Consider the following 55,916-nt stretch of genomic DNA (forward strand, 5'->3'; position numbering starts at 1 on the left):
CCGCATGATTGCCGGGGTAAAAGGGTTGGGGTTCGGATATCGGTGGCCAAGCCGGGAGATATGGCCGCTAGCGCGATGATTGTCGGTTGTGCGGGTGGCGAGCTGGGGTGAATGGATCCGTGGGATCATTGGGTGCGTGCAGACCGCGGTGTTCTTCCACGCCCATCCCGACGACGAGGCGCTGCTGACGGCCGGGACGATGGCGATGCTGGCCGCCGAGGGGCACCGGGTGGTGCTGGTGGTGGCGACGGCGGGCGAGCGCGGCCTGGCCGAGCTGCCGCACGGCGACGAGCTCGGCGCGGCCCGGATGAACGAGCTGTACGCGTCGGCCGCGCGCCTCGGCTGCGCCCGGGTGGTCAAGCTCGGCTACGCCGACAGCGGCCTGGGCGACGACGGCGGCCTGGCCGAGGACCGGCCGGACAACGCCTTCATCGACGCCGACCTGGAGGAGGCCGCCCAGCGGCTGGCCGCGCTCCTCAAGGAGGAGACCGCCGAACTCCTCACCATCTACGACCCGGCCGGCGGGTACGGTCACCCCGACCACGTCATGGTCCACCGGGTCGGCGCCAGGGCCGCCGAGATCGCCGGGACGCCGATCGTGCTGGAGGCCACGGTCAACCGAGACCCCCTGCTCAAGGGCATCCGGCTGGCCGCCCGCCTCTACCCGCAGCTGGACGTGCGGGCCTTCGAGAGCGCCTACTCCGCGGGGGCCGACATCACCCACCGCATCAACGTGCGCAGGCACGCCAAGGCCAAGCGGGCCGCCATGGCCGCCCACGCCACCCAGGCCACCGGCGGCGACGGGGACCGTACGCTGGGGGCGATGCTGAGAATCCCCGCCCCGATCTTCCGCTACGTTTTCGGCACGGAATGGTACGTGCGCCGCGGTCTCCCGCCGGGGACGAGGCTGAGGCATCCGTTCGACCAGCCGAGCTGAGGGGGAACGTGAACAAGTGGCTGCGGGTGGCCCTGTCGGCCGCCTCGCTCGGCCTGGCCGTGACCCTGATCGTGTTCCTGCCGGACATCGTCGGCGGGCTGACCGGCAAGCACGTCTCCTGGACCGAGATCGGCGCGCTGTTCGGGCGGCTCGACTGGGGCACGGTGGCCCTGATGGCGGCCGTCTGGCTGGCCAGCCTGATCGCCTACAGCCACGTGCTGACCAGCTCCCTGCCCGGGCTCACCCACGCCCAGGGCCTGACCCTGAACGCGGCCGGCAGCGCGGTCAGCAACCTGCTGCCGTTCGGCGGCGCGGCCGGGGTGGCGCTCACCTTCGCGATGACCAAGGGCTGGGGGTTCCCGGTCCGCTCGGTGGTGGTGCTGACGCTGGTGAGCGGGATCTGGAACACGCTGTTCCGGTTCATCCTGCCCGCGGTCGGCATCCTCGCCCTGCTCGCCTCGGGGCAGCCGATGAGCCCCGCCGTGGCCAGGGCGGGCTGGGTCGGCGGCGTCTCCATCCTGGTGCTGGTCACGATCGTCGCCGCCGCGCTCTACTGGGACCGGGCGGCGGCCCTGCTCGGCCGTGCCCTGGACACGCTGATCAGGCTGCTCCCGCACCGCCTCCGCCCGGCCGAGCACGCCGCCTCCGAGGCGCTCAACCGGCTCAGGGCCGACACCGCCGGGGTCGTGCGCACCCGGTGGCCGGGGCTCTCGGCCGGCATGGTGCTGTTCCTCGGCTTCCAGTGGCTGATCATGGTGCTCTGCCTCCAGGCCACCGGCGCCTACCCCGGGCTGGCGCAGTCGATCGCGGTGTTCGCGCTCAGCCGGGTGCTGACCACCGCGCTGATCACGCCGTCCGGGGCCGGGATCATGGAGGGCGGGGTGGCCGCGCTGCTGATCGCGCTGGGTCAGCCGGCGGACGGCGCCACGGCCGCGGCGCTGCTGTTCGGGTTCTGGACGTACACGATCGAGATCCCGTGGGGCGGTCTGGCGCTGGGCGGCTGGGCCATACTCCGTAAGCGGGGAGACGGAAGGCCGGCGGAGGCGGCGACCGCGCCCCAACATCGTGATCTTGCGGGACAATGACGATCACTGTTTCCATAGTGAGGATGTCGGCCATGTCTAGAACCTTGTGCACAGTTTGGCGGCGCGCATAGCGTGGCGGCTGACATGAGCAAGGTGGTCTTCCGGGTCCTGGGACCGGTCGAGGCGTACGACGCCGACAACGAGAGCGAGACCGAACTCGACCTCGGCGGCCTGCGGCAGCGGGCCGTACTGGCGCGGCTTCTGGTCGCCCGCGGGCAGGTCGTGCCGGTGGACACGCTGATCTTCGACCTGTGGGCCGACGACGCCGCCAAGGGCGCGCAGTCCGGTCTGCAGGTGTATATCTCGCGGCTGCGCCGGGTGCTGGAGCCCAACCGGCCGCGCGGCGGCCCCAACCGGCTGCTGGTCACCGTCGCGTCCGGGTACGCGCTGCGGGCCGCCCCCGAGCAGGTGGACGCGCTCCGCTTCGAGGCGACCGTACGGGCGGCCGGGGAACGGCTGGACGACAACCCGCAGACGGCCAGGGCGCGGCTGGAGTCGGCGCTGGGGCTGTGGCAGGGCACGCCGTACTCCGACTTCGCCGACCAGTCGTGGGCCGAGGCCGAGGTGACCCGCCTCAACGAGCTGCGCCTGGTGGCCAGGGAGCGGCACGCGGACGCCGGCCTGCGCCTCGGGCTGCACGCCGAGACCGTGCCCGACCTGGAGGCGCTCACCACCGAGAACCCGCTCCGCGAGGAGGGCTGGCGGCTGCTCGCCCTCGGCCTGTACCGGTGCGGGCGGCAGGGCGACGCGCTGGCCGCGCTGCGCAAGGCGCGCAACATCCTCGCCGACGAGCTGGGCATCGACCCGGGCCCTGCGCTGCGCAAGATGGAGTCCGACATCCTGGCCCAGGACAGCGGCCTGGAGCTGACCGCCGCGCCGCGCCGCCCGGAGAGCACGGCCACCTGGCCGCCCCGGCCGGTCGAGGCGGGCGCGGTGCCGCCGCTGGAGCCCGAGCCGTTCGTCGGCAGGGACGCCGAGCTCACCACGCTGTCGGCCGCCGCGCCCCGGGCCAAGTCGGGCCGGCTCACCATCGCCGTCATCGGCGGCGACGCCGGCGCGGGCAAGTCCACGCTGCTGCGGCAGCTCACCGGGCAGCTGGAGAGCCAGGGCTGGATCCCGGCCGGCGGCGCCTGCCCGGACAGCCCGGCCACCCCGCCCGGCTGGGCCTGGGTGGAGGTGCTGCGCACGCTGATCGCCCGCCGCGGCGCCGGCGAGTACGGCGCGCTGCTGGCCCCCCTGCTGGACGACCACGCCCCCGCCACCGGCGACGACGAGACCTCCGGCGGGTTCCGGCTGCACCGCGCGGTCGGCGGCTTCCTGTCCGGCGTGGCCCGCGAGGCCCCCCTGCTGATCACCCTGGAAGACCTGCACTGGGCCGACGACCAGACGCTGGCCCTGCTGCGCGCGCTGCCCAGCCTGCTGGCCGCCAGCCGGGTGCTGCTGGTGGTGACCTGCCGGGACAACGAGCTGAACGACCCGCAGCAGGACGTGCTGGCCGCGCTGGCCAGGCTCGGCCCGGTCCGGGTGGAGCTGGGCGGCCTCTCCCCCGAGGACACGGCCGCGCTGGTGCGCGCCACCTGCGTGCGGGACGTGGACGACGAGGCGGTCGCGGCCATCGTGGAGCGGACCGGCGGCAACCCGTTCTTCGTGATCGAGACCGCCCGGCTGCTGGAGGCCGAGCAGGACATCTCCGAGGTGCCGTCCGGGGTCCGCGACGTGCTGCGGCGGCGGATCGGCCGACTGCCGGAGAAGGCCCAGCAGATCCTGCTCCAGGCGGCCGTCATCGGCCGCGACGTGGACGTGGACGTGCTGGTGGACATCTCCGGCGATGAGGAGCTGGTGGTGGACGCGGTCGAGGCCGCGCTGCTGGCCGGCCTGATCACCGAGCCTGGCCCTGGGCGGCTCAGGTTCGACCACGGCCTGGTCCGCGACACGCTCTACTCGGACGCCTCCCGCCTGCGCCGCTCCCGGCTGCACGCCGCCGTGGCCTCGGTGATCGAGAAGCGCAACCCCGGCGACGTGGCCGCCCTCGCCCACCACTACGACCTGGCCGGCACGGCCGAGACCGCCGGCAAGGCCGTGCGGTACGCGGGACTGGCCGCCGAGCAGGCCGAGCGCAGGTTCGCGCACCGGGAGGCGGCCTCCCAGTGGGAGCGCTCGATCGCGGCTTTCGACCGGGCCGGCGGCAGCCAGGGCAAGGACCGGCTGGAGCTACAGCTGCGGATGATCCGGGCGCTGGCGCTCTGCGGCGACATGGCCGCCGCCCGCGCGCACCGGCGGGACGCCATGGACGTGGCGCTGCCGCTGGGCGACCTGGAGCTGACGGCCCGGGTGGCCGCCGCGCTCGCGGTGCCGCACAAGGGCATCGCCCGCGACTTCACCAGGACCGCCTGGGAGATCGTGGACGTCACCGAGAAGGCGCTGCTGGAGCTCCCGGCCGGTGAGCAGTCGCTGCGGGCCAGCCTGCTGGCCACGCTCGCGCTGGAGCTGGAGGGCTCGGCCACGCCCCGGGGCGAGCAGGCCTCGCTGGAGGCCGAGGAACTGGCCAGGGCGAGCGGCGATCCCGGGCTGCTGGCGATGGCGCTGAGCGGGCGGCTGCGGCAGTCGTACACGATGGCGCAGGTCGACGAGCGCGAGGACATCGGCAGGGAGCTGCTGCGGGTCGGCGCGGAGTCCGGGCAGATCGCGGTGCAGACGCTGGCCCATCTGGTGCTGCTGGAGTGCGCGGCGGCCCGGGGCGACTTCGCCGAGGCGGACCGGCAGCTGGCCAGGGCCGAACGGCTGGGCCAGCAGTACGACCTGTCCGCGCCCGCCGCCGTCGGGGCCTGGTACGCGGGCCAGCGCCTCATGATCTCCGGGGACTACCCGGGCGCCGAGCGCGCCTACCGCAACGCGGCGCGGCTGACCGCGCGGGCCGGGATGCTGGAAGGCCGCCAGGATCTGCCGCTGATCGCCACCTTCTGCCTGCACCTGGTGCAGGGGCAGGCCGCCGACATGGTGGACGCGCTGCAGGAGGCCCACCAGCGGGGCGCCAAGTGGACGCTCGACGCGTACGCGGTGACGCTGGCCTCGGCCGGGCATCTGCGGGACGCGCAGGCGATCGCGGCCACCCGGGAGCCGGTCCGGGGCGACTTCCTGTACGAGCTGGCCATGACCTGGCGGGCGCTGGCCGGGCTGCTGCTGGACGACGTGGACCGGATGCGGGAGGCGTACACGGCGTTGCAGCCGTTCAACGACCGGATCGCGGGCGCGGGCACCGGCGTGGTGGCGCTCTGGCCGGTGGCCAAGACGCTGGGCGACCTGGCCGGGAAGCTGGGCCTGCCGGAGGCCACCGAGCACTACCGGAAGGCGCTGGCGGTGGCGCAGCGGGTGGGCGTGACCCGATGGGTGGACGACGCGGAACGGGCGCTCAGCACCTGAATCCCCGGTCGCAGGCGGTGTAGGCGGGGACCGGGTCCGCGGAGAGCGTGATCGTGTGGACCGGTCCGGCGGGCGCGACGTGGGCGGTCCCGCCGCCCACGTACGCGCCGATCGCCGCGAGCGTGGCGCAGAGCAGTCTCACGGCCGTGCCGGTGCCCCCGGCCAGGACCGGCACGATCGCGCCACCTGATCTCATGGTCTTCCCTCCGGCTACGCTCACACTTAGATGTACGCGCGGATGGTTGATCGGAGCTTGCCGCACGCTTGCAGTTGCGCAACGGCCAGGCATTAGGTAAGGCTGTCCTTAGATAGATAGGCATTGACGCGTTCCCGGGGAGGTCGCACCTTGGAGTCCCTCTTCGAGATCGTGGACAGCGTTCCGTACTGGCTGCTGGTGCTGGTGGGCGGGATCGCCCTGTTCGGCGCGTTCCAGTTCTACTACTGGGGCGGCAAGAAGCTCGGCGGCAAGCTCTACGAGACGCGCATCGGCCGCAGGATCGGGAAAGAGCGCGTCGAGAAGGTGGAGAACGTGGTCCGCCGCTGGGGCGCCCTCTCCGTCTTCGGATGTTTCTGGGTGCCCGGCGGCCTGCGGCACACGCTGCCGTGGGTGGCGGGCGCGCTCCGCGTCGACTACCGCTGGTATCTGGTGGCCAGCGCGGTCGGCTGCCTGACCTGGGTCCCGCTCACCGCGTTCGGCCTGTACGCGGGCGTCTGGGCGTGGCTGAGACTGGCCGCCACCTCTCCCCTGTACGGCGGCCTCACCCTGGCGGCCGTGATCGCCCTGATCGTGTTCTGGCGGCGTCGCCGGCGCGCGAACGCCACGGCGGCCCAGGAAGCCGAAAAGGTCGAGGTCTGACCTGTTCCCTTGTCGGTGGGGGGTTCCGGTGCCATATTCCCCACAGGGGCGTTCGCACCACCCGCGAACCGGGGGCAGTACATGGACAAGTCACGACGTGTTCCGTTGGTGTTCTTACCTGCCGTTCTCGTGGCGATCCTGCTGGTCGCGGTCGTCACCCTGGTCCGGCTCACCGGCGGGAGCACCGGCAAGCCCGCCGCCGGATCACCGTCACCGGCCGCCGCGGAATCGCCGCCGCCGGCCGCCGCGGAATCGCCATCGCCGGCCGTCCGGGTGGCCGGCGTCCGCGACCTGTGGCCCCAAGCGCTGATCGATCTGCCGGACACGGTCCCGGACCTGCACATGCTGAACACCCTCGACGCCACCCGCGTCCTGCTCCACGACGAGACCTCCACCCTGATCAAGGTGTACGACACGGCCACCGGCCGGCTGAGCGACTTCACCTCGCTGCCGGAACTGGCCGCCGACTCCTCGACCCTCTGCCACACCTGGGTGGGCGGCGACCAGGTGGTCTTCGACGTCCTCGTGGACGAGTTCCAGCGGCACCGTCTCTGGACGGTCCCGCTCTCCGGCGGACAGCCGGTCGAGGTGCCGTTCGACGACCCGGAGGCGATCTTCGACTCCGCCGAGATCGCCACCGGCCACCTGGTGCGGTCCGACCGGGGAGCCGTCTACCGGCTCCCCCTGCCCGGCGGCGGCACTCCCCAGCCGGTGCCCGGCAGCGAGGGCCTCACCCCCGTCGGGTGGCCGTGGGCGAGCGACCTGCCCGCCTACCCGGGGATCTTGGACGAGTACGTCGCCCTGGGTTCGGACTACGACCTGTTCAGCATTTCCGCGGGCGAGGAAGCGACGGATTTGACGATCGCGACGGCCTCGGCCGTTCCGGAGACCGCCTCCCCCACCCCGGCACCGATTCCCTCCGCGACCAAAGTCGTCAACCTGGAGACCGGCGAGGTGCGGCCCGTGACGCCCGCCCCCGGCGTCCAGGGCCTGCGGTGCGGACCCGACCTTTGTTACGGCGAGAACCAGCAGAACCGTATGGTCACCACGGGTCTGGACGGCCGCGACCTGGTCGAGCTCCCGCTCACCCCGATCTTCACCGGGAACGAGCCGCCCGGGAGCCGCTTCATCGCCGTCGCCGCCCTTCCGCCCGGCGAGGCCACCTCCTCGGTACCCGTACGGTGGACGCGCCTGCTGGCCCCCAGCACCGACCTGTACGTGTACGACACCCAGACCCGCACCCTCGCCGTTGCGCACCAGAGCGGCGAAGGAGTGGGCACCGTGATCTGCTTCCCGGGCACCTCCGGCTGGCGGACCGGTGACCTCGTCCATTGGTCGACGGACCCGGACGACCTGACGTTCCGGGAGGGCGTGAACCTGAAGGCCGTCTAGATCTGGAGCGGTTCCAGGGCCGAGTCGTCGACTTTGGCGTCCGTGGCGTGCCTGCGCACCGCCTCGACCCCGTTCACGCAGGCGGCCTTGCTGCCGTACTCGCCGCTGACCGCGAGCGTCTGGCCGTTGCCCGCGACGAGCTTGAAGCGGAAGACGCCGCCCTTGTCCTTGGTGATGATGAAACGTCCTGCCATCTGATCCCCCCGAGACGAACCGGCCGAACCGGCTGTCGCAGCCTTGCCCCGCGCGGCTGACATGCGATCATGACCACATGCGCCTCGGGGCCCTCATCGCACTGATCCTGATCTTCGCCTTTCCCGGTACGGCTGTCGCGGCACCCGCGCCCCCCGTCACGGCGCGTGTCGCGTATCTGGTGGACGACGCCACGGGAACGGTCCACTACCACAAGCGGGAGAGCCGCCGCGTCCCGGTGGCCAGCCTCACCAAGGTCATGACCGCGTACGTGGTGCGCCGGGAGGCCGGTCTGGACGACGTGATCAGGATCACCCAGGCGGACGTCCGGCACGCCAGCGCCAACGGCGCCACCGCCGGTGGGCTGCGCGCCGGCGAACGCCTGACCGTGCGCGCCCTGCTCTACGCCCTGCTGCTCAACTCGGGCGCCGACGCCTCCCACGCCCTGGCCGAGCGGTACGGCCCCGGCACGCGCCGGTTCGTGGCCAAGATGAACGCCGCCGCCCACCGGCTCGACCTGCGCGACACCCGTTTCGCCAACCCGGACGGACTCCCCGCCACCGGGGCGTTCTCCTCCGCGCGGGACCAGGTGGCGCTGGCCCGCGCCGCGATGAAGGACCGCGTCATCGCCACCATCGCCAGGACCAAGCAGCACACCGTCGCCGGCCACACCTGGCGCAACACCAACGAACTGCTCGGCCACGGCGTGATCGGCCTCAAGACCGGCTACACCCGCGCGGCCGGCTACTGCCTCAGCTTCGTGGCCACCAAGTACGGCCGCACCTACGTGGGCGTCGTGCTCGGCGAGCCGACCGAGGCCAACCGGTACGCCAGCGCCCGCCGCATGCTCGGCTGGGCGGTCGCGCACACGCCCTAGCGGGCGGCTACCGCAGCAGGGCGTGGCAGGCGATCGCGGCGGCGGCGACCACGTTGAGGGAGTCCACGCCGAGTTCCATCGCGGCCGGGCTCATCGGGATGGAGACGGCCTGGTCGGCCTCCTCCAGCCAGTGCGAGGACAGCCCGTCGCCCTCGGAGCCCAGCAGCAGGGCCGCCCTGCCGCCGAGCTGGACCTTGTCGATCGCGACCGCGCTCTGGTCGGGCGTGAGGGCCAGCAGCTGGAAGCCCGCCCGGCGCAGATCGGCCAGGCCGCCGTACCAGTCGGTCATGCGCGCGTACGGCACCGCGAAGACCGCGCCCATGGAGACCTTGACCGCGCGGCGGTAGAGCGGGTCGGCGCAGCGCGGCGAAAGGATGACCGCGTCCACGCCCAGCGCGGCGGCGCAGCGGAAGATGGCGCCCACGTTGCCGTGGTCGGCCAGGTCCTCCAGGACGAGCACGCGGCGCGGCGACCCGGCGAGCAGGTCGGGCACGGCAGGCAGCGGCAGCCGGCCCATCGAGGCGAGCGCGCCCCGGTGCACCTGGAAGCCGGTGATGTTCTCCATGACCCGGTCGGAGACGACGTAGAGCGGCGCGTCCGCGGTCAGGTCCTCGAAGGAGGGCAGCCACTTGCGGGTCATCAGCATCGAGCGGAGCGGGTGGCCGGTGGCCAGCGCGCGGCGGATCACCTTGTCCCCCTCGGCCAGGAAGAGGCCCTGCTCCGGCTCCATCGCCCTGCGCAGGTCGGTGTCGCGGAGCCGGGTGTAGTCCGCGATCCGCGGGTCGTCGGCGGAGTCCACCTCGATGACCTGGATGACCATCAGGCCAGCGTACCGTTGCCACTCCTTTGGGCCGCCGTTCGCATGTCACCTAGGGTGACCGATACAGTACTCACCGCTGCAACTGGCCGGATGGGCGACGATCGGGGGTCAAGGTGCCTGACACGCGAACGCACGTGCATCCGGCCGTGCAGGAAACCGGCTGGCTGAGGGACGCGCGCCGGGCTCGCATGCTGTCGGTGGCGACCCTCGGCTGGCTCGGTGCGGAGAGCCTGCTCGGGCTCTGGTCGGGCACCCGGGCGCACTCGGTGGCGCTGGTCGGGTGGGGACTGTCGGCGCTGGTGGAGGCGCTGGCCAGCCTGATCGTGATCTGGCGGTTCACCGGCGCCCGGCTGCACTCGGCGAACGCGGAGCAGACCGCGTCCCGGGCGGTGGCGCTGAGCTTCTGGCTGCTCGCGCCCTATCTCGTGCTGCACGTGGCGCACGATCTGAGCCAGGGTCACCGGGCCGAGCCGAGCGCGGTGGGCATCGCGGTCACCACGATCAGCTTGGTGAGCATGCCCTTGCTGGGCGTGGCCAAGCGGCGGGTGGGGGCCCGGCTGGGCTCGGCGGCGACGGAGGGCGAGGGCACGCAGAACCTGCTCTGCGCGCTGACCGCGGCCGGGGTGCTGCTGGGCCTGGCGCTCAACACCATCGGCTGGTGGTGGGTGGATCCGGCGGTGGCGGTGATACTGGCGGCGGTGGCCGTACAGGAGGGGCGCAAGGCCTGGAAGGGCCACGCCTGCTGCCACTGAAGCGTCACCACGGCGAGGTCCAGGCCGGCGGCGCGGAGTTCGCGGATCACGCACCGGGCGCCGCCAGGGTCGGTCCAGACATGGCAGAGCCGGTCCTTCATCACGATTTCGCGTAGATTCGCCAGCCCGCGCAGGCCGTGCCGGATGGCCGGAGTGACTCCCGGCGGGGCGAATTGGATCAATAACAGGTCACCAGGGCGTCGCCTGACCGCCACGGCCTGTGACTCCCCCGGTGTCCCCCACACGGCAACCCCTGCACTAAAACACGAAATTTCGTGACCTATGGGGATCACGATACATCGCGTTTGGGCCGTGTCAAGATGTATCGCGTCCTGCACCACAGAACAAGATCTGCATTCGACGGAACGTAATCACTGCACTAAAAGTATGGTTTTGCCGTTCTTGGGCTTGCCGCTATCGTTCCGTAAGCATTACGGAGAATCTCCCTATATGGCGTAGCGCAGGCGCGTACCGTCGGGAGTTCCAACGACACCGAAGAGGCCACCGTGGGCGGACGTCATCGCACCGATGAACTCGAAGGCGGCTACAACCCGTACCCCGAACCCCCACCGCGGCGGCGCGGCGGCGCGGGCAAGGTGCTGGTGCCGCTGGCCGGGGCGGTCGCGCTCGCGGTCCTGCTCGGCGTGGCCGCGTACGTGGTGGTCAACAAGGACACCCCCGGCTGCGGCCCGGACAAGGTGGCGCTGAAGGTCATCACGGCCAAGGACGTGGAACCGGCCGTCAAGAAGATCGCCGACAAGTTCAGCAGGTCCGGCAAGACGATCGACGGCAAGTGCGTGGCGGTCACCGTCTCCGGGGCCGACTCCGCGGGCGTGGCGGCGGCCCTGTCCGGGAACGGCGACGCGGCCAGGCCCGACATGTGGATCCCCGACTCCAGCCTCTGGCTGGCCGGGCTGCCCTCGGAGAGCGGGGCGAAGGTCGCCGGCAACGTGGCGCAGTCCCCCGTGGTGCTCACCGCGCCCAAGGCCGCCGCCGCCCAGCTGGCCTCGGCCTTCACCCCCAGCTGGACCGGCATGGTGAACGCCGCCAACGCCGCCAACCCGGACGGCCTGGCCAAGAAGGTCCGGGTGCTGGTGCTCGACCCGGGCCTGAACGCGGCCGGTCTGGGCGCGCTGGCCGCCGCGGCCGGGGTGCTCAAGGCCAGCGGCGGCGCCAACACCGAGGAGCTCCTGGTCGGCGTGCTCCGCCAGCTCTCCGAGTCCAAGGTGACCTCCCCCGACAGCCTGTTCGCCACCCTCGCCAAGACCGCCAACCGGGTGCCCATCGGCGTCACCAGCGAGCAGTCGGTCTGGGCCTTCAACGCCAAGAACGACGCGGCGGCCGTGGCGCTCTACCCGGCCGAGGGAACGGTCAACCTGGACTACCCGATCGTCACCACGGTGACCGAGGGCCCCGCCGCCAAGGCCGCCAAGGAGTTCGCCGCCGACCTGGTCACCAGCGCCTCCAAGAAGACCGTCCAGGAGTACGGCTTCCGCACCCCCGACGGCGTCGGCAGCGCCCTCACCGAGGCCAAGGGCCTCAACCCGAAGGCCCCCACCGCCCTGCCGCTCCCGGACGCCAAGACGATCGTCACGCTGTCCCAGTCCTGGAAGCGGGTCAGCCTCGGCACCCGGCTGCTCTCCCTGATCGACATCTCCGGCACGATGGCGCTGCCCGCCGACAAGACCGGCGTGACCCGGATGCAGGCCATCTCCGACGTCGGCATCGAGGGCCTCAAGCTGTTCCCGGACAAGACCGAGATCGGCACCTGGGTCTTCTCCGACAACCTGAACGGCGCGCGGGTGGACTGGAAGGAGATCATCCCGATCGGCCCGCTGGCCCAGCAGCTGAACGGGATCACCCGGCGCGAGCTGGTCGACAAGAACCTGCGCGAGCTGAAGGCCATCCCGACCGGCAACACCGGCCTCAACGACACCCTCTGGGCCGCCTACCAGAAGATGACCAAGGAGTACGAGCCGGACAAGATCAACACGATCCTGCTGTTCACCGACGGCGTCGGCGACGACGACCCGAGCGGCGGCATCAGCGACGCCACGATCCTGAAGCGGCTGAAGGCCACCTTCAACCCGCAGAAGCCGGTGAGCATCCTGATCATCTCGTTCAACACGGCGGCCGACGAGAACCGCACCCAGATGACCCGGATCGCCCGGACGACCGGCGGCACGGCCTACTTCCCGCAGACCGTGCTGGAGATCCGCAACATCTTCCTCAAGGGCATCGCCCGCCGTCTCTGCACCCCCAACTGCCCCACCGGGCAGCAGTAGCGCAGTCCCAGCCGCACCACTGGCACGCCGGGTCCCACCAGGGGCCCGGCGTCCCTGTTTTCCCAGGTCATGCCGCTTGGGCATGAATTCGGGGGAAGTAAACGCGGCTACAGAAGGGGGCGTCCTTCTCCGTGTGGGGCCCAGCGTCGAATCCCGTTACCGGTCCCGTTCTCGCGGAGGAACCCGTTGCCCGGATGGCCCAACGTCGGTAGCGCCGACGATCACCGTTTACTCGAGGCGCTGCGCCAGTCCGACGCGCACGCCCCGGCCAGCCTCTACGACGCGTACGCCGACCGGCTGGCCGACTACGCCTACACCTGTGTGCGCGATCTGGAGGCCGCGGCGGACGCCGTACACGACGCGCTGGTCACCGCGCAGAGTTCGGCGCACCGCCTGAGGGAGCCCATCCGCCTGCGCTCCTGGCTGTACGCGCTGACCCGGTTCCAGTGCACCGCCCGCGCCGCCGGCCGTACCCCGGCGGGAACGTTCCCCGGCCTGGAGGAGACCGAGGACCCGGAGCTGGCGCTGGCCGCGTCCGAGGCGCTGGGCGAGCTGAGCCGCCAGGAGCGCGAGGCGCTGGAGCTGACGCTGCGGCACGGGCTGTCCCAGTCCGAGGTGCTCGCGGTGCTGGGGCTCACCGCGCGGCAGCTGACCCAGCGGCTGACCCGGGCCCGCGAGCATCTGGAGAACTCGGCCGCCGCCGTGGTGCTGGCCAGGGTCGGCCGGGCGCACTGCCCGGAGCTGTCGGCCATGCTCGACTCGCTGGAGGGTCCGTTCGGCGCGCTGCTGCGGCAGAAGCTGACCCGGCACATCGCGGGCTGCGAGGTCTGCGGGGAGGGCCGCCGCAAGCACGTGGCGGCCGGGCGGCTGCTGGACCTGATCCCGATCATGTATCCGCCGCTGTCGCTGCGCCGCCGGGTGGTGGACACCTGCGTCAACCCGGACCGGGACCAGACCCGGGTGCTGATCGCCCAGCGGGCCGACCGGTTCGACCCGGAGGGTTTCCCGGTGACCGCCGAGCTGCGCCCGCAGCGGGGCCGCCGGGCCGCGCCGGAGCGGCGGCAGCGCCGTACCCGTAAGGGCGGCAGGCGCCGGGCGACGCCGATCGTGGCCGCGCTGGCCTGCGCGGTGGCGGCGGCCGGATCGCTGGCCTGGGTCAGCGGGCGGGACGCGGGCGGCAGCATCAGGATCGAGGCCATGCCGCCCAGCGCGGAGCCGCAGTTCGCTCCGGATGGACCGCTCCAGGAGGAGCCGCTGCCCGAGGATGTGGAGTCCTCCGAGCCGGCCGAGCCCGAGGAGACCACCGAGGCGGCCGAGCCGGAGCCCACGCTGACGGTCCCGCCCACCACGGCGCCGCGGCCCCGGCCCGCCGCGAAACCGACACCGACGCCCACCAAGACCCGGGTCACCCGGCCCACCACGCCGGCGCTGAGCCTGAGCTGCCCGGGGGACATGGGCGACACCACCGGCGACGTGATCTGGGTGACCGCCCGCAACTCCGCCCTGGACTGGACGGCCGCCGTCTCCGGCGGGGTCTCCCTCTCCGCCGGCAAGGGCAGGCTGAAGGCGGGCGCGACCGGCCGGGTGACGATCACGGTGACCGAGCCGGAGGAGGCCGGGAGCGCGACCATCGCCTTCCGCTCCGCGGGCGGCAACCCGACCTGCAAGGTGTGGTGGCGCGGCGAGGACCGGGGGACCCCGCCGGACGGCGTGCCCGACCCCACGTCGCCGCCGCGACCGCCGAGCCCGTCGCCGACGCCCACCCCGACCGCGCCCACCGCCGCGGAGCCCACTTAGGCCGCAAAAACTCCCGAATCAGTCCAGAGATCATAAGTTTCGCGGAGAGATCACTAGGGGAGAAACCAGGCGACCAAGGACATGAGGGGGCACAGTGGCCCAGGCATGGCTACCCGATGCCAGTCGAATTCCCGCTCCCCAGGACGCCGGCCCCATGAACGGCGGCGCGCCCCGGGTGGTCTGGTTCATCTGGCCGACCGACCCACAAGGGATCTCGGCCAAATCCGTCGCCCAGCGTCTCGTACAGCTGAACCGCCCCGCTCACCTGGTGTGGAACCCGGTGCACGGGCAGATCGTCCAGCAGCTCCCGCCCTCCCGGGCGGCCTGCGGCCTGGGCGGCGACCTGAACCGGCATGGCCGGGCGTGCATCCAGATCAGGGTGCTCGGCTCGGTCCAGGAACCCTTCACCGACAGCAAGCTCGACGGCCTGGACGAGATCCTGGCCTGGCTGGACTCCTGGGAGGTGCCCCGCCGCTGGCCGGCCGGCCCACCCTTGCCGTTCCCGCACTCCCTCGCAGGCGGAGGCGATGGCCGCCTGTGGGCGCGAGGCGGGCATTTCGGCCACTCCCAGGTGCCTGGCGCCGTCGAGGGCGACCCGGGGGCGATCGACGTCCAGCGCATCCTGGGCACTCCCGCGCTGGAGGTGCCCCGGCCGCGCGAGGAGCTCCGCCTCCTGGAACGCGTCATCTAGCTAGCAGGTTCGGCGGATCAGCTCGGCGATGACGGCGCAGCCGCGCTTCACCTCGTGCAGCGCGGCCGAGCCGTACCCGAGGACCAGGCCGTGCACGCGGAGCGGGCCGTGATGGTGGCGAGCCGTGGTGTCCAGCAGCACGCCGTGCTCGTACGCCCTGCGGGCGATCTCGGGCACGGCCGGTCCGGGCAGCTCGACCAGGACGTGCAGCCCGGCCGTGTCGCCTTTGACGCGGTCGCCGAGCAGGGCCACCACCGCGGCCCTGCGGCGCGCGTACTCCAGGCGGAGGCGGCGCAGATGGCGGTCCAGGTCGCCGTTGCGGAGCAGGGTCGCGACCGCGTGCTGGACCGGGCCGGACGTGCGGTCCCCCAGCGTGCGCCGGCGCGCGGCGATCGCGTCCAGCAGCCGGGGTGAGGCGAGCAGCCAGCCGAGGCCGACGTCCGGGCTGAGCGACTTGGACAGGGTGCCCAGCAGGACCACGCGTTCGGGGTCCAGGCCGTACAGGGCGGGCAGGGGGGCCACGTCGTAGCGGAACTCGGCGTCGTAGTCGTCCTCGACGACGAGCGCGCCGGTGCGCCGGGCCCAGGCCAGCAGGCGTTCCCTGCGCGGGATCGGCAGCCTGCCGCCGACCGGGTACTGGTGGGCCGGGGTGGTGTAGAGCAGGCGCAGTCCGGCGGGGAGGGCTTCCACGATCACGCCGTGGTCGTCCACCGGGACGGGGACGATCTCCGCGCCGCGGGCCGCGAACACGGTTCTGGCCGTCGGGTAGCCGGGCTCCTCGACGCCGGCCAGGTCGCCCGGCTTGAGCAGGGTGGCCGCGACCAGGTCCAGGCCGTGGCCGGTGCCCCGGGTGACCAGGACGTTCGCCGCGCTCGCCGGAACTCCTCTGGCGCGGCGCAGGTGCTCGGCGAGCTGGGCGCGCAGCGCGGGCAGGCCGTACGGGTCGGGGCGGGAGGCCGGGGAGAACTCGCCCACGCTCCGCCAGGCCCGCCGCCAGGCCGCCTCGTCGTAGCCGTGCACCCAGGGGTGGCCCGGGCGCAGGTCGATCCAGCCGGGACCGGGTTCCGGCTCGGGGGCCACCGGGAGACCGGGCGGTTCCCGCTCCGGGGCCGCCGGTCCTGGCACCAGGTCGGCCACATACGTGCCGGATCCGTGCCGGCCGTCCAGCCAGCCCTCCGCGTAGAGCTGCTGGTACGCCTCGGTCACCACGGTCCTGCTGACCGCCAGCGCCGCCGCCAGCCGCCGGCTGGACGGCAGCCGCTCCCCCGCCTGGAGCGCCCCGCCCCGCATCGCCGCGCGCAGCTGATCACCCACCTGTACGGCCAGCGCCACCCCCGACTCGCGATCCACCGCCAGCGGAAGCTCGACCTGGACCCCCCGGCGTGAATCCCCGAGCGCCGAAGTGGCCCTGTCCATAGTGGTCCCCCATTCCCACAAAAGCGGACATATCCCGAGCGTCCACCCTTCGTCACCGTAACGTTGATCCGCTCGTGCGCCGTCAATGCCTATTCAGCACAATCCGGTCAACCCACGGGCGCGACCGGGCGTCTACTCAGTGCACCACCACAGGAGGCCTCCATGGTTGCCCCCGGCGACTGGCGCGTACCCGGATATGCCGAGGTGCGCACGCTCGGCGTGGGCGGCGGAGGCCGAGTGGTACTCGCGGTGCACGAGGCGTCCGGCGCCCATGTGGCCATCAAGTACCTCTCCGAGGACTTGCGTGGGCAGCCGGGCTTCCTCGATGGTTTCCGCGCCGAGGCCCGCCTGCTCATCGAGGTCGACGACCCGCACGTGGTGAAACTGTACGAGTACGTGCAGACGCCCGGCGGCGCGGCCATCGTGATGGAGCTGATCAACGGCGCGCCGCTGCGCGCGCTGTTGCGGGCCGAGGGCGGCACCGGGCCAGAGGCGGCGCTGGCCGTCCTCAAGGGCTCCCTCCTCGGCCTGGCCGCCGCGCACGAGCGGGGCGTGGTGCACCGGGACTACAAACCGGACAACGTCATCGTGCGGGCCGACGGCTCCAGCAAGCTCGTCGACTTCGGCATCGCGGTCAGATCGGGCGCCGGCGCCGCCGCGGCCGGCACGCCCGCGTACATGTCGCCCGAGCAGTGGGCCGGGCATCCCGCCTCCCCCGCCACCGACGTGTACGCCGCCACGGCGGTCTTCTTCGAGTGCCTGACCGGCCGGAGGCCGTACCAGGCGACCGAGCACGTGGTCCTGATGCACATGCACCAGACGGCGCCCGTGCCGTCCGGGGACGTGCCCGTGCCGGTGCGCCGCCTGGTGGAGCGCGGCCTGGCCAAGGACCCGCTGTCCCGGCCCGCCAGCGCCGCCATGTTCGTGGCCGAGCTGGAGGAGACGGCCGTCGCCGCGTACGGGCCGGACTGGGAGGAGAAGGGCCGCCGCAGGCTCGCCGCGCTGGCCGGCCTGGCCGCCGGGCTCTTCCCGATGGGCGGCGGGACCGTGCCGCAGGTGGGCACCACGCTGTTCAAGTCGACGCTCGGCGCGTTCGGGCGCAGCCTGCTCGGCAAGGTCGTCATCGCGGGCGCGGCCCTGGTCGTGGCGGGCAGCGCCATCACCGCGTACGCGCTGGGCGCCGACGGCGAGCCGGTGCGGGACGTGGTCCCGCTGGTCGCGGACGAGCTGCCGACCCCGCCGGTCACCGAGACGCCCTCCGAAACGCCCGCGGAAACTCCAGCCGGGACACCGACGCCCGAACCGGCGGAGACACCCACCGAGACACCCACCGAGACCCCCGGCGAAACGCCTGCGGAGACCCCCACGGCAGCGCCTCCGGAGACGCCGGAACCTGATCCCACGCCGCCGGCAGCAGCGCCGACCAAGGTGCTCGGGGTGGCCGTGAGCGGTCTGTCCCTCGCCGCCTCCGCCACCGCGCCGGTCGCCAAGGGCACCGTGTCCGTGGTCACCGACGGCGTCGCCAAGACCACGCTGACCGTGAAGTTCACCGTGAACGGCAAGGTCGTCGGCACCAGGACGATGGCGCTCAGCGGCGCCAAGAAATACACCAAGTCGGTCAGCCGCGACCTGGGCACCCGGCCCTGCACGGGCACCTGGGGCATCGTCGCCACCACCAGCCCGGCCGCCGCCTCCGGCGCGATCACGGCCACCGCCAAGGTCCCCGCCTGCCCCACCGGGGTCACCGGCCTGGACGTGCAGTCGCTCACCATCGACAAGGCGGGCAGGTCCGCCACCGCCACGGTCCGGGTGCGCACCGACGGCACCGGCCGGATCGAGCTGAACGGCGACTTCAGGGGCGGCGGCCAGTCCTCCGACCTGCAGGCGCTGCGGCTCTCCGGCCAGACCGAGTACACCAGGACCTTCAGCTACACCTTCCCGAAAGCCGTCTGCTCGGGCTCGGTCGCGTTCGCCGCGACCAGCGACCCGGCCGCGTCCTCGGGCGGCGCGAAGCGTGAGGTCAAGGCGGCCTGCGACCCGCCCAAGGTCACCGACCTGACCGTCAGCGTGGGCAACCAGTCCCAGGGCAGCGCGACGATCACCAGCACGGTGACCGTACGGACCGACGGGCCCGGCCCGGTCACGCTGACCACGACCTACCTGCGGGGCGACGACACCGTGAACACGCAGACCTTCACGCTCTCGGGCGAGACCAGCTACCAGGTGACGGTGACCCACGACTACGGCCGCCTGTGCGACACGTACTACAGCCTGCGGGCCCAGACCGTTCCCGCGTTCGGCCGCGCCGGCGCGCTGGACAGGAAGTTGACTCGGTACTGCGCCAATAACTGATCAGCTGATATTTCGTCATGTAAGCCACATCGGGCCGTTTTTGACAAGCTCTCACGACTATTTCGTGACTATTCGCCGCACCCACTTGTGGATCAGTAAGATGCGTGTTCGTCGTGGCGGGGGCCCGGGGATTGTAAGGAGACCGTTATGTACGGCAGTCCGGCCGCCTGGCGCGTACCCGGCTACACCGAGATACGTGAACTGGGGACCGGCGGAGCGGGTCAGGTGATCCTCGCCAGGCACGATGCCGACGGCACCCTGGTGGCGATCAAATACCTGTCCGAGGAGCTCCGCTCGGACCTGGGGTTCGTGGCCCGTTTCCGGCACGAGGCCCGCCTGCTCGCGCTGATGGAGCGCAACCCGCACGCCGCCAGGTTCTACGAGTACGTGGAGCACCCGCAGGGCGCCGCCATCGTCATGGAACTGGTGGACGGCGTCTCGCTGCGCGCGATGCTGCGCTCGGAGGGCCCGACCGGCGCCGAGGCGGCGCTGCTGGTGCTGAAGGGCTCGCTCATCGGCCTGGGCATCGCGCACGAGATGGGCATCGTGCACCGGGACTTCAAGCCCGAGAACGTCATGGTGGAGTCCAGCGGCCAGAGCAAGCTGGTCGACTTCGGCATCGCCGCCAGGGCCGGCGAGGGCACCAATGTGGCCGGCACCCCGGCGTACATGGCGCCGGAGCAGTGGTCCGGCGCGGCGGCGGGTCCGTCCACCGACGTCTACGCGGCCACGGTCGTGTTCTTCGAGTGCCTCACCGGCACCCGGCCGTTCCGCGCCGCCAACCTGGCCGCGCTGGCCCGCCAGCACCAGGCCGCCGCGCCTCCGATCGAGGAGGTCCCGCCGCAGCTCCAGTCCCTGATCGAGCGCGGCATGGCCAAGCACCCGGCCGACCGCCCGCAGTCGGCCGAGGCGTTCCTGCGCGAGCTCGAGCACATCGCCGCCGACGCGTACGGCGACGCCTGGGAGGAGCGCGGCCGCCGCCGCCTGGCCGCGCTGGCCGGGCTGCTGCTGCCCTTCTTCCCGCTCACCGAGGAGGCCCCCGAGGTCGCCACCGCGCTGAACGAGAGCCGGCTGGGGGGCGGCCTGTTCAGCAAGGCGATCATGAAGATCGGCTTCACCGTGGTGGGCATGGCCATCATCGCCGGCGGCACCGCGGCGCTGGTCGGCTCGTTCAGCGGCTCCCCCGCGCTGTCGGCCGGGGAGACCACGGTCTCGCCGACCCCCTCCGCGGTGGACGCCGAGATCCCGGTGGAGGACATCGTGGAGAGCGAGGAGCCGGTCGCCTCCGAGGAGCCCACCGAGCCGGAGCCCAGCCAGCCCCCGTCGACGGCCCCGACGACCGCGCCCACGAACCAGCCGCCGCAGCCCCAGCCGACCCCCACGGCGAAGCCGAGCAAGAAGCCGACGCCCAGGCCCTCCAGGAAGCCGAGCAGGACGCCGAGCCCGCAGGACACCCCCGAGCCGACGGCGACCATCCCGGGAGAGAACAACCCGCCCCCGTCCTCACGCCCGCCGACCCGTACGCCGACGCCCCGGCCCACGCCCACCACGCCGACGCCGACCACGCAGCCCACCACGCCCACCCCGTCCGACACCCCCACCTCGGACGAGCCGACCATCACCCGGAGCGAGCCGTCCACCGACGTCCCGAGCACCGTCCCGGCGGAGTCCCCGCTGGGCGAGGCCGCGGCGGGGGTGTTCGCCATCGGCCTGATGACGACCGGGCTGATTCCCGCCACACTTGCCGTGAGGCGTTTCACGGGAAGGCATCGGAGGCGTAGGTAGAGATGCACGACGGGGGGAGCGTCGCCGGGCACCGGCTGACCGGCCGGGTCCGGATCAGCGAGCTCGGCACCTGGCATGACGCGGTGGCACCGGACGGCACGCCGTCCGGGCTGCTGCGCTTCGAGCAGCGCCTGCTCGCGGATCCCGCGGCCCGCGACCGGCTGGTGGCGGCCGTCAACGCGGACCGCAGGCTCCAGCAGGCGGGACATTCCGGACTGCTGCCGGTCGCCGACCTGGTGACCGCGCGCGGCGACGTCTGGCTGATCAGCGCCCGCCGGGCCATGCCCACGGTGGCCGAACTGCTGGCCGACGGCGGGCGCACGCCCGACTCGGGCAGCGCGGCCACCATCCTGGTGGAGACGGCCCAGGCGCTGCTCACCGTGCACGCCGCCGGGCTCACCCACGGCGCGCTGCACCCGGGCACGATCGTGATCGGCGAGGACGGCGCGGCCATGCTGGCCGAGCGCGGCCTGCTGGAGGCGCTGCGCAGCGAGCCCACCTCGGTGGAGCGGGACGTGGCCGCCTGGTCGGGGCTGGCCAGGGGGCTGGCCGCGAGCTGGGCCGCCGGGCAGTCCGCCCAGCTGCTGGACCGGGCGGCGGCGGTGGCCGCCACCCGCGGCCTCGGCGCGGCCAGGGACACGCTGCTCGGCGGGCGGGACGTGCTGCCGACGGGATTCACCACCCGGGACCGGCTGGTCCGCACGCTGCACATGTGGTCGTCCGCGGGCACACCGCCCGTGGCGCCGCCGGTCGCCGTGCCGGAGACCGGCGAGATGCGCACCCTGCTCGATCCCGGCGTGATCCGCACCCAGGACCCGACCCGGCCAGGCGAGGGCCAGCCGGACGGTTCCGGCGGCATGCGGTTCGGTCCCGGAGTCCCGGTCGAGACGTCCGCCGCGCAGATCTGGCGGCAGGGGCGCAACCAGTCCACCCAGGTCACTCCGGACCTGCGCGGCCACGTGGGCCCCGCCTCCACCGTCCGGCGCCCGTCCCGGCGGCGTACGGCCTGGGCGGGGAGCATCCTGGTGGCCATCCTGGTCGCCGCGGTCGTCCTCTGGCTGCGGCAGGCGCCGGGGCTGGCCCTGGAGGTGGCCAAGGTGGACGTGCAGGCCCCGAAGAAGACGCAGGGCTGCGACTCCACCGCCAGGATCGTCGCGAAGGTCAGCACGAACGGCGGCGCGGGAACGTTCTCGTACGTCTGGGAGCAGAGCGACGGCCGCAAGATCCGGGAAACCCAGCGCGTGGAACCTGATACGAAATCAGTGGATTTGCCATTGCTCTGGAAGGTGACAGGCCCGGGTAGCCTCAAGGGAACCGCCACGTTGCGGATCTTGGATCACACCGCTACTGGGAAACCCATTCAGGACAGAGCGAGCTTCTCGTACAAATGCTGACTTCACTAGGCTTTCGGGCATGACGACGACCCCGGCCGGTTGGTACCCCGACCCATACGGCTCCCCTCAGCTTCGTTGGTGGGACGGTTCGCAGTGGACCGACGCCACCCATCCGCTTGAGCAGCAGGCGGCCTCCGCCGCGACGCCCCCGGCCGCGCCCGACGCCGCCGCGCCGGCGTCCGCGCCCACGGCGGTGCAGCCGGCACTGGGTCAGCCCGCGCCGGGATCGTCCGCCCCGCCGGCCGCGTCCAGCCCGTGGAGCAACCCCAGCGGGCCCGGCGCGTCGCCGCAGGGTCCCCCGCCGCAACCGCAGCAGCCACAGCCGCAGCAGCAGATGCCGCAGCAGCAGTGGGGTCCGGGCCCGGGGGCGCAGCCGCAGTGGGGCCAGCCCAATCCGACCGCCATGATGCCGCAGCCCCAGTTCGGGCCGCCGCCGAAGAGCTCCTCGCCGCTGCCGTGGATCCTGGGCGGCGTCGCGGCCGTGGTGGTGCTCGCCCTGGTGGCCGGCGCGGCCTTCTTCTTCATCAACCAGCGGGACGAGACGCCCATCGCCCGGCCGCCGGCGAGCGAGCCCGCGCTGCCGCCGGAGACCCTGCCGCCCACCGAGGAGGTCCCCACTCCCGGGCCCACGCAGCAGCAGGCGCCCACGCAACTGCCGCAGCCGACCGGCGACCGGATCGAGGACCCGCTGGCCGGGCTGTCCTACCTGTTCCCCGGCGACCCGTGGACGGTGCCGGAGGCCAGCAGCATCAACGCCCCGAACAATCCGGTGATGCCGGTGTTCACCAGCGGCTACCAGGCGATCTCGCAGGAGAACTTCGACGGCCAGGAGGGCAGCCACTGGGTCGGCTCGATCTACGCCTCCCGGCTGCCTGATCCGTTCCCGTACAGCGGGCCGCAGGATCTGCAGAATGTGGCCAGTGCGCTGCTCGTCACGTACGAACCGATTTTTTACACTCCCGCGCACGAGCGGAAGATCGTGAAAAATGAGGCGATCAAGGTCAGCGGGAAGGACGCCTGGATCGTCTCGTACGTTATGGATTTCAGCGAGCAATCCAAGGCCAACAAGTGGAAATGGAAGACCGAGTCCGGCGCGTTCGTGCTGGTGGACCAGGGTCCGGGGCAGCGGCCTTCGATGTTCTACGCCTCGATTCCCGACAACCTCAACGTGTCCGTCCTTGACCGGGTCCTGGACTCGCTCCAAGCGGGCTGACCACGCGCACTACTCTTAGGTCATGAACGACCTGCTGGTCTGGATCGACTGTGAGATGACCGGGCTCGACCTCGGCCGGGACGCGCTCGTCGAGGTGGCGTGCGTGGTCACGGACGGAGAGCTGAACCAGCTGGACGCCGGGGTGGACGTGGTGATCAAGCCGCCACCCGAGGCGCTGGAGCAGATGTCGGAGGTCGTGCGCGCCATGCACACCGCCTCCGGCCTGCTGGAGGCACTGGCCGCGGGGGTCACGCTGGCCGAGGCCGAGGGGATCGTGCTGGAGTACATCCGCGGGCACGTCGCCGAGCCGAAGAAGGCGCCGCTGTGCGGCAACTCGATCGCGACCGACCGGTCGTTCCTGGCCCGCGACATGCCGATCGTGGACGCGTTCCTGCACTACCGGATGATCGACGTCTCCTCCATCAAGGAGCTGGCCCGGCGCTGGTACCCCCGGGTCTACTTCGCCTCGCCGGAGAAACAGGGCGGCCACCGCGCCCTCGCCGACATCACCGAGAGCATCCGGGAACTCCGGTATTACCGGGCCGCTGTGTTCGTCCCGCAGCCCGGTCCCGACTCGGCCACGGCGCGTGACGTGGCCGAGGCCATTACGAGTTCGTAGTTGGCACTCGGAACCGCTACACTCATCCTTGTACGCAGCGATCAAGCGGCGAACATGGTGGGTGTAGCTCAGCTGGCAGAGCGCCAGGTTGTGGTCCTGGATGTCGTGGGTTCAAGTCCCATCACTCACCCCAGCGAGAGAGGCCGGTCCTTCGGGACCGGCCTTCCGCTTTTCCCGGGGTACGGCACCGCCCAACGAGGCGGTTGCGTACGCAATTGCGCGGAATGGGCGAGTAGTAGGCCGACATCCGCCCCAAAGGTCCATACCGCGGGTTATGCTCGCACTCAACCGCTAGCCACTCAAGCGTGGTGCGTCCCGACCGCACACGTCGCACCGCACGCGTCCAACCAGCTACCAGCCAGCTACGCCGGAAGCGCGGGGGCCTCGGCGCCTTGACTCTGCCCACGGAGGCCGGATGAGAGTCGATGACCGCACCGGAACGAGCCTCAGCAAGCGCGAGACCGAGGTCATGGACCTCATCGCCTCCGGGCACTCCAACGGCGAGATCGCCCAGCGGCTGTTCCTGAGCGAGAAGACCGTCAAGAACCACGTCAACCGGATCTACGCCAAGCTCGGCGTCGACTCGAGGGGCACCGCGATCGACCTCTGGCGCGCCGCCGACACCACGGACACCGCCACCGCGGAGTGACCGCCCCGCCGCGCCGCACCGGTCACGCGGGTTCGAGGATCGCGCGCAGGCGGCTGACGCCGTAGTCCAGGTCCTCCGGAGCGACGTTGAGGGCGGGCCGCAGCCGGACCGAGCGCTCGCCGCAGGGCAGCATCAGGACGCCGCCGTCCTCGCGCAGCCTCCTGATCAGCTCATCCCGGTCAGCCGGACCGGACCCGTCGCCGGACACATCGCGGGGCACATCGCGGGGCACATCGAAGGCGCACATCAGGCCGCGCCCCCGGGCGTTCTCGACCAGGCCGTCGGCCTCCAGCCCGCGCAGCGAGCCGAGCAGCTTCTCCCCCAGGATGGCCGCTCGCGGGATCAGCCCGTCCCGGTCGATGATCTCCAGTAACCGCCGGGACCTGACCATGTCCACCAGGTTGCCGCCCCAGGTGGAGTTGATCCGCCCGCTCACCTGGAACACGTTGTCCGGCACCAGGTCCACCCGCCGCCCGGCCATGATCCCGCCGACCTGCGTCTTCTTGGCGAACGCCACCACGTCGGGCGCCAGCCCCAGCTGCTGGTACGCCCAGGGCGTCCCGGTCAGCCCGGCCCCGGTCTGCACCTCGTCCAGCACGAACAGCGCCTCGTTGCGGTGGCAGAGTTCCTGCATGGCCTGGAGGAACTCGGGCCGCATGTGGTTGTCGCCGCCCTCGCCCTGGATCGGCTCGGCGATGAAGCAGGCGATGTCGTGGGGATGGCGGCGGAACGCCTCCTCCGCCTGGCCGAGCGCGTGTTCCTCGGCCCGTTCCACGTCCCCGAAGTGGATCGCGGGCACGTCGACGCGGGGCCAGCCGAACTTGGGGAACCGGTCGGTCTTGACCGGTTCGGTGTTGGTCAGCGAGAGGGTGTAGCCGCCGCGGCCGTGGAACGCCCGGGTCAGGTGCAGCACCTGGGTGCCGAGCCCGGGGTGGCGGCCGTGGGCCTCATTCCAGCGGCTCTTCCAGTCGAAGGCGCATTTGAGCGCGTTCTCGACGGCCGCCGAGCCGCCTTCGACGAAGAAGAGGCGCGGGAGGGCGGGGTCACCGAGCACCCGGGTGAAGGTCTCCACGAACCCGGCCAGTTCTTCGGTGTAGAGGTCGGAGTTGGCCGGCTTGTTGGCGGCCACCCGGCCGAGCTCGGCCAGGAATTCCGGGTCGTCGTCGAACGGGTTCATCCCCAGCGGGGAGGACGCGAACGACGTGTAGAAGTCCAGGTACCTCCTGCCGTCCCGGGCATCGACCAGCCAGGAGCCCTTGCTCCGCGCCAGGTCGAGGACCAGCCGATACCCGTCGACGAGCAGATGCCTGCCGAGCCGTGTGTGCACCGCGTTCATGTCGCCTCCACGTTGAGCCGGACAACATGATTGCCTCACACACGGCGGAATTTTTGAAGACCTTCCTTCTATCGATGACTATTCGCGGACGTTCTTCAGGCCCCTGTTTTTCGGGCCGCCGTTTTTCAGGCCGTTGCTTCAGGCCGCGGCCGGATGCGCGTGGTGCCCGGGGTGGTGTGTCACGTTCCGCTCCCGGAACGCCTCCACCAGCATGGCGACGCCCATCACGATCGCGAAGATCGCGATCAGCGCGACCAGCGCGAGCGCGCCGGCGCCGGGCCAGATCAGCAGGATCAGCCCGAAGATGACGGCGAGCGCGCCGCTGAGGACCATGAGCCATTCGCCCTCGAGTTCCTTGCGCCGCACGGCGGCGCCGACGATCTCGATGACCCCGGTGACGAGGAACCACGCCCCGATCAGGAGCATCAGGGCCAGGGCCGTGATGGCCGGCCAGACCAGGACCGCGATACCCGCGGCCAGGCTGACGATGCCGGAGAAGAGCAGCCATCCCCGTTCTCCGCTGGCCCGGTCCCGGAACGCGCCGTAGATCGTGTACACACCGTTCACCAGCGCGTACACGCCGAACGTGATGACCAGCGCTTTCAGGGTGATCGCCGGCCAGATCAGCGCGATGAGCCCGAAGATGATGGCCAGGACACCGCGGACGGCGAGCGCCTGCCATCGTGCCTCGGTCGTTCCTGAGGTTCCGGCGTAGACGTTGGAATTCTTGTTGACCATGACGCCACCTCCATCCCTAGTACGTGTCCACCAGGAGGCCCGAGCCAAGCCCTCATATCACCCAAATTGGTGTCAATCATGACAAAAGCGACTACAGGGCGTTGAGGAACCTCGCCGCGACCGGGACCGCGGCGCCCGCGCCCGTGCCGCCGTTCTCGACGAAGACCGCGAAGGCCAGGTCGTCGCGGTAGCCCACGAACCAGGCGTGATCCGGGCGGCCCTGGCCCACCTCGGCGGTGCCGGTCTTCCCGGCCACGCCGGCGGGCAGGCCGCCGTTCACCGCGGTACCCTCCGTCACCACGGCCGCCATCATCGTGCGCAGCGCCGCCGCCACGTCGGCGGGCAGTTCGCGCGACTGCGGCTGCGGGTCCCTGATCTGGTTCACCGGCAGCAGGTACGGCGAGTGCCAGGTCCCGTTCTGCACCGCCGCCGCCAGCACCGCCATGCACAACGGACTGGCCTCCACCGTGCCCTGCCCGAAGGAGTCCTCGGCCATCGCGTCGTCGTTCTGCGGCGGGGTGAGCGAGCCGCAGGTGCCGCCCGCGCCGGTGGCCAGCTCGGCGCCGAAGCCGAACCGCGACGCCTCGGCGGTCAGCGTGTCGGCGGTCAGGCGCTCCACCGCGAGCCGGGCGAAGGTGGTGTTGCACGACTGCGCGAACGCCTGCCTGAACGTGATCGTGCCGTGGTCCCTGCCCTGGTAGTTGAGGATCGGGCGGCCGTTGGGGATCTGGTAGCGGGCCGGGCAGGCCACCTCGGTGTCGGCGGTCAGTCCGGTGCCGAGCACCGCGGCCGCTGTGACGATCTTGAAGGTGGAGCCGGGCGGGAACTTCTGCTGGAAGGCGCCCTTGCCGCCGAGCCGGTCGGCGACCGCGAGCACCTCGCCGGTGGACGGCCGGACCGCCACCAGGGCGGCTGGCTGGGCCACCCCGTCCAGCGCCCGCGCGGCCGACATCTGGATGTACCTGTCGATCGTGGTGGTGACCCGGGGCGCGGGCCCGTCGCCCTCCTCGCGGATCAGCTCCACGGGCGCCTCCCCCGGGTTCTGGATCTCCGCGATCCAGCCCGCCTCCCCCGGATGCGCCCCCGCCACCAGATCCGCCACGTACGGCTCCGCCCCGCTGTCCAGCGGCAGCGGCTCGCCCTCCCGGGTGGCCAGCCGGGGCGCCTGGCCCGGGACCGTACGCCGGACCACGTGGCCGCCGAACTTGAGGCGGTGGTGGAGGACCTCGGGCAGCCAGTCCACCCGCCAGAGCGTGCCGGACTTGAGCAGCAGGAGCACGGAGGGGTAGACGATCTCGTCGTCGCCCTTCAGCCGCCACACCCCGGTGAAGGGCAGTTCGACGGTGTTCTCGCCGGTCGGGCTGGGCTCACCGGGGGTGAGCTGGATCGACTCGGCGCCGACGGCGGTACGGAACTCGCGGTGCAGGGTGGCGAACTCCGGCGGGACCTCGATCAGCAGCCGCGTCATGGCGTCCATGTCCCCCGCCGCCCAGGCCCGCAGGTACGCCGTGCCGGTCTCCAGCGGGGTGTCCCCCTCCTCGTCCACCCGGGCGTCCTCGGTGGGCACGCTGGGCGCGCTGGGACTCACGGTGGGGGTGGCGATGGTCTCACCGGCACCGGGATCGCTCCGGCTGCTCATGATCAGACCGGTGACACCGAAGATGAATATCGCGAGTGCCACCGAGATCAGGACGAGCAGCGGCCGCCTGCGCATACGGTTTCTCCTGGACGTTGGAGAGTGCACTCCTGGATATATCACGCATAGGAGACAGAATGGCGAAGGTTGTGAAGGAGCCCCTGCCGGGTCGGTACCCGGTGAGCTTCGGCGAGGTGGAGCTCCTGCGCGACCTCGACCGGCCGTACGGGTGGGTGCTCAGCGCGGGCGGGGTGCCGCAGTCGTACGTGGACCTGGCCGACCCCACCCACCTGGACTTCGAGTACGTGCAGCTCATGGGCACGGTCATCGACGTCCTGCCCGGCGGGCCGCTGGACGTGGTGCACGTGGGCGGCGGCGCGTTCACCCTCCCCCGGTACGTGGCGGCCACCCGGCCGGACTCCCGGCAGGTCGTGATCGAGCCCGACGAAGGGCTCGTGCGGCTGGTGCGGGACCAGCTCAGCCTCAAGTCCGTACCGCGCCTGAAAGTGAAGATCACCGACGGCCGGCGGGGCGCGGCCGAGATCGAGGACGCGTACGCGGACCTGGTCGTGCTGGACGCGTTCACGGGGGCGACCATGCCCGTGGAGCTGGCCACCGCCGAATACCTGGCCGACATCGCCAGGATCCTGCGGCCGGGCGGCACGCTGCTGGTCAACGCGGCCGACGGCAAGGGCCTGAGGTTCGTGCGCCGGCTGGTGGCCACGCTGCGCGGCGCCTTCCGGCACGTGCTGCTGCTGGCCGAGCCCGGCGTGCTGCGCGGGCGGCGGTTCGGCAACCTCATCCTGGTCGGCTCGGCCCGCGAACTGCCGGTGGACCGGCTGGTCCGGAGCGCGGCCGGCGGCCTCACCCAGGCCCGCTGCGTGCACGGCGAGGACCTGGTCAACTTCACCGCGGGCGCCGCGCCGATCCGGGACGGCGAGCCCGTGATCGCGCCCGTGCCACCCCCGGAGATCTTCGGCTGACGGAGAGCTGACCGGCTAGGAGCCGCCGTGCTCGGCCGCGATCCTGTCGATGTGCGCGGCCAGCTCGTAGTCCAGGTCGGTGAGCCCGCCGGCGTCGTGCGTGGTGAGCGCGAAGTGCAGGGTGCGCCACCGGATGTCGATGTCCGGATGGTGGTTCATGCGCTCCGCCTGGTCCGCCACGGCGACCACGATCTCGATCGCGGCCGGGAAGCCCGGCGCGGTGACCGTACGGCGGAGCGTGTCCCCGTCCCTCGTCCAGGAGGCCGGCTCGGGCCGGCCGGCAGTGGAGGCGTCCATGGCCCGAGCCTAGCCATATATCGGGTCAGAACATCGGCGCGCCACTCCCCGGCGCCGGTGACGTCTTCGCCCGGGACCTGCGGGCCATGGACATGACCCCGCGCACCATGTGGGTGGCGTGGGTCTGCTGCCGGGTGGCGATCGACTCGGCCAGGATCGGCTCCAGCTCCGGCATCAGCCGGGGCAGCTGGGTGACGCTCCACTCGTGCCAGCGGGAGAACTCGGTGCCGCCGCTGTCGCTGTCCTCGCCCCGGTAGGCCATCATGACCGGACAGTGATCGTTGGCGTAGCCGAGCCAGGACTCGATGGCCGAATTGAATCGTTCCACCCGGGAGTGGGCGGCGTAGAACCAGCCGTCCTCGCCCAGGTAGTCCTCGTCCCCCGTCTTGGCCGGGTAGGCCCTGGCCAGCGCACCGTGCAGGAACAGCCCGCTGGCGACGACCAGCTGGCGGCCCTCGGACCAGTCGATCGTGTCCTGGAGCGGTCCAGGACAGCTCGATTCGATGGCCGTACGCTGATAACTCGTGGCTTCTCGCTCGAATCGCACGTGGATCTCGGCCCACATGTAGTACTTGGCTTCGCCTGCCCCGAAGAAGGGGAAGGGGAACTCACTCATCTGTTCTCCTGTGACGCCGCAAGCGGCACGAGCTAGCAGAGACCGGTGAATTCACCGTGTCAGCTGCCCCCAACTCCTAGCATCCGTAGTATTACGGGACTTTACTGGGACCCGTGTTCGTCGGACGTGTCGCGGAGTTGACCGCGCTTGCTGAGGCGGCCGAGCAGGGTGGGCTCGCCGAGGTGGTCGGGGAGCCGGGGATCGGCAAGACCCGCCTGCTCACCGAGTTCGCCAGGAGGGCGGAGAAACGCGGCCTGACCGTGCTCCGCGGCCGGGCCACCGAGTACGAGCGGGAGATGCCGTACCGCGCCTTCGAGGAGGCGTTCGACCCGTTACCGGACGGGGACCGGCTGGTGCTGGCCCGGCAGGTGCGGGGCAGGCTGGCCGCGGCGGCCCCGGCCGTGCTGATCCTGGACGACCTGCACTGGGCCGACCCGGGCTCCATCGAACTGCTCGGCTATCTGATCCGCCGCCCGCTCACCGCCGGGCCGGTGCTGCTGGTCTGCGCCTACCGCGGCCGTCAGGGCGGCGTACGGCTCCCCGCCGCACTGGCCGAGGCCGGGCCCGCCGCCGTCCCGCACACCCGGATCGAGGTCCCGCCGCTGGCCCTGACCGACGCGGAGGCGCTCATCGGCAACCGGCCCGGCTTGCGCGCCCTGTACGCGGAGAGCAACGGCAACCCCCTCTACCTGGAGGCCCTGGCCGCCCAGGAGGACCGCGGCTCCGGCGACCGCCACGACCTGGCCGGCCTGCTGCTGGGCGAGATCGCGCAGCTGTCGGCCACCGAGCTGCTGGTGGCGCAGTCGGCGGCCGTGCTCGGCGACGAGTTCACGCCTGACGACATCGCCATGGTGCTGGACTCCCCGCACACCGAGGCGCTCGGCCGGCTGGCCTCCCGCGACCTGATCCGCCCCGACGGCGGCCGGTTCCGGTTCCGGCACCCGCTGCTGCGCCGCCTCATCTACGAGAAGGCCGACCCCGCCTGGCGGATGGGCGCGCACCGGGTGGCCGCCCGCGAGCTCACCCTGCTCGGCGCCCCCGTCCGCGAGGTCGCCCACCACGTCTCCCGTACGGCCAGCCGGCACGACCCGGCCGACCTGCGGACGCTGATGAACGCCGCCAAGGACGCGGTCATGACGGCCCCGGCCGCCGCCATCGAATGGCTGACGGCGGCCCTCCCCCTGGTCGGGGACCTGACCGATCCCGCTTCGGTGGAGTTGCGGGTGCTGCTGGCCAGGGCGTACACGTTCGACGGGCGGCTGGAGGCGGCGCGGGCGGCCATGCACGAGCTGCTGCCGCACCTGCCGGTGGGCACCCGCGGCGCGGTGGTGGCCGCCTGCGCGGTGGTGGAGCGGCTGCTCGGCCGCTACCAGGAGGCCGCCTCGCTGCTGAGCGCCGAGGTGTCGCAGGGCGGGCAGGGCGCGTGGCTGCACCGGGAGCTGGCCACGCTGCGGCTCCAGATGGGCGACGTGGGCGGCGCGCTGGCGGAGGTGGCCGAGGCGATCGCGGCGGCCGACAGCCCGGAGGAGGAGGCGGGGGCGCACTCGCTGCTGGCCTTCACCGCCGCCTACGAGGGCAACCCGCAGGCCGCGGGCGAGGCGATCGCGGAGGCGGCGGCGCTGGCCGACGGCCTCAGCGACGCCGAGGCCATGCGGGAGCTCACCTGCCTGACCCGGCTGTCCTGGGCCGAGCTGTTCATGGAGCGCTACGCGGACGCGGAACGCCACGTGCGCCGGGCGCTCACGCTGGCCAGGCCGCTCGGGCGCAGCGGCATCCTGGCCGACGTGCTCACCGCCGCCTCGCAGATCTGCGGCCACCCCGGCCGCCTGGCGGAGGCCATCGCGTTCGGCCAGGAGGCCGAGGACGTGGCCCACCAGTCGGGCAGCCCGACCCTGCTGGCCCTGGTGCAGGCCATCCACGCCGAGTCGCTGGCGTACCTGGACCTGACCAAGGCCGTGCACCTGGCCACCCGGGCCAGCGAGTCGGTGGCGGGCGTGGAGGGCTGGTGGTCGGCCACCACGGTCTGCCTGTCGGCCCAGGTGCTGCTGGCGGCGGGCGAACCGGACCGGGCGCGGTGGATGCTGCTGGGCATCGGCGGCGGGGTCGGCATGCCGCAGTGCCAGCCCGGTTACCGCCCGATGTGGCTGGAGACGCTCACCCAGGCGGCGCTGGGCTGCGACGAGGTGGCCTGGGCCAGCGCCGCCGCCAACGCCGCGCTGGCTGCCGCGGACGCGCTCGGGCTCCCGGCCCAGCGGGCCTTCGCGCTGCGCGCCCAGTCCTGCGTACGCGCGGCGGAGGGCGACCAGCACAGCGCGGAGGCCTTCGCCGAGCAGGCGATCGGGCTGTTCGGCGACGCGGCCATGCGGCCACAGGTGGCCAGGACGCTGCTGATGACGGCCGCGTGCCGTACCGACCCGCACCACGCGCTGGCCACGGCCAAGAGCATCGCGCTGGACATCGGCGCGACGGTCATCGCCGAGGAGGCCGAGCGCGAGCAGCGCCGGCTGGCCGCGCGGGGCCCGCGCCGGGGCGAGCTGCTCACCAAGCGGGAGCGGCAGATCGCCGAGCTGGCCATGACCGGCATGACCAGCAAGGAGATCGCCACCAAGCTCATGCTCAGCAGCCGCACGGTGGACGATCACCTGGCCCGCGTCTACCGCAAGCTGGGCGTCTCCTCACGAGCCGCGCTGGCGGGGGTGCTGCACTGAGCTACTTGCCCACCCCGGCGGTGAGGCCGGACTGGATCTGGCGCTGGAAGATGACGTAGACGATCAGGATGGGGATGATCGCCATGCTGAGCGCGGCGAACAGCGCCGCCCAGTCGGCCTCGTAGCCGGCGCTGGTGGAGATGTTGGCGATGCCCTGGGTGATCAGCCACTTGTCCTGCTTGTCGCCGGGCAGCAGCACGATGGGCAGCAGGTACTGGTTCCACTGGCCGATCACGTTGAAGATCGTGATGCTGATCAGGCCGGGCCTGGCCATCGGCATCATGATCTGGAAGAACGTGCGGGTGTGCGAGGCGCCGTCCATCATCGCGGCCTCGGCGACCGTGTCGGGCAGCGACTTGAAGAAGGCCGCCAGGAAGAAGACCGTGAAGGGCATCGAGAAGGCCACGTAGACCAGGACCACACCGGTGTGGGTGCCGAGCAGGCCCAGGTTGTCGACGACCTTGTAGAGCGAGGAGAGGGCCAGGAAGGGCGGGACGGACAGGCCCGCCACGAACAGCGTGTAGATGATGCGGTTGCCGCGGAAGCGGTAGCGGGCCAGCACGTACGCGGCCATGGAGCCGAGCAGCATGGTGAAGAACGTGGAGATCGCCACGATCAGCACCGTGTTGAGCATGTACTGGCCGATGTTGGACTTCTCCCAGGCGCGCGCCCAGGCGTCCCAGTGGAAGTTCTCCGGCAGCGCCAGCGACCGGCCGCCGAACAGCTCGGTGTTGGTCTTGAACGAGCTGAGGAACGTGTAGATGATCGGGGCGACCGTGAGGATCGTCCAGACGAACAGCGCGAGGTGCGACAGGCCGCCGAACACGCCTGACCCGCCGCCTCTCGGCGGCTTGGGCCGGGTCACGACGGTCTCGGCAGCCGGGGAGAGAGTGTCGGTCGCCATGATCTAGTACTCGATCCTCTCGCGCCGGGTGACCCGGAGGGTGAGCGCCGCGAACGTCAGCACCAGGAAGACCAGGGCGACACCCATCGCGGACGAGTAGCCGAACTTGTAGTACGTGAACGCCTGCCGCCAGATCTCCAGCGGCAGCACCGTGGTGGCGTTGTCCGGCCCGCCGCGGTCCACCGAGAGCACCTGGACCAGGGCGAAGCAGTCGAACGCGGCGATGCCCAGGTAGACCCAGCCGACCTGCACGGTGTTCCAGATCAGCGGGATGGTGACCCGGAAGAAGAGGGTGAAGCGGCCCGCGCCGTCCAGCGCGGCGGCCTCGAAGATCTCCTTCGGCACCGAGGCCATGCCGGCCGAGAACAGCACCACGTAGAAGCCGACCGCCTGCCAGACCGCCACCCCGATGATGGTCCACAGCGCCAGGTCGGGATTGATCAGCCAGCCGACCGGGTCGATGCCGACCAGGCCGAGCGCGCTGTTGAGGATGCCGTCCTTGTCCGGCCGCAGGATCGCCTGGAACAGCACGCCCACGATGGCGACCGCCAGCACCTGCGGGAAGAAGAAGACGACCTTGTAGAAGCCCGAGCCCCAGACCCCGATGAGCCGCCCGTTCCGCTGCCCGCCGCCCAGGTTCAGGAGGAAGGAGAAGAACAGGGCGATCAGCAGGGAGAGCAGCGGCATGGCAAGCAGGATGACCCCGTGGTGCCGGACCGCGGCCCAGAACACCTCGTCATCGAACAGCCGGATGAAGTTCTCGAACCCGACGTACTCGAACGTCGGCGAGATTCCGCGCGAGTTCGTGAACGCCAGCTGGATGGCCTGGAGGTTCGGGCTGACGAAGAAGACGATGTAGAGCGCCAGCGGTGCGATCAGGAACGAGACGATGAACCCGTACCTGCGGAGCGCCGCGGGCGTCAGCTTGCCATGCCGCATCTGATCACACGTTCCGGGTCTGCTTGGTGATCGAGGAGTCGTTCTTGGTCTTGTCCGCGGCCTCCTGCATCTTGGTCGCGAACTCCTCGGCCGAGATGCGGCCGAACATCAGGGCGTTGGTCTGCTTGCGCAGCTCGGTCTCCAGCTCCTTGTACCAGCCCTCGAAGGTGGAGAAGGTGACCACGTTCTGGCCGGCCGCGGTCTGCATGTCGGCGACGCTCTGCAGGCCCGGGGAGAGGGTGAGGCCCTCGGTGGCGCCGATGACCACGGTGAGGCTCTTGGTGCGCTCGGTGAAGTCCTTGGCGCCCTGCTTGGAGAGCATCTGGCGGAGGTACTCCAGGCCGCCCTGGGCGTTCTTGCCCTTGGCCGGCACGACGAAGCCCTCGGCCGCGGCGGCGCGGACCGCCTCGTACGGCATCTTGTCGGCGGCGGTCACGCTGGGGGTGGGGGCGACCGCGTACTTGAACTCGGCCGGGGTGTCCTTGGCCTGCTCGGCCTCCAGCCACGAACCCGACGGGTACAGGGCGATCTTGCCCTGGTTCTGCTGGGTCTGCACCTCGGTGTGGATCAGGCCCTCGTAGGACTTGTCCATGAACTTGCCGATCTCGGCCCAGGCCGCCGCGGACTGCTTGATCGCGTCGTTGTTCCAGGCGTTGTCGGCCAGGTTGTCGATGTTGATCAGGATCTCGTTGCCGCCGATCTTCGCGGCCGAGATGAGGATCATCCAGTACGCGTAGTACGAGGCGTTCTTGCCCGCGTACGCGAAGGGCACGATGTCCTTGGCCTTGGCGGCCTCGGCGAAGGTCTTGAACTCGTCGAAGGTCTTCGGCGGGGTCCAGCCCTCCTTCTCGAACAGGGCGGAGTCGTACCAGAGGCCGTAGGCGGTGTAGACGTAGTTCAGCGTGTACGGCTTGGCGGGGTCGCCGCCCAGGCCGGACTCGATGGTGCCGGGGACGATGATGTCCTTGACCTTCTTGCTGGGGTCGTCCACCGAGGGCGCCTCGAACAGGGGCGTCAGGTCGAGCAGCTGGCCGGCGCCGATCAGGGCGCCGCCGTCCAGGGCGTCGGTGCCGGAGTTGTTCACCACGTCGGGCACGTCGCCGGAGGCGAAGCGCGGGGTCAGGGTCTGACCGATGGTCTGGATGCCCTGGTGCTTGATGGTGGCGCCGGGGAACGCCTTCTTGTACAGCGGTTCGTGCGACTGGGTGGCGTACTCGTCGCTGTACCCACCCTTGAAGATCACGACCTCAAGCGGAGCGTCGGCCTTGACCCCGAACGGGTTGCTGGCGGACGTGGCGGCGGCGGTGGACGCGGCGGCCGTGGGGGCCGCCTCCGAGCCACCGGAGGTGGCGCAGGAGCTCAGAAAGCCGGCGGCGGGGCCGGCCACGAGGGCGGTGAGGCCGACGCGGCGCAGCATCTGGCGACGCGTGATCTCGCGGGGCGTGTTGGTCATGCAACTCTCCTGGCGGGGATCAATTAGGAAAGTTTCCTAAACGTTTGAGGAACGTACGGCTAGCTCACGAACCCGTCAAGAGTTCGGGATCGGTCTAGACCAACCCGTGACCCGACTGGGATGAATCCGCGCGGTCCACGCACTCCTTCTCGCCGTTTTGCCAGCTTATGCCCGGTTACAAACATGGGATGACCGGCTGATGGTTATCCGCCGTCATGGTGTCTTGTGTACACCATAACGGTAACTGGTATAGACCGGCTGGAGTTATATCGGACAATTCCCTAGATTGACCGTCATGCTGGAGCTGCGCCAGGAGCTGTGCGCGTACGGCCGCCGCGCCGCCGACCTCGGCCTCGTCATCGGATCCTCGGGCAACCTCAGCGTCCGGGACGGCGACCTGGTCGCGGTCACCCCGTCCGGCGTGGCCCTGGACGCGCTGCGGCCCGGCGACTGCCCGATCGTCTCCCTGGACGGCCACCTGGTCGAAGGGGAGCTCCAGCCGTCCTCCGAGACGCCCATGCATCTGGCGGTCTATGCCGCCACCGGGGCGACCGCGATCGTGCACACGCACGCCATGTTCAGCACGGTGGTCGCCAGCACCAGGACCGAACTGCCGCCGGTCCACTACAACGCCCTGCTTCTGGGCGGAACCGTCCGGGTCGCGCCGTACGCGACCTACGGGACGCCCGAACTCGCGGAGAACGTGCGAACCGCCCTGGAGGGGCGGAAGGCCGCGCTGATGGCCAACCACGGCGGGGTGAGCGTGGGCGCGAACCTGGCCGACGCGTTCGAGGCCACCCGCCTGCTGGAGTGGCTCTGCGAGCTCTACGTCCGCTCCCACACCCTCGGCGAGCCCAACGTCCTCACCGAGGAGCAGCTGGCCCAGGTCGTCGACCGGGCCCTCCACCCCCCGGTCTTCCCCCGCCGGGACTAATCCCCGAGCGCCGCCATCCTGGCCAGGCCCAGCGGCAGCCCGCCGCTCCCCGCGATCACGTCATGGAACGTCCGCAGGTCGCCGTCGAACGCGGCGCGGATGTCCTCGATCTCGATCGCGCCCGTCAGGTACGAGGGCGCCTGCGTGGGCCACGCGCAGTAGCGGCTGACCTCGCCCTTGGCCGTGCCCGGCGACAGCGACGCCTTGGTCGCCATGAACGTCTCCGCCTCCGCCACGGTCATCTCGCCGCAGTGCAGCGCGGTGTCCACCACGATGCGGGCGGCCCGGAAGATCCGGCAGTCCAGGTGCGCCAGCTCGGTCTGCGGCGTGGTGAAGTAGCCCTGCTCGTGCATCATGCGCTCCACGTACAGGGCCCAGCCCTCCGCGAAGTACGGCGTGCGGAAGATCTTCCGTACCCGGCGGGGGTTGCCCGCCATCCAGGCCAGGTGCCAGTGGTGGCCCGGGTAGGTCTCGTGCACGGCGATCGAGGGCAGCTGGGCGCGGGAGTTGGTGCGCAGGCGCTGCCGTACCTGCTCGGCGGTGAAGCCGTCCGGGGTGTACGGCACGAAGAACACGCCGGTCCTGGACGGGGTGAGCGGGGGCGGGGCCAGGTAGCTGGCGACGGCCAGGACCGGGCGCTGGAACTCCGGCGAGGGCAGCACGAAGCACTCCTCGCCGTCGGGGAAGGTGACCAGCTCGCGGTCCCGCACGAAGTCGCGGGCGCGCTGAGTCTCGGCCTCGTACTCGGCCCGCATCGCCTCCAGGGTGGGCGGGTGGTCGTCCATCAGGGACTCCATCGCGGCCCGCCAGCCGGAGGCGCCCAGCCGCTGGGCGACCTCGCTCATCCGCCGGTCCAGGGCGGCCCATTCGGCCTTGCCCTTCTCGTGCAGGTCGGCGGCGCCGTACCCGAGCATCTCGCGCTCGCGCAGCAGGGTGGAGTAGAGCTGCTCGCCCATCCGCCAGGTGCCGGCCGCCTTGAAGCCGGCCAGGAAGTCCGCCAGCTCGTCGAAGGCGTCCGCGGCCGGTTCCGCCGCCGCGGCCAGGCGGGCCCGGAGGGCGGGGTCGGCGACCTCGCCGGGGATGGTCTCGGTGAGGAGACGCCGGGCCGTACGGGCCTGGTCGAGGCCGCGGGTGACGAGCAGGGCGGCGGCCAGGTCGGGGGCGAGGTTGGCCCGGCAGGCGGCGAGCACGCCCGGCACCTCGGCCAGCCGGGCCAGCGCTCCCTCGACCAGTTCGGGCTCGGGCCGCAGCCGCTGCTGGAACGGGGTGAACAGGGACCCGAAGATCGTGCCCAGGTAGGGCGCGGGGTCGCGCCGCCAGTCCGGCCAGGTCGCGCTCGCGACCGCCCCGCGCAGGAACGACAGCGCGAGCCCGTGGTCGATGCGGTCCTCAAGGTCGGCGGGGTTCTCGGCGGACAGCCGCTCCAGCCAGAGCTCGGCCGCGCGCTCCCGGCGGGCGAATCCGGACTCCGTGAAGTCCCCGAGCGTCCGGTCGTACCCGTCGGCGCCGAGCAGGTCGGCGCGGACCGGATGCTGATCGAGGTACCAGTCGACGAACTCATCCAGCAGCGTCATGCCGAGACCCTACATTTCCCCAGTCACCAGGACATCCGTCACACTGTTCACGTTGGCCCCCTAAATAGGAGCAATTCGGTGCCTCTTCAGATGACCGGCGCCCCCAGCGACCCCGACCTGATCCGGCTCCCCTGGGACATCCCCCTGGAAGACTGGCCCGACCACCATCTGGTGACGCTCCCCCGGGGCATCTCCCGCCACGTCGTGCGCTTCGCCCGGCTGGGCGGCCGCGTCTACGCCATAAAGGAGATCAGCGAGCGCTACGCCAAGCGCGAGTACAAGCTGCTCTGGGACCTGGCCCGGCTGGACGCCCCCGCCGTGGAACCCGTCGCCGTCGTCACCGGCCGCACCGGCGCCGACGGCGAGGAACTCGACTCCGCGCTGATCACCCGCCACCTCCAGTTCTCGCTCCCCTACCGGGCCGTGCTCTCCGGCACCCTGCGCCCCGAGACCCTGACCCGCCTGCTCGACGCCCTCGCCGTCCTGCTCGTACGGCTCCACCTGACCGGCTTCTACTGGGGCGACTGCTCGCTGTCCAACACCCTGTTCCGCCGCGACGCGGGCGCCTTCGCCGCCTACCTGGTGGACGCGGAGACCGGCGAGCTCCACCCGATGATCAGCGAGGGCCAGCGCCACCACGACATCGACGTGGCCCACGTCAACATCTACGGCGAGCTCCTCGACCTGGAGGCCGGCGGCCTGCTGCACCCGTCCATAGACCCGCTGCTGTTCGCCGAGCAGATCGTGGAGCGCTACCACCGCCTCTGGGACGAGCTCAACTCCGACGAGATCATCGAGGAGGTCGACTGGCACATCGTCGACCAGCGCATCCGCCGCCTCAACTCGCTCGGCTTCGACGTCGCCGAGATGATGGTCCGCCGCAAGGCCGGCACCGGCCGCCTGATCGTCCGCCCCAAGGTCGTCGACGCCGGCCACCACCAGCGCCGCCTGCTCCGCCTCACCGGCCTGGACGCCGAGGAGAACCAGGCCCGCCGCCTCCTCAACGACCTCGACTCCTTCCGCGCCGCCAACGGCCTGCGCCACGAGGACGAGGCCATCGTCGCCCACCGCTGGCTCGCCGAGGTCTTCCAGCCGGTCGTCAGCGCCATCCCGGCCCCGCTCCGCCGCAAGCTCGAACAGGCCCAGCTCTTCCACGAGGTCCTGGACCACCGCTGGTTCATGTCCGAGGCGGCCGGCAAGGACGTCGGCCTGGAAGCGGCGGTGAAGTCGTACGTGAATAACGTCCTAGTCCACAAACCGGACGAAAAAGCCATTATTACAAATCTTGAAGAAACGCTGTATTAGGCCCCGTCTTCCAGAGCGGCCAGACAGGTCGCCGCGGCGGCGATCTCGTTCTCGCTGAAAACGCGGATGCCGTCGGCGGTCAGCAGCGCGGCGGTGACGCCCTGGCCGGGAGCGGACCGGCCGCCGAAGGTGCCGTCGCTGATCTTCAGAGGGCCGCAGGAAGGGCTGCCCTCCTTGAGGATGGCGAGCCGGATGCCGTGGCAGCGGGCGGTGGCGAGGGCCGCGCGGGCACCGGCGAGGTACTCGGGGGTCACGTCGCCGCCGTCGGCGCGCAGGACTCTGGCCGTGCCGTCCAGGACGGCGGCCCCGGTCGCGCCGGGTTCGATTTCGGCCGGTGGGCGGGGGACCGGGAGGCCGCCGGACACCTCCGGGCAGAACGAGACGAGCCTGCCCTCCGTACGCCAGCGGGCGAGCAGGGCGTCTTCGCTGGTCTTGGCCCTGCCGTCGTAGCGTACGCGGCTGCCGAGCAGGCATGCGCTGACCAGTATCCGATGCATAGTCCTATTCTCGCAGCCGCCCGGATTGAAGTGAGCAATCCTCATGAAAAGCCGCTGAATATGCGTTTCCTTCTATCTGGGAGAGCAATCCTTACTCGTGATGATTAATCCTTCCGTCCAGTCTCTGTGCACACATGGATCCGCCTAGTTGATATTCCGGGTTTTCTCTAATCTTGGCCGGGTTGTTCGGGCAGGGCGAGGAGGCACGGGTGATCGGTATCGAGGACTGTCTCTTCGAGGCGATGTCCATCCCCGGGGCGCTGGGCGCCATCCTCGTGGACCACGCGAGCGGAACCGCCGTCGCCACCCGGGGTCAGCCCGACCCGGAGCGGTCCGCGAGCGGGCTGAGCGAGGCCTTCCGCGCCACCCAGGTGGGGCTGGCCCTGTCCTCCCCCAGTGGAACGGTCCGGATCGACGACATGATCATCACGACCGACCAGAGCTATCAGCTGATCAAGACGATGGAGACACCCTTCGACGGACCGCTGCTCATCTGCGTGCGGCTCGACCTGGCCCGGGCCAATCTGGGGCTGGCCCGCCACCGCCTGCAGAGCATCTCGCGCCAGCTGATCGCCTCGTGAGACATGGGCGAGAGCATCGAGGCGACCCTGACCAGCCTGGCCGGCGACGGCGCGACCGGCGCCCTCCGCGCGGGCCGGGCCGGCACGGTCTACCTGCACCAGGGGCGCGTCTGCCACGTCGAGTGCCAGGGCACGCCCAGCGTGGAGGAACTGCTTACCGCGTCGGGGCGGATCAGCGCCAACGGGGTCAGGACCACCCGGCAGTCGGCGGTGGGGGACGGCGGCGACATCCTGGTCAGGCGTGGCGTGCTGACCAAGGGCGAGCTGCAGCTGTGCGTGCTCGGGGCGACCTTGGACGCGTCGTTCTTCCTGTTCGGGCTGGCCGGTCCGAAGCTCAGATTCAGGGACGGAGACCGGCACTGGCTGGGCACGCACTGGTACTTCGACGTGCCGGCGCTGCTGCTGGAGTGCCGCCGGAGGAGGGCCAGATTGGACCGAGCCTGGCCGTCGGCCGAGCTGGACGCCAAGCCGGTGCGTCCGGTCCGGCGAATCGGCTCCAAACACGTGGTGCTGTCGGCGACCCAGTGGGAGGTCCTGCTGGCCGCCGACGACGAGAGCACGCCCGCCGAGCTGGCCAAGCGGATCGGCCTGTCCGCGTACGCGACGCTGGTGGCCGTCCGCGAACTGGCCGCCGCGGATCTCCTCATCCGGCCGGAACCGGAGCCGCTGCCCAGACCGGTGCAGAAGCCGCCGCAGAAGGAGGCGCCGGAGCCGGAACCGGCGGCCTCGCTGCCGCGCCGCGCCGAACGGTCTGGGCTGCGTCCGGGGATGGGCCCGCAGCAGCCGCGCCCGATCACGCCGCAGACCACGGGAGACCCGACGGACGTGAATCTGCTCATCAGGCTGCGTGACGCGCTGGAGGCCCTCCAGTGATCGCGCGCCCGTGGCTCAAGCGGGCCGGAAAGGGCTTCTCCATGGATCTGCGCCGCGAAATACACGAGGAGATGCGGCTGCTGCGGGGCCGTACCTCGGAGATCACGGGGGTGCTGACCTGCACGGTCGACGGCATGCTCGTGTCTGCCGACATCTCCGGGCCCGTCGACCAGACGGCGGCGCTGACCTCGGCGGTGCTGTCCATGAGCCGCCGGATGACCGACCTGACCCAGACCGGGGACCTGGTGGAGACGCTGATCTCCGGCTCCCGCGGCTACACGGCCTGCTACGCCGCGGGCCCCAAGCTCGTCCTCACCGTGCTGGCGGCCCAGGGGGCCAACCTCGGGCTGCTGCGGATCGAGGGCAGGAAGACGGCGGCGAAGATCGCCGCCATCGTCGAACACGAATAGACACCAACCGACACAAGGGAGTAAACCATGGCAAACATGGACATCTCACTCAAGGAAATGATGGCCATCGACGGCGCCGTCGGCGCGGCCGTGGTCGACTACAACAGCGGGATGGCGCTCGGCACCCTCGGCGGCTCCAAGGAACTGGACCTCCAGGTCGCGGCGGCCGGGAACACCGAGGTGGTCAAGTCCAAGCTGCGGACCATGGACTCGCTCGGCCTCAAGGACGCCATCGAGGACATCCTCATCTCGCTGAGCAGCCAGTACCACATCATCCGCCCGATCACCGGGCGCGGCGGAAAAGGCCTGTTCCTCTATCTGGCCCTCGACCGGGCCAGGGCCAATCTGGCCATGGCCCGGCACAACCTGAAGGCCATCGAGGACAAGCTCGACATCTAGCCGGCCCGACCGGTCAGCTCCGTGATCGCGGCCACGAACTCCGGCCAGAGCGGGCGGGGCAGGTCGTGACCCATGCCGGGGAAGGTGAGCAGCTTGGCGCCGGGCACGGCGTCGGCGGTGGCGACGCCACCCGGCGGCGTGATCAGCGGATCGTCGTCGCCGTGCATCACGAGCGTGGGCACGCTCAGCTCGCGCAGCCGTTCGGTACGGTCGGGCGCGGCCACGATCGCGATGAGCTGCCGGGCCGAGCCCGCCGGGTCGTAGCAGCGGTCGTAGCTGAGCCCCGCGACGCGCGCGATCCGGTCGGGCTCGCTCGGGTAACCGGGCGACCCGATCACCCGGAACACCTCGAAGGCGCGCTCGATCGCCTCCTCCCGGTTCCTGGCGGGCGCGCTCATCAGCGCGCCCATGGCCGCCTCGGTGGCGGGCGCGAGCGCCAGGCCGGGCGTGGACATGATCGAGGTGAGGCTGCGCACGCGCTCCGGCGCGGCGATGGCCAGCGTCTGGGCGATCATCCCGCCCATCGAGACGCCGGCCACGTGCGCGCTCTCCCACCCCAGGGTGTCCATCAGCCCGGCCGTGTCCACGGCCATGTCCTCCAGCGTGTACCGCACGGCCGACGGATCCCCGGCCATCGCCGCCATCAGGTCGGCCGGCCCGTCCAGGTGCGTGGACAGCCCGATGTCCCGGTTGTCGAATCGCACGACCTGGTGGCCCGCCGCCACCAGCAGGTCGATGAACTCCTCATCCCAGGCCACCATCTGCATGCCCAGACCCATGATCAGCAGCAGTGGCCGGCCCGTCCCGAAGACCTCGTATTCCAGCTCGATCCCGCGCACGGTGGTTCGCATGCCAACAGAATTCCATTCTGTTTCCCGGGCGGGCAAGTCATACGCCGACGGATTCCGCGTGCAGGACGGACATCACCTCCCTGATGACGTCGGCCGGGGAGCGCGACCCGGTCACCCGCTTCAGCTCCCGCCCGCCGTGCAGCAGCAGCACGGACGGCACCGACTCGACCCCGAAGTACTCCGCCGCGGTCGGCGACTCCTCCACGTCGATGGCCGCCCCGGCCAGTTCGTCCGGGTACTCGGCGAGGATGCGGTCCAGCACCGGCCCGAGGCGCTCGCAGGCCAGCGAGTCGGCCGCGGAGAAGTCGAGCAGCACCGGGACGGGGCCGCGCAGCAGCTCGTGCAGTTGCTGCGGCCGGCTGATCCGCCGCCGCCGCTCCGCCACGACCGGGCCGCTGTCATGATCGGCCAGCATCCGGGCGTACGCGTCGGCGTACTCGGGGGCGGCCTGCAAACTGTTGACGGCGAGCCCGGCGAACAGCAGACGGGCGCACGCGGCCCGCGGCACCCGGTCCAGGTCGACCTCGCGCAGCGGCGGCGCCAGGCTCAGCACCGCCTCCGCGTCCACGGCCCCCGCCAGCGACAACACCCGCAAGCTCCGGGTACGGCCCAGCCGCCGCAACTGCCCCGGATCCAGCCGCAGCCCGCCGAGCCGCAGATAGCTCAGATCGGGCGGCGTCACCAGCGCGCCCAGGCCGGAACCGGTGATGTTGTCCCCGGTCACGGCCAGCACCGCGAGCGGCAGTTCGGCCAGCCGGATGAACACCCGGTCGGTGAGGGCCTGCCCGCGCAGCCGTACGGTCAGCAGCGGGGAGTCGGGCAGGGCCACGTCGCCGGTCATCCGGTCGGAGCGCAGGCAGAGCGTCTCCAGCATGCGCAGTCCGCGCAGTTCCGCCAGCCCCTCGTCGGTGAAGTCGCCGCTCAGGCTGAGGTCCCGCAGGCCTTCCATGCGGGCCACGACCGCCAGGTCCTCGTCGCGTACGTTGTCGAGGTCCAGGCCGTCGACCTCCGGCAGTTCCGCCAGCCGTTCCGGGCCGCCGGCCACGTACGTGATCTCGACGTTGCCCGGGATCTCCACCAGGCCCACCGGCTGGAACTCCCCCTGGAGCTGCTCGGCGGGCAGGTCCTCAAGGACCAGATAACGGATGACGCCGGGCAGGCTGTCCTCCGGAAAACGGATGATTCTGTTCGTTCCAACGGTACGAAGTTCCCCCATGGTCGGTTCGATGCCCAGGGCGACGACCAGGACAAACGCCGAGCAGAACGAATTATGGGAACGTTCCCGGTAGCAGTCGCATAACAGCGCGTGCGCCGGGCGATGCACGTGTGGTTCGATTCGACCGTTATGAGCCACTTATCTGAGCACGATCGGTGGCCTGCCACCAGCCTGATGGGCATGCTCGGGGGCGCCGAGCAGCACGCTCTGCTGGCCAAGGGAGTCCGGCGGGGCTTTCCGGCCGGGGAGACCCTGGTCAGCGAAGGCGACCGCAGAGACGAGGTCTATCTGCTGGTCAGCGGCTTCGTCAAAATCTTCGGCAACACCTACGACGGCCGCCAGGTGCTGCTGTCCATCCGGACCACCGGCGACCTCATCGGCGAACTGGCCGCCCTGGACGGCGAGCCGCGCTCGGCCACCGTCACCGCCGCCACCAAGACCGAGACCCGCATGTTCGGGAGTGAAACGTTCCGATCCTTCCTGGACGGCCACCCCTCGACCGCCCAGGCCGTGCAGCGTTACGTCAACCGCAAGCTCCGGCTGGCCACCCGGCACCGGATCGACGTGGGCGGCGCGTCCGTGCTGGTCCGGCTGGCCCGGGTGCTGGACCGGCTCGCCGTCTCGCACGGGCGCAGGACCGAGGCCGGGATCCGGATCGAGGTGCCGCTCAGCCAGGTCGAACTGGCCGCGCTGGTGGGCGCCGCCGAGCCGAGCGTGCACCGGGCCCTGAGCGAGCTGCGCCAGCGCGGAATCCTGGTCACCGGCTACCGGCACATCGTCGTCGCCGACCCCCCGGGGCTCGTCGAGGCCGCCCAAGAGGCCCCGGATTCCATCGCTTGATGGGGTCTGGGGGCCGATCCCCGCCTACCCTCGCGGGAGTTCACGTTCGAGGAGGATCGTGTTGACCACCGACGAGGCCGGGCGCGCAGAGTCCCTGGAGTCCAACATCAGCAGGCTTCTCACGGCCCTGCCCCCCGGCGGGGCCGAAGCCGTACGGTCCGACCTCGAAACGCTGGTGCACACGCTGACAGAGCTGGCCTTCCGCATTGAAGTGGACAAGCCCGGCGCGGCGGACGCCTGCCGGAGCACCCGGGATTCGCTGGAGCGGCTCATGTCCCTTGAAGGTCCACTTCCCAGCACCTAGGGATCGCGTGGTTGTATGGATCGCATGGCGAACCCCGCGATCCTGACGGTGGACGACGATCCGGCGGTGTCCCGAGCGGTATCCCGCGATCTGCGCCGCCGTTACGGCGACCGATACCGCATCGTCCGGGCCGACTCGGGCGACGGCGCCCTGGAGGCGCTCCGCGAGATCAAGCTCCGCGGCGAGCAGGTGGCGCTCCTGCTGGCCGACTACCGCATGCCCCACATGAACGGCATCCAGTTCCTGGAATCGGCGATGGACCTGTTCCCGCTGGCCAGGCGCGTACTGCTCACCGCGTACGCGGACACCGACGCCGCCATCGACGCGATCAACGTGGTGGACGTCGACCACTACCTGCTCAAGCCGTGGAACCCACCGGACGAGAAGCTCTACCCGATCGTGGACTCGCTGCTGGACGCCTGGCGGGCCGAACCCGAACGGCCGACCTCGGAGGTCCGGGTGGTCGGGCACCGCTGGTCGGCGCCGTCGTTCAAGGTGCGGGACTTCCTGGCGCGCAACCTGGTGCCGTACCGGTGGCTGCTGGCCGACGAGCCGGAGGGATTGCGGCTGCTGTCCGCGGCCGGGCTCACCGCCGAGGACGTGCCGCTGGTGCTGACCTCGGACGGCAAGTCGCTGACCGCCCCCAGCGAGGCCGAGCTGGCCGTGCACGTCGGGCTCACCACCACCCCGCAGCTGGACTTCTACGACCTGGTCGTGGTCGGCGCCGGCCCCGCGGGACTGGGCGCGGCCGTGTACGGCGCGTCCGAGGGCCTGAAGACCGTGCTGGTCGAGCAGCGCGCCACCGGCGGGCAGGCGGGGCAGAGCAGCAGGATCGAGAACTACCTGGGCTTCCCCGACGGCGTCTCCGGCGCGCAGCTGACCGACCGGGCGCGGCGGCAGGCGCTGCGGTTCGGGGCCGAACTGCTGACCACCCGGGAGGCGGTCGGCCTGGAGTCCGGCGGCACCACCCGGCTGCTGCGCTTCGGCGACGGCACCACGATCGCCGCCCACGCGGTCGTGCTGGCCACCGGCGTCTCCTACCGCATGCTCAACGCCCCCGGCCTGAACGAGCTGACCGGCCGGGGCGTCTTCTACGGCTCCGCCTCCACCGAGGCCCCCAGCTGCTCCGACCAGGACGTCTACATCGTCGGCGGCGCCAACTCGGCCGGCCAGGCCGCGGTGCACTTCGCCCGGTACGCCTCCCGCGTGCACATCCTGATCAGGGGCGCCGACCTTCGGCAGTCGATGTCCTCGTACCTGATCCAGCAGATCGAGAGCGTGGACAACATCATCGTCTCGCCGTACACCGAGGTGGTCTCGGCGGGCGGGGACGGGCATCTGGAGTGCCTGACGCTGCGGGACCCCCGCTCCGGCGAGGTCCGGGTGGTGGAGACCTCGTGGCTGTTCGTCTTCATCGGGGCGGAACCGCGGACGGCCTGGCTGGACGACGCCGTCATGCGCGACCGGCTCGGGTTCGTGCTCACCGGACCTGATCTCCTGAACGAGGGGCGGCGCCCGCCCGGGTGGACGCTGCCGCGCGATCCGTACCACCTGGAAAGCAGCATGCCGGGCGTGTTCGCGGCCGGGGACGTCCGGGCGGATTCCGTCAAACGGGTCGCCTCCGCCGTGGGCGAGGGGGCGATGGCCGTGTCGCTGATCCACCGCTATCTGGAGGCCCAATGAGCGAGTTGCTCACCCCCGAGGAGCTCCGCACCCTCTTTCTCTTCGAATCCCTCAACGAGGAACAACTGGCCGTCCTGGCCGAGCACGGCCGGGTCCAGCACTACCAGGCGGGCAGCGCCGTCTACCGGGAGGGCGAACCGGCCACCTGCTTCGTCGTGCTGCTCAACGGCGTGATCACCCTCAGCCGCCTCAGCCACGGCGACGAGGTGGAGGTCGCCAGAACCGAACAACGCGGCGTGTACGGCGGAGCCACCCAGACCTACCTCGGCGACCAGGTCGAGCAGATCTACATGAACACCATGCACGCGATCAGCGACGTCACGGTGTTCGAGGTGCCCGCCGACATGTTCGCCCGCTGGACCCGGGCCTGGTTCCCGATGGCCATGCACCTGCTGGAGGGGCTGTTCTTCGGCATGCGGGCCAGCCAGACGATCGTCGGCGAGCGGGAGCGGCTGATCGCGCTCGGGTCGCTGTCGGCCGGGCTCACCCACGAGCTGAACAACCCGGCCGCGGCGGCGGTGCGGGCGACGGCCGTCCTGCGCGAACGGGTGACCGGGATGCGCCACAAGCTCGCTATGATCGCCGACGGCCGGCTGGACGGGCACCGCCTGCACGAACTCGTCGAACTCCAGGAAGCCGCGGTCAAACGCTCCGCCAACGCGCCGCAGCTGTCCGCCCTGGCGACCAGCGACGCGGAGGACGCCGTCGCCGACTGGCTGGACGACCACGACGTGACCGCCGGATGGGACATCGCGCCGACGCTGGTCGCGGGCGGCGTGGACGCCGAGTGGCTGGAGCAGGTCTCGGCCACCATAGGGCCGGAGAACCTGGAAGCGGCGGTGCGCTGGCTCACGTACACGATCGACACCGAACTGCTGATGTGCGAGATCGACGACGCGGTCACCCGCATCTCCGGGCTGGTCTCCGCCGCCAAGCAGTACTCCCAGCTGGACCGCGCCCCGCACCAGACCGTCGACGTGCACGACCTGCTCAACGCCACGCTCACCATGCTCCAGGCCAAGATCCCGGCGGGCGTGCGCGTGGTGAAGGAGTACGACCGCGAGCTGCCGCCCGTGCCCGCGTACGCGGCGGAGCTCAACCAGGTCTGGACCAACATGATCGACAACGCGCTGAGCGCCATGGAAGGGAACGGGACCCTGACGATCAGCACCAGCCGCGACAGCAGGTGCCTCATCGTCGAGATCGCCGACACCGGTTCCGGCATTCCGCCGGAGATCCGGCCCAGGATCTTCGAGCCGTTCTTCACCACCAAGCCGGTGGGTGAGGGCACCGGCTTGGGGCTGGACATCTCCTACCGGATCGTCGTCAAGAAGCACCACGGGGACATCCGCGTCGAATCAACTCCCGGCGACACCCGCTTCCGGGTCTTCCTCCCCTTCGAGGACGCCTGATGGTCAGCGGTTCTTCGTTCCGCCGATGACCAGGACGTCTCCGGCGGCGGAGTCGGTGGCGGCTTGCTTGCCGGAGTCGGGTTCTGTGCCGGACTCCGGCTCTCCTGCCGGGCGGACGCGCGGGCGGCGGAGCCGCTGGACCAGGAGGGTGCCGGCGACGGCGGCCACGGCGACCACCGCCAGCAGGTAGGCGGGGATCGAAGCCGGAGCCTCCGCCGGCTTCGGCTGCGCGGCTGCCTGCGTGGCGGCGGCCACCGGTGCCGCTGGTGCTTCCGGCTGGGCGGCCGGCATCGTCGCCTTGCCGCTGACCGTGCCCTTCCACGGGAAGCCCGGGGGCTTGATCTCGCCCCAGTAGTCCGTCACCTCGAAGGAGCCTTCCGCGACGAACTGCGGCGGCGCGGGGACCAGGGTGCCGGGCACGGTGAGCGTCCCGATCTCGTACTCGGCGAAGACGCCCTGGATGCCCTGGACCCGCCAGGTGCCCTTGGGGATCTTGACGGCGACCGCGTAGTGGGCGGGTTCGGGGAGGCGGGAGCCGATGAACTCCAGGACGGCGCCCTTCTCGTCGGTCAGGCGCAGACCGGTCTCCCCCAGCCGCGTCTCCGGACCCTCGAACGGGTGGGTGCCGTGCTGGAGCGTCCAGTAGCCGACCGTGTAAGCCTGATCGGCGTCGATCCGATCGGGCAGCGGGTCCAGCTCGGTGACCGCCCAGTTTCCCGCGTACGCGGGGGCCGCCATCGCGACCACGACCACCAGAGACCCGATAATCGCGAAAATTCGTCTCATCTTCGCACCTCCGGCTGTTCTACACCGCCCACCCTCCGGAGGTTCCGATATGACACAGTCGAACATCTGTTTGTACAGTCGAGAGATGGAGACACTGTTCCAAGGCTCACTGCTCGACTGGGGAGACGAAGTCGGCCCAGGCCCGCTCGGCACCACCGTCCGCAGAACCACCCTGGCCCACGGCGCCTGGATCGACCTGCGCCCGGCCTGGATCTCCGGCGCCGACACCCTGTTCCGCCGCCTCGCCGCCACCGTCCCGTGGCACGCCGAACGACGCCGCATGTACGACACCATGGTCGACGTCCCACGCCTGCTCAGCTTCTACAACGAGGGCGAGACCCTCCCCGACCCGGCGCTCCAGGAGGCCAAGGACCTCCTCAACGCCCACTACGCCGAAGAACTGGGCGAACCCTTCCGCACCGCCGGCCTCTGCCTCTACCGCGACGGCCGCGACAGCGTCGCCTGGCACGGCGACCGCATCGGCCGCGGCAGAACCGAGGACACCATGGTCGCGATCATCTCGGTCGGGACCCCGCGCAACCTGCTCCTCCGCCCACGCGGCGGAGGCGGCCCCACCCTCCGCCGCGAACTCGGCCACGGCGACCTCCTGGTGATGGGCGGCAGCTGCCAGCGCACCTGGGAACACTGCATCCCCAAAACCACCCGGGTCATGGGCGCCCGCATCAGCATCCAGTTCCGCCCCAGGGGCGTACGGTAGCGCCCTCGTCCGGCGGATAACCGTTTGTGGTCCGGTCGATCACGCGTGAAGACTGGCCGGCATGATCCCGCCACGGCAGATCCGGGCCCGCTACGACGAACGGACGATAACCGTCTACCAGGCGTACAACCGCCAGATCGGTGAGTACGCCGCTGCCCACGGCCGGTTCGCTCCGTCCTACAACCGGGAGCGGATGACCTGGATCAAACCGTCGTTCCTGTGGATGATGTACCGCTCCGGCTGGGCGGCCAAAGCCGACCAGGAGTGCGTGCTCGCCATCCAGATCACACGTGCCGGATTCGAATGGGCGCTGGCCCATTCCGGGCTCAGCCATTTCGACTCGGCCGTCCACGCCGACCGAAATGAATGGGCCGCCACCCGGCACCGGCCGGTCCGCGTGCAATGGGACCCGGAGCGATCGCTGACCATGCAGCGGCTGCCCCACCGGTCGCTCCAGATGGGCCTCTCCCGCGAGGCGGTTCACCGATACGTGGACGAATGGATCGTCGGCATCGAGGACGTGACCGACCTCGCTCATCGAATCCACGCACTCCTCCGCGACCCCGGCTCCTGCAAGGCCGCGGAGTCCGCTCTGCCGGCGGAACGCCCGTACCCGCTTCCCGAGGAGATCGCAGCAACCTGTGGCATGCGACCGCCGAAAGCTGATCTTGGGGCCGGTGCGGCGAGTGGCGACACCTGGGTAGACGGCTAGAACCCCCCGCCTGGCCTATCTGCGTTACGTCCGTCCTGTATGTGAACGCGGCGTCTCCTCGACGAGGACCCGACCGGTCCGGCTCATGCGGGGAAGCGGATGAACGACGGAGGGACGTGATCGGTGAGCCAGACGCCGTTGGCGCTGCGGAAGAAGGCGTGGCCGCCCGCGTGCATGGCCCCTGAGTCGATGGTGAGGATGATCGGGCGGCCGCGTCGCGCGCCGACCCGGGTGGCGGTCTCCTGGTCCGGGGACAGGTGGACGTGCTGGCGTCTCATGCGCAGCAGACCGTCCGCCCTGATGCCGGGCAGGCTCGCCGCGACCGTGCCGTGGAACAGCGAGGGCGGCGGTTCGACCTCGGGCAGGTCCAGGTCCACGTCGATCGAATGACCCTGGCTGGCACGGATGCGGTCACCCTCGATCACGAACCGCTGCTTGTCGTTGCCGGCGACCACATCGGCCAGCTCCGCCAACGAGATGGGGAACCCATGCGCCCGCGCCGCCGCCAGCAGGTCCGACACCGGCACCCAGCCATTCGGGTCCAACGCGATACCGATCCGCTCGGGCTGATGACGGAGATGCTTGGAAAGGTACTTCGAGACACGCACCAGGCGCCGCTCGTCCACCACCATCACATCCATTCCGGGTCCGGAGGAATCCCCCTCAAATCGTGGCCGAAACCACCTCCCACCCGCCATCGGTTTTCGATCAATGGGTGGGAGGTCGCAGGCTCGGGCCCGTACGTCACGTGACCGTGGTCATCGGCGGTCGCGGACGTAGTAGTGGCCGAGGGTGTCGTCGTAGCGGCCGGTGGGGCGGCAGCATTTGCGGAAACCGGCGGCCGGAGTCGCAGGGGCAGGGGTCGTTGCCGCCGAGTTTCTCGATCAGTTCAGTGTCGGTGCCGATGGCGCGGTCGCCCCGTTTGACGTGGGTCTCGCTGGAGGGAACCCCCGGCGGCGCTTGCTGGTCGGCTCAAAAGGAGATCTCGTCGTAGTACATGGCTACCTCCTGAAGTCGATGTCGACGGTAGCCGGAGCAGGTCGTTGGGGGCGACCGGTTTTCGGGGGCGTACGGAACCCGCGGGCGTGTTGTACGGCGTCTATCCCAGCGCGCGTGCGGACAACGTGTGGCGGTCGGGGTGGTCGAGTTCGGTGAGGAGGGTCAGAGCGCGTCGCCAGGACACGCGGGCCGCGTCGAGGTCGCCGGCACGTTCGTGGCTGTCGCCGAGGTGGACGAGGACGCCGGCCTCCAAGAAGGACTCGCCGTGATCCCGGCAGAGGGCGGCGGCCTGGTCGAAGCAGGAGATCGCCTGGGCGTACTCGCCGAGGAGGTGGTGGGCGTAACCGATGCTGTCCCAGGTGGCGGCCTGGCCTACCTGGTCCTCCAGCTCCTGTAACAGGGCCAGTCCTTGCCGGCAGTAGATCAGCGCTTCACGACCGTCGCCGAGATGGGCGTGGTACCAGCCCACCGCGTTGAGCGCGGCGGCCTGGCCCTGCCGGTGGCCTGCGGAGCGATAGAGCTCCAGGGCTTGGTGGGTGTGGTCGAGGGCTCCCGTGTAGTCGCCCAGGGCGTCGCGTAGGTAGGCCAGGTGGTGGTGGTCGTGCGCCTGCCCGGCCCGGTCGTCCGTACGGGTGTCGAGGTCGAGCGCGCGGGTCAGGTGGGCGTGGGCCGCGTCGTGGCGGCCTGTTTCTATGTCGGCGCGGGCCAGCAGGCGCAGGGTCAGGGACTCGGCCCGTGGGTCGTCCAGACGTCGGGTGGCCGCGAGCGCCGTGCGTTGGAGGGCGGTCTGCTCGGACCAGCGTCTGCCTCGCTCGAGGAAGCCGGACAAGCTCCAGGCGAGTCGCCAGGTGCGGCCGTCCTCCCCTGCGGTGGCGGACTGGTCGACGGCGGCGAGTAACGCCCACTGCTCGGCGCTGAGCCAGTCGAGTGCCTGGCCAGGGTCGAGCGGTTCTGGGGATGTCCCGTTATCGGGCGGGGTGAGGGTGATCGGGTCGCGAGTCGGATAGAGCAGGGCGGCCGCGGTGTGTGCGGTGTGCAGATAGTGGTCGATGGTCCGCCGGACGGCCGCCTGGCGCTCCTCGGGCGGGTCGACGCGGTGGGCGAGGTCGGTGGCGTAGGCGCGTAACAGGTCGTGGAAACCGTACCGGCCCGGGGTGTGCTCGGTGAGTAGGCCGGCGCGGGTGAGTTCGGTCAGCGGCGCGTACACCTCGGATAGGGGTTGGGCGGTGAGGCTGGCGACCGCGGGTGCGGCGGTGTCGGGGCCCGGGTGGAGGCCGAGTAGGCGGAACAGTCGGGCCGCGCCAGGCGTCAGGGTCTGGTACGACCACGAGAACACCGCTCGGAGGTCGGTGGCCGGATCGCCCGCGTTGAGCAGATCGAGCCGGTCGTCGCGGAGTTGGTCGGCCAGCTTCCGCAGGGGAAGCAGCGGGTAGGTGGCGGCGTGGGCGGCCACGATGGCCAGGGCCAGCGGGAGTGCGGAGCATCGGGCCACGATCTCCTCGACCGCCGAGGGTTCCGCGGCGACCCGCTCGGCGCCGATCCGGCGCGCCAGCAGGTCCTCGGCCTCCTCGGGGGCCAGCAGGTCGAGCCTGATCGGGTACGCGTCGTCGGAGACGACCAGGCTGGTGAGCGGATTCCTGCTGGTGACGACGGCCAGGCACCCGGGCGTGCCGGGCAGCAGAGGCCGGACCTGGGCGCTGTCGCGGGCGTTGTCCAGCACGATCAGCACCCGCTTTCCGGCCAGTTCGCTCCGGTAGAGGGCGGCCTGCGCGTCCAGATCGGACGAGACCCTGTCGACCGGGACACCGAGCGCGTCGAGGAACCGGCGGATCACATCCGGCGGCTCCGCCGCCTGGCCCGACGCGTCGAAGCCGTGCAGGTTGACGTAGAGCTGGCCGTCGGGGAAACGGCCGGCCACCTGGTGGGCCCAGTGCACGGCGAGTGCCGTCTTGCCGACCCCGGCGGTCCCGGCGATCGCCGAGATGACCACGGTGCCGCCGGCCGCGGTGTGGTCGAGGAGGCTGGTCAGCGCGGCCAGGTGCCCGGCGCGGCCGACGAAGTGCCGTACCGCTCCGGGCAGCTCACGCGGCACCGGCCGGGACGTCGGTCCTCGGCTCGCGATCCCCGCGGGGGCGCCGGTGGCGATCACTGTTCTCACGCCGCCGGTGTCCGTCTCCTGTGCCGCCCTGGTCTCCCGGGGCGGGATCCTGGGTCGCGACGCGTCCTGTAGGGCGTACTCGACGAGGGAGTAGCGGGGCCGCCAGTACTCCTCGACGCCCGTGGCCAGCGACAACTGGCCGAGCCTGCCGTGGTCCTGGGCGTACTGGCGGCAGCCGTCGACCAGGCCCTTGACCACGGTCCAGTCGGGCAGCTTGCGGATCCGGCCGTTGAGGATCACGCCGAGCTGGCTCTTGCTCAGGCCGAGCCGTACGGCCAGGCCACGCAGACTGGGACCGCCGGCCTGGACGCGGAGCAGCCGCAGATCGGCGCAGAGCCGCCCGAGCAAATCCTGAGCGTCGTCGACCGCCACCATTGGGGCCCTCGTCTGACTCTCGTCATTGTCCGATGTTGTCCCGCGCGCCGGACAGAGAGCACGCGTCTAGCTCGTGGTTCGACTGGCGTTGTCCACAAACGTCCGCGATCAGCCACCTCAAGCTAGCGACAGAGAAAGATGTCCCACAAGTACTCCGATCCCGGCCTCCGCGCATTCGTCGGCGAATGGCGGCAGCTCCCGCATGCGCGGCGGGCCGGGTCTCCTGGCACTCCCAATTGCGCTCGCGATGCTCCTGACCATCGGAGCAAGAAGGAGGTTCCATGCTGTCCAGAACCCTGGTCCATCGGGGGCTGGCTTCGGCGCTGGCCGCGACCGTACTGGTGGTCATGGCCGCGCAGCAGCCCGCCGCCGCCAGCGGTGTGACGCTGAACGCTTCAGTGGACTGCGCCAACGTCAACTACTTCGGGGACACCAGGGACTGGTATCCCTGGGCTCTGACGGCCGCCGGTACGGCGGTGCCCAACGGCTCTTTGGTCGCCAACCCCGCCAATCACGCGTGGCAGTTCTCGGTCGCGATCCCCAGCGGGGCAACGTCGGTGTCCATATCGGCCAAGTGCAGCCAGGGCCATACATATGACCTCACCGGCTCGATGGGCTCCGTGAGCGTTCCCGGCGGAATCTCCACCGTCACCGCGAGCTGGCGCTGCTCCACCGGCCCGGTCTATCCGGGGCCCTGGGTCACCAGCTGCTCCGTTCAGTCGTACTCGTACAGCTGAGCAGGAGAACGAAGAACCCCGGCTCTGATCAGAGCCGGGGTTCTTCTCGTGTGCGCCGCTGACCTGGTTCTTCACCAGCAATCGGGAATCTCTGGGCGTTCTCGACATGTTCCTCTAAGGCCGTAGGCCCGGTGCCCGCCTGAGCAGGGCTCACGCGCTTCCCGAATAGCTTCGCCCCTCCGACGGTGAGGACGCGGACCGGCGCTGAACGCTTTGCCCCATCAGTTGGCAATACCTGGATGTAAGGCGATCCAGGTACGAGGAGGGTCATGACATCGGATCCGGATGATGCGGAGTTGATCGCCCGGTCGCTCCATGGCGATGAGGATGCCTTTGTCGAGGTGGTCCGGCGTCACGAGGCAGCGGTGGGAGCCTACCTCGCACGACGGGCAGGCCGGGAACTGGCCGAG

General features: G+C 71.0%; 51 protein-coding genes and 1 tRNA gene (1 of these 52 running past the window's edge). 33 read left to right on the forward strand and 19 right to left on the reverse strand.

The window, feature by feature from the left end:
• Positions 1-136 precede the first annotated feature (136 nt).
• The 3 genes from Aph01nite_RS21750 to Aph01nite_RS21760 all read left to right on the forward strand — a co-directional run bounded on the left by Aph01nite_RS21750 (position 137) and on the right by Aph01nite_RS21760 (position 5,442).
• Complete coding sequence (locus Aph01nite_RS21750; RefSeq protein ID WP_239161867.1) at positions 137-937, forward strand: PIG-L deacetylase family protein; 801 nt, start codon at positions 137-139, stop codon at positions 935-937.
• Positions 938-945: 8 nt separating this feature from the next.
• The gene (locus Aph01nite_RS21755; RefSeq protein WP_239161868.1) at positions 946-2,022 is read left to right on the forward strand and encodes a lysylphosphatidylglycerol synthase transmembrane domain-containing protein; all 1,077 of its coding nucleotides are present in this window, start codon (positions 946-948) and stop codon (positions 2,020-2,022) included.
• A gap of 84 nt (positions 2,023-2,106) precedes the next feature.
• Positions 2,107-5,442: an ATP-binding protein gene (locus Aph01nite_RS21760; RefSeq protein WP_204042794.1), complete on the forward strand. Its 3,336-nt coding sequence runs from the start codon at positions 2,107-2,109 to the stop codon at positions 5,440-5,442.
• On the opposite strand, the gene Aph01nite_RS21765 is transcribed toward Aph01nite_RS21760, so the two are convergent.
• Positions 5,432-5,638, reverse strand: coding sequence for a hypothetical protein (locus Aph01nite_RS21765; RefSeq protein WP_204042795.1), 207 nt, complete (start codon positions 5,636-5,638; stop codon positions 5,432-5,434). The genes Aph01nite_RS21760 and Aph01nite_RS21765 overlap by 11 nt on opposite strands.
• A 150-nt stretch (positions 5,639-5,788) precedes the next feature.
• Here Aph01nite_RS21765 and Aph01nite_RS21770 point away from each other — a divergent pair, with 150 nt between their 5' ends.
• Positions 5,789-6,298 carry a DedA family protein gene (locus tag Aph01nite_RS21770; RefSeq protein WP_204042796.1) on the forward strand — a complete coding sequence of 170 codons (510 nt, stop codon included), beginning with the start codon at positions 5,789-5,791 and terminating at the stop codon, positions 6,296-6,298.
• A gap of 129 nt (positions 6,299-6,427) precedes the next feature.
• Complete coding sequence (locus Aph01nite_RS21775) at positions 6,428-7,690, forward strand: hypothetical protein (RefSeq protein ID WP_204042797.1); 1,263 nt, start codon at positions 6,428-6,430, stop codon at positions 7,688-7,690.
• On the opposite strand, the gene Aph01nite_RS21780 is transcribed toward Aph01nite_RS21775, so the two are convergent.
• Positions 7,687-7,884 (reverse strand): YegP family protein, encoded by a 198-nt coding sequence (locus tag Aph01nite_RS21780; protein WP_204042798.1) that lies wholly within the window; start codon positions 7,882-7,884, stop codon positions 7,687-7,689. The genes Aph01nite_RS21775 and Aph01nite_RS21780 overlap by 4 nt on opposite strands.
• Before the next feature lie 77 nt (positions 7,885-7,961).
• On the opposite strand from Aph01nite_RS21780, the gene Aph01nite_RS21785 reads away from it, so the two are divergent.
• Positions 7,962-8,759 (forward strand): D-alanyl-D-alanine carboxypeptidase family protein, encoded by a 798-nt coding sequence (locus tag Aph01nite_RS21785; RefSeq protein ID WP_204042799.1) that lies wholly within the window; start codon positions 7,962-7,964, stop codon positions 8,757-8,759.
• Between the two features lie 7 nt (positions 8,760-8,766).
• On the opposite strand, the gene Aph01nite_RS21790 is transcribed toward Aph01nite_RS21785, so the two are convergent.
• Positions 8,767-9,579 (reverse strand): TrmH family RNA methyltransferase, encoded by an 813-nt coding sequence (locus Aph01nite_RS21790; RefSeq protein WP_204042800.1) that lies wholly within the window; start codon positions 9,577-9,579, stop codon positions 8,767-8,769.
• A gap of 113 nt (positions 9,580-9,692) precedes the next feature.
• On the opposite strand from Aph01nite_RS21790, the gene Aph01nite_RS21795 reads away from it, so the two are divergent.
• The 4 genes from Aph01nite_RS21795 (at position 9,693) to Aph01nite_RS21810 (ending at position 15,104) form a co-directional block, all read left to right on the forward strand.
• Entirely contained in the window at positions 9,693-10,331 is a 639-nt protein-coding gene (locus Aph01nite_RS21795) for a cation efflux transmembrane domain-containing protein (protein WP_239161870.1), read from the forward strand.
• A gap of 506 nt (positions 10,332-10,837) precedes the next feature.
• Positions 10,838-12,616, forward strand: a complete 1,779-nt coding sequence (locus tag Aph01nite_RS21800) for a substrate-binding domain-containing protein (RefSeq protein WP_239161871.1) — start codon at positions 10,838-10,840, stop codon at positions 12,614-12,616.
• A gap of 186 nt (positions 12,617-12,802) precedes the next feature.
• Positions 12,803-14,413, forward strand: a complete 1,611-nt coding sequence (locus Aph01nite_RS21805; protein WP_204042801.1) for an RNA polymerase sigma factor — start codon at positions 12,803-12,805, stop codon at positions 14,411-14,413.
• 154 nt (positions 14,414-14,567) lie between these two features.
• Positions 14,568-15,104 carry a hypothetical protein gene (locus Aph01nite_RS21810; RefSeq protein WP_204042802.1) on the forward strand — a complete coding sequence of 179 codons (537 nt, stop codon included), beginning with the start codon at positions 14,568-14,570 and terminating at the stop codon, positions 15,102-15,104.
• Here Aph01nite_RS21810 and pdxR read toward each other — a convergent pair whose 3' ends face one another.
• Positions 15,105-16,520 carry a MocR-like pyridoxine biosynthesis transcription factor PdxR gene (gene pdxR / locus Aph01nite_RS21815; protein WP_204042803.1) on the reverse strand — a complete coding sequence of 472 codons (1,416 nt, stop codon included), beginning with the start codon at positions 16,518-16,520 and terminating at the stop codon, positions 15,105-15,107.
• Between the two features lie 162 nt (positions 16,521-16,682).
• Here pdxR and Aph01nite_RS21820 point away from each other — a divergent pair, with 162 nt between their 5' ends.
• From Aph01nite_RS21820 to Aph01nite_RS21850, 7 genes are all read left to right on the forward strand, one after another.
• The gene (locus tag Aph01nite_RS21820) at positions 16,683-18,872 is read left to right on the forward strand and encodes a serine/threonine-protein kinase (protein ID WP_204042804.1); all 2,190 of its coding nucleotides are present in this window, start codon (positions 16,683-16,685) and stop codon (positions 18,870-18,872) included.
• 147 nt (positions 18,873-19,019) lie between these two features.
• A complete protein-coding gene (locus Aph01nite_RS21825; RefSeq protein WP_204042805.1) occupies positions 19,020-20,657 on the forward strand; it encodes a serine/threonine-protein kinase in 1,638 nt (545 codons plus the stop codon).
• 2 nt (positions 20,658-20,659) lie between these two features.
• Entirely contained in the window at positions 20,660-22,051 is a 1,392-nt protein-coding gene (locus Aph01nite_RS21830; RefSeq protein WP_204042806.1) for a protein kinase family protein, read from the forward strand.
• Positions 22,052-22,070: 19 nt separating this feature from the next.
• Positions 22,071-23,264, forward strand: coding sequence for a DUF2510 domain-containing protein (locus Aph01nite_RS21835; protein WP_204042807.1), 1,194 nt, complete (start codon positions 22,071-22,073; stop codon positions 23,262-23,264).
• A gap of 22 nt (positions 23,265-23,286) precedes the next feature.
• On the forward strand, positions 23,287-23,883 hold the full coding sequence (orn, locus tag Aph01nite_RS21840; RefSeq protein ID WP_204042808.1) for an oligoribonuclease: 597 nt from the start codon (positions 23,287-23,289) through the stop codon (positions 23,881-23,883).
• A 57-nt stretch (positions 23,884-23,940) separates the two neighbouring features.
• Positions 23,941-24,016 (forward strand) — tRNA-His (locus Aph01nite_RS21845).
• Between the two features lie 282 nt (positions 24,017-24,298).
• Positions 24,299-24,532, forward strand: a complete 234-nt coding sequence (locus Aph01nite_RS21850; RefSeq protein ID WP_204042809.1) for a helix-turn-helix domain-containing protein — start codon at positions 24,299-24,301, stop codon at positions 24,530-24,532.
• Positions 24,533-24,554: 22 nt separating this feature from the next.
• On the opposite strand, the gene lat is transcribed toward Aph01nite_RS21850, so the two are convergent.
• The 3 genes from lat to Aph01nite_RS21865 all read right to left on the reverse strand — a co-directional run bounded on the left by lat (position 24,555) and on the right by Aph01nite_RS21865 (position 28,320).
• Positions 24,555-25,868: an L-lysine 6-transaminase gene (gene lat / locus Aph01nite_RS21855; RefSeq protein ID WP_204042810.1), complete on the reverse strand. Its 1,314-nt coding sequence runs from the start codon at positions 25,866-25,868 to the stop codon at positions 24,555-24,557.
• A 138-nt stretch (positions 25,869-26,006) separates the two neighbouring features.
• Complete coding sequence (locus Aph01nite_RS21860; protein ID WP_204042811.1) at positions 26,007-26,606, reverse strand: HdeD family acid-resistance protein; 600 nt, start codon at positions 26,604-26,606, stop codon at positions 26,007-26,009.
• A 91-nt stretch (positions 26,607-26,697) separates the two neighbouring features.
• A complete protein-coding gene (locus tag Aph01nite_RS21865) occupies positions 26,698-28,320 on the reverse strand; it encodes a penicillin-binding transpeptidase domain-containing protein (RefSeq protein ID WP_204042812.1) in 1,623 nt (540 codons plus the stop codon).
• 59 nt (positions 28,321-28,379) lie between these two features.
• Here Aph01nite_RS21865 and Aph01nite_RS21870 point away from each other — a divergent pair, with 59 nt between their 5' ends.
• Positions 28,380-29,225, forward strand: a complete 846-nt coding sequence (locus Aph01nite_RS21870) for a spermidine synthase (RefSeq protein WP_204042813.1) — start codon at positions 28,380-28,382, stop codon at positions 29,223-29,225.
• Between the two features lie 15 nt (positions 29,226-29,240).
• Here Aph01nite_RS21870 and Aph01nite_RS21875 read toward each other — a convergent pair whose 3' ends face one another.
• Both Aph01nite_RS21875 and Aph01nite_RS21880 read right to left on the reverse strand, forming a co-directional pair.
• Positions 29,241-29,522, reverse strand: a complete 282-nt coding sequence (locus tag Aph01nite_RS21875; protein WP_204042814.1) for a 4a-hydroxytetrahydrobiopterin dehydratase — start codon at positions 29,520-29,522, stop codon at positions 29,241-29,243.
• Positions 29,523-29,547: 25 nt separating this feature from the next.
• Complete coding sequence (locus Aph01nite_RS21880; protein ID WP_204042815.1) at positions 29,548-30,138, reverse strand: hypothetical protein; 591 nt, start codon at positions 30,136-30,138, stop codon at positions 29,548-29,550.
• A gap of 113 nt (positions 30,139-30,251) precedes the next feature.
• Between Aph01nite_RS21880 and Aph01nite_RS21885 the strand changes: the two genes are divergently transcribed.
• Positions 30,252-32,846: a helix-turn-helix transcriptional regulator gene (locus Aph01nite_RS21885; protein WP_204042816.1), complete on the forward strand. Its 2,595-nt coding sequence runs from the start codon at positions 30,252-30,254 to the stop codon at positions 32,844-32,846.
• A 1-nt stretch (position 32,847) separates the two neighbouring features.
• Here Aph01nite_RS21885 and Aph01nite_RS21890 read toward each other — a convergent pair whose 3' ends face one another.
• From Aph01nite_RS21890 to ngcE, 3 genes are read right to left on the reverse strand one after another with little or no spacing between them, the layout of a single operon-like run.
• Positions 32,848-33,750 (reverse strand): carbohydrate ABC transporter permease, encoded by a 903-nt coding sequence (locus tag Aph01nite_RS21890; RefSeq protein ID WP_204042817.1) that lies wholly within the window; start codon positions 33,748-33,750, stop codon positions 32,848-32,850.
• A gap of 3 nt (positions 33,751-33,753) precedes the next feature.
• Entirely contained in the window at positions 33,754-34,689 is a 936-nt protein-coding gene (locus Aph01nite_RS21895; RefSeq protein ID WP_204042818.1) for a carbohydrate ABC transporter permease, read from the reverse strand.
• A gap of 4 nt (positions 34,690-34,693) precedes the next feature.
• A complete protein-coding gene (ngcE, locus tag Aph01nite_RS21900) occupies positions 34,694-36,142 on the reverse strand; it encodes an N-acetylglucosamine/diacetylchitobiose ABC transporter substrate-binding protein (RefSeq protein WP_204042819.1) in 1,449 nt (482 codons plus the stop codon).
• 295 nt (positions 36,143-36,437) lie between these two features.
• On the opposite strand from ngcE, the gene Aph01nite_RS21905 reads away from it, so the two are divergent.
• Positions 36,438-37,076: a class II aldolase/adducin family protein gene (locus Aph01nite_RS21905; protein WP_204042820.1), complete on the forward strand. Its 639-nt coding sequence runs from the start codon at positions 36,438-36,440 to the stop codon at positions 37,074-37,076.
• Here the strand turns inward: Aph01nite_RS21905 and Aph01nite_RS21910 are convergent.
• On the reverse strand, positions 37,073-38,650 hold the full coding sequence (locus Aph01nite_RS21910) for a DUF885 domain-containing protein (protein ID WP_239161872.1): 1,578 nt from the start codon (positions 38,648-38,650) through the stop codon (positions 37,073-37,075). The genes Aph01nite_RS21905 and Aph01nite_RS21910 overlap by 4 nt on opposite strands.
• A gap of 78 nt (positions 38,651-38,728) precedes the next feature.
• Between Aph01nite_RS21910 and Aph01nite_RS21915 the strand changes: the two genes are divergently transcribed.
• Complete coding sequence (locus Aph01nite_RS21915) at positions 38,729-39,955, forward strand: DUF4032 domain-containing protein (RefSeq protein ID WP_204042821.1); 1,227 nt, start codon at positions 38,729-38,731, stop codon at positions 39,953-39,955.
• On the opposite strand, the gene Aph01nite_RS21920 is transcribed toward Aph01nite_RS21915, so the two are convergent.
• On the reverse strand, positions 39,952-40,452 hold the full coding sequence (locus Aph01nite_RS21920; protein WP_204042822.1) for a 2-thiouracil desulfurase family protein: 501 nt from the start codon (positions 40,450-40,452) through the stop codon (positions 39,952-39,954). The two genes, Aph01nite_RS21915 and Aph01nite_RS21920, sit on opposite strands and share 4 nt — an antisense overlap.
• Positions 40,453-40,661: 209 nt before the next feature.
• On the opposite strand from Aph01nite_RS21920, the gene Aph01nite_RS21925 reads away from it, so the two are divergent.
• Genes Aph01nite_RS21925 through Aph01nite_RS21940 form a run of 4 tightly spaced genes read left to right on the forward strand, consistent with a single transcriptional unit; the run spans position 40,662 to position 42,715 of the window.
• The gene (locus tag Aph01nite_RS21925; RefSeq protein WP_204042823.1) at positions 40,662-41,033 is read left to right on the forward strand and encodes a roadblock/LC7 domain-containing protein; all 372 of its coding nucleotides are present in this window, start codon (positions 40,662-40,664) and stop codon (positions 41,031-41,033) included.
• A gap of 3 nt (positions 41,034-41,036) precedes the next feature.
• Positions 41,037-41,906, forward strand: coding sequence for a MarR family transcriptional regulator (locus tag Aph01nite_RS21930; RefSeq protein WP_204042824.1), 870 nt, complete (start codon positions 41,037-41,039; stop codon positions 41,904-41,906).
• A complete protein-coding gene (locus tag Aph01nite_RS21935; RefSeq protein WP_239161873.1) occupies positions 41,903-42,316 on the forward strand; it encodes a roadblock/LC7 domain-containing protein in 414 nt (137 codons plus the stop codon). The genes Aph01nite_RS21930 and Aph01nite_RS21935 overlap by 4 nt, the downstream gene beginning before the upstream one ends.
• A gap of 27 nt (positions 42,317-42,343) precedes the next feature.
• The gene (locus tag Aph01nite_RS21940; protein WP_204042825.1) at positions 42,344-42,715 is read left to right on the forward strand and encodes a hypothetical protein; all 372 of its coding nucleotides are present in this window, start codon (positions 42,344-42,346) and stop codon (positions 42,713-42,715) included.
• Here the strand turns inward: Aph01nite_RS21940 and Aph01nite_RS21945 are convergent.
• Together Aph01nite_RS21945 and Aph01nite_RS21950 are read right to left on the reverse strand one after the other, a co-directional pair.
• Positions 42,712-43,566, reverse strand: a complete 855-nt coding sequence (locus Aph01nite_RS21945; RefSeq protein ID WP_204042826.1) for an alpha/beta fold hydrolase — start codon at positions 43,564-43,566, stop codon at positions 42,712-42,714. The genes Aph01nite_RS21940 and Aph01nite_RS21945 overlap by 4 nt on opposite strands.
• Positions 43,567-43,603: 37 nt before the next feature.
• On the reverse strand, positions 43,604-44,890 hold the full coding sequence (locus tag Aph01nite_RS21950; protein ID WP_204042827.1) for a thioredoxin family protein: 1,287 nt from the start codon (positions 44,888-44,890) through the stop codon (positions 43,604-43,606).
• A 21-nt stretch (positions 44,891-44,911) separates the two neighbouring features.
• On the opposite strand from Aph01nite_RS21950, the gene Aph01nite_RS21955 reads away from it, so the two are divergent.
• Genes Aph01nite_RS21955 through Aph01nite_RS21970 form a run of 4 tightly spaced genes read left to right on the forward strand, consistent with a single transcriptional unit; the run spans position 44,912 to position 49,021 of the window.
• Entirely contained in the window at positions 44,912-45,622 is a 711-nt protein-coding gene (locus tag Aph01nite_RS21955; protein ID WP_204042828.1) for a Crp/Fnr family transcriptional regulator, read from the forward strand.
• A gap of 58 nt (positions 45,623-45,680) precedes the next feature.
• Complete coding sequence (locus tag Aph01nite_RS21960) at positions 45,681-45,926, forward strand: hypothetical protein (RefSeq protein ID WP_204042829.1); 246 nt, start codon at positions 45,681-45,683, stop codon at positions 45,924-45,926.
• Between the two features lie 15 nt (positions 45,927-45,941).
• Entirely contained in the window at positions 45,942-47,609 is a 1,668-nt protein-coding gene (locus Aph01nite_RS21965; protein WP_239161874.1) for an NAD(P)/FAD-dependent oxidoreductase, read from the forward strand.
• The gene (locus Aph01nite_RS21970) at positions 47,606-49,021 is read left to right on the forward strand and encodes an ATP-binding protein (protein WP_204042830.1); all 1,416 of its coding nucleotides are present in this window, start codon (positions 47,606-47,608) and stop codon (positions 49,019-49,021) included. Before Aph01nite_RS21965 ends, Aph01nite_RS21970 begins: the two co-directional genes overlap by 4 nt.
• A 3-nt stretch (positions 49,022-49,024) precedes the next feature.
• On the opposite strand, the gene Aph01nite_RS21975 is transcribed toward Aph01nite_RS21970, so the two are convergent.
• Positions 49,025-49,807, reverse strand: coding sequence for a hypothetical protein (locus Aph01nite_RS21975; protein WP_204042831.1), 783 nt, complete (start codon positions 49,805-49,807; stop codon positions 49,025-49,027).
• 85 nt (positions 49,808-49,892) lie between these two features.
• Here Aph01nite_RS21975 and Aph01nite_RS21980 point away from each other — a divergent pair, with 85 nt between their 5' ends.
• Both Aph01nite_RS21980 and Aph01nite_RS21985 read left to right on the forward strand, forming a co-directional pair.
• Positions 49,893-50,525 (forward strand): alpha-ketoglutarate-dependent dioxygenase AlkB, encoded by a 633-nt coding sequence (locus Aph01nite_RS21980; RefSeq protein ID WP_204042832.1) that lies wholly within the window; start codon positions 49,893-49,895, stop codon positions 50,523-50,525.
• Positions 50,526-50,586: 61 nt separating this feature from the next.
• Positions 50,587-51,237, forward strand: coding sequence for a DUF4291 domain-containing protein (locus tag Aph01nite_RS21985; protein WP_204042833.1), 651 nt, complete (start codon positions 50,587-50,589; stop codon positions 51,235-51,237).
• 83 nt (positions 51,238-51,320) lie between these two features.
• On the opposite strand, the gene Aph01nite_RS21990 is transcribed toward Aph01nite_RS21985, so the two are convergent.
• Positions 51,321-51,878 (reverse strand): RNA 2'-phosphotransferase, encoded by a 558-nt coding sequence (locus Aph01nite_RS21990; protein WP_307836791.1) that lies wholly within the window; start codon positions 51,876-51,878, stop codon positions 51,321-51,323.
• Positions 51,879-52,336: 458 nt separating this feature from the next.
• Positions 52,337-54,769 carry an ATP-binding protein gene (locus tag Aph01nite_RS22000; RefSeq protein ID WP_204042834.1) on the reverse strand — a complete coding sequence of 811 codons (2,433 nt, stop codon included), beginning with the start codon at positions 54,767-54,769 and terminating at the stop codon, positions 52,337-52,339.
• A 281-nt stretch (positions 54,770-55,050) separates the two neighbouring features.
• Between Aph01nite_RS22000 and Aph01nite_RS22005 the strand changes: the two genes are divergently transcribed.
• Positions 55,051-55,506 carry a hypothetical protein gene (locus Aph01nite_RS22005; protein ID WP_204042835.1) on the forward strand — a complete coding sequence of 152 codons (456 nt, stop codon included), beginning with the start codon at positions 55,051-55,053 and terminating at the stop codon, positions 55,504-55,506.
• A 269-nt stretch (positions 55,507-55,775) separates the two neighbouring features.
• Positions 55,776-55,916, forward strand: partial view of an RNA polymerase sigma factor gene (locus Aph01nite_RS22010; RefSeq protein ID WP_275419268.1) — the 5' end (the start) only. It continues 447 nt past the right edge of the window; 141 of the gene's 588 nt are visible here — the first part of the coding sequence; its start codon is at positions 55,776-55,778; the stop codon falls past the right edge of the window.

The organism is Acrocarpospora phusangensis, from assembly GCF_016862995.1.
Lineage (GTDB): Bacteria > Actinomycetota > Actinomycetes > Streptosporangiales > Streptosporangiaceae > Acrocarpospora > Acrocarpospora phusangensis.

Excerpts from the sequence above, each read along its gene's own strand:
- Aph01nite_RS21765 (WP_204042795.1), bottom strand. The coding sequence starts at position 5,638 with ATGAGATCAGGTGGCGCGATCGTGCCGGTCCTGGCCGGGGGCACCGGC.
- Aph01nite_RS21870 (WP_204042813.1), top strand. The coding sequence starts at position 28,380 with ATGGCGAAGGTTGTGAAGGAGCCCCTGCCGGGTCGGTACCCGGTGAGC.
- ngcE (WP_204042819.1), bottom strand. The coding sequence starts at position 36,142 with ATGACCAACACGCCCCGCGAGATCACGCGTCGCCAGATGCTGCGCCGC.
- Aph01nite_RS21930 (WP_204042824.1), top strand. The coding sequence starts at position 41,037 with ATGGGCGAGAGCATCGAGGCGACCCTGACCAGCCTGGCCGGCGACGGC.
- Aph01nite_RS21975 (WP_204042831.1), bottom strand. The coding sequence starts at position 49,807 with ATGAGACGAATTTTCGCGATTATCGGGTCTCTGGTGGTCGTGGTCGCG.
- Aph01nite_RS21785 (WP_204042799.1), top strand. The coding sequence starts at position 7,962 with ATGCGCCTCGGGGCCCTCATCGCACTGATCCTGATCTTCGCCTTTCCC.
- Aph01nite_RS21875 (WP_204042814.1), bottom strand. The coding sequence starts at position 29,522 with ATGGACGCCTCCACTGCCGGCCGGCCCGAGCCGGCCTCCTGGACGAGG.
- Aph01nite_RS21790 (WP_204042800.1), bottom strand. The coding sequence starts at position 9,579 with ATGGTCATCCAGGTCATCGAGGTGGACTCCGCCGACGACCCGCGGATC.
- Aph01nite_RS21865 (WP_204042812.1), bottom strand. The coding sequence starts at position 28,320 with ATGCGCAGGCGGCCGCTGCTCGTCCTGATCTCGGTGGCACTCGCGATA.
- Aph01nite_RS21810 (WP_204042802.1), top strand. The coding sequence starts at position 14,568 with ATGAACGGCGGCGCGCCCCGGGTGGTCTGGTTCATCTGGCCGACCGAC.
- Aph01nite_RS21990 (WP_307836791.1), bottom strand. The coding sequence starts at position 51,878 with ATGGATGTGATGGTGGTGGACGAGCGGCGCCTGGTGCGTGTCTCGAAG.
- Aph01nite_RS21970 (WP_204042830.1), top strand. The coding sequence starts at position 47,606 with ATGAGCGAGTTGCTCACCCCCGAGGAGCTCCGCACCCTCTTTCTCTTC.
- Aph01nite_RS21890 (WP_204042817.1), bottom strand. The coding sequence starts at position 33,750 with ATGGCGACCGACACTCTCTCCCCGGCTGCCGAGACCGTCGTGACCCGG.
- Aph01nite_RS21880 (WP_204042815.1), bottom strand. The coding sequence starts at position 30,138 with ATGAGTGAGTTCCCCTTCCCCTTCTTCGGGGCAGGCGAAGCCAAGTAC.
- lat (WP_204042810.1), bottom strand. The coding sequence starts at position 25,868 with ATGAACGCGGTGCACACACGGCTCGGCAGGCATCTGCTCGTCGACGGG.
- Aph01nite_RS21825 (WP_204042805.1), top strand. The coding sequence starts at position 19,020 with ATGTACGGCAGTCCGGCCGCCTGGCGCGTACCCGGCTACACCGAGATA.
- Aph01nite_RS21820 (WP_204042804.1), top strand. The coding sequence starts at position 16,683 with ATGGTTGCCCCCGGCGACTGGCGCGTACCCGGATATGCCGAGGTGCGC.
- Aph01nite_RS21905 (WP_204042820.1), top strand. The coding sequence starts at position 36,438 with ATGCTGGAGCTGCGCCAGGAGCTGTGCGCGTACGGCCGCCGCGCCGCC.
- Aph01nite_RS21760 (WP_204042794.1), top strand. The coding sequence starts at position 2,107 with ATGAGCAAGGTGGTCTTCCGGGTCCTGGGACCGGTCGAGGCGTACGAC.
- Aph01nite_RS21965 (WP_239161874.1), top strand. The coding sequence starts at position 45,942 with ATGGATCGCATGGCGAACCCCGCGATCCTGACGGTGGACGACGATCCG.
- Aph01nite_RS21920 (WP_204042822.1), bottom strand. The coding sequence starts at position 40,452 with ATGCATCGGATACTGGTCAGCGCATGCCTGCTCGGCAGCCGCGTACGC.
- Aph01nite_RS21830 (WP_204042806.1), top strand. The coding sequence starts at position 20,660 with ATGCACGACGGGGGGAGCGTCGCCGGGCACCGGCTGACCGGCCGGGTC.
- Aph01nite_RS21860 (WP_204042811.1), bottom strand. The coding sequence starts at position 26,606 with ATGGTCAACAAGAATTCCAACGTCTACGCCGGAACCTCAGGAACGACC.
- Aph01nite_RS21780 (WP_204042798.1), bottom strand. The coding sequence starts at position 7,884 with ATGGCAGGACGTTTCATCATCACCAAGGACAAGGGCGGCGTCTTCCGC.
- Aph01nite_RS21940 (WP_204042825.1), top strand. The coding sequence starts at position 42,344 with ATGGCAAACATGGACATCTCACTCAAGGAAATGATGGCCATCGACGGC.
- Aph01nite_RS21895 (WP_204042818.1), bottom strand. The coding sequence starts at position 34,689 with ATGCGGCATGGCAAGCTGACGCCCGCGGCGCTCCGCAGGTACGGGTTC.
- pdxR (WP_204042803.1), bottom strand. The coding sequence starts at position 16,520 with ATGGACAGGGCCACTTCGGCGCTCGGGGATTCACGCCGGGGGGTCCAG.
- Aph01nite_RS21945 (WP_204042826.1), bottom strand. The coding sequence starts at position 43,566 with ATGCGAACCACCGTGCGCGGGATCGAGCTGGAATACGAGGTCTTCGGG.
- Aph01nite_RS21980 (WP_204042832.1), top strand. The coding sequence starts at position 49,893 with ATGGAGACACTGTTCCAAGGCTCACTGCTCGACTGGGGAGACGAAGTC.
- orn (WP_204042808.1), top strand. The coding sequence starts at position 23,287 with ATGAACGACCTGCTGGTCTGGATCGACTGTGAGATGACCGGGCTCGAC.
- Aph01nite_RS21955 (WP_204042828.1), top strand. The coding sequence starts at position 44,912 with ATGAGCCACTTATCTGAGCACGATCGGTGGCCTGCCACCAGCCTGATG.
- Aph01nite_RS21985 (WP_204042833.1), top strand. The coding sequence starts at position 50,587 with ATGATCCCGCCACGGCAGATCCGGGCCCGCTACGACGAACGGACGATA.
- Aph01nite_RS21850 (WP_204042809.1), top strand. The coding sequence starts at position 24,299 with ATGAGAGTCGATGACCGCACCGGAACGAGCCTCAGCAAGCGCGAGACC.
- Aph01nite_RS21910 (WP_239161872.1), bottom strand. The coding sequence starts at position 38,650 with ATGACGCTGCTGGATGAGTTCGTCGACTGGTACCTCGATCAGCATCCG.
- Aph01nite_RS22005 (WP_204042835.1), top strand. The coding sequence starts at position 55,051 with ATGCTGTCCAGAACCCTGGTCCATCGGGGGCTGGCTTCGGCGCTGGCC.
- Aph01nite_RS21835 (WP_204042807.1), top strand. The coding sequence starts at position 22,071 with ATGACGACGACCCCGGCCGGTTGGTACCCCGACCCATACGGCTCCCCT.
- Aph01nite_RS22000 (WP_204042834.1), bottom strand. The coding sequence starts at position 54,769 with ATGGTGGCGGTCGACGACGCTCAGGATTTGCTCGGGCGGCTCTGCGCC.